The following is a 57,671-nucleotide window of genomic DNA, read 5'->3' as shown; positions in this document are numbered from 1 at the left end:
AGGGTGACCTGCTCTACGAATTGAAAGAGCGCGAGATTCTTAAACGCCGTATCGACGTGGGCTTCGTGTTCCAGAACTTCAACCTGTTCCCGCACCTCACCGCCTGGGAAAACATCGCCGAAGCGCCGCTGGCGCACAAGCGCTGGAGCAGGGCCGAGGCGCAGGCCAAGGCGTCCGAACTGCTGGCCAAGGTCGGCCTGGCAGACAAGGTCGATGCCTACCCACGCCAGCTCTCCGGCGGCCAGCAACAGCGCGTGGCCATCGCCCGTGCCCTGGCGCTGGACCCCAAGGTGCTGCTGTTTGACGAACCCACTTCAGCCCTCGACCCGGAACTGGTGGGCGAAGTGCTCGATGTGATCAAGGGCCTGACCCAACTGGGCGTGACCCTGGTGATCGTCACCCACGAGATCGGTTTCGCCCGCGAGGTGGCCGACCACGTGGTGTTTCTGTGCGACGGCCAATTGATCGAAGAGGGCCCGCCCGAACAGATTTTCCGCCAACCCCGACATCCCCGCACCGTGGCCTTTCTCGGCAAGGTGCTTTAGTTCAAGGAGTGACTGCCATGTTCATCCATACCGCTCGCGTGGCCTTGCTGGCGCTAGCCGTCAGCACCGCGCAAACCGCTTTCGCCGTGCAACAGGTCGACCTCAGCCCTGACCGCGTGCGCATTCATGTGCCGCGCAACGAAGCGGCCATCGCGCAGATTCCGCCGGGCTTCAAGTTTGCCCAGCCGGGCAAGTTCACCGTGGCCGTGTCCGGCGTGGCCGGGCCACCGCTGGCGCTGCTGGCCAATGACGACAAGACCACCATCGGCAGCGAGGCCGACACCGCGCAGCTGGTCGCCGACAGTCTTGGCCTGCAACTCAACGTGGTGCAGACCAGTTGGGAAGATTGGCCGCTGGGTGTCAGCTCGGGCAAATACGACGCGGTGATCAGCAACGTCACCGTGACCGAAGCACGCAAGAAGCGTTTTGACTTCGCCACGTATCGCCAGGATGTGCTGGGGTTTTACGTCAAGAGCACCAGCAAGATCACCGAGATCAAACAAGCCTCCGACATTGCCGGGCTGAAGATCATCGTCGGCTCCGGCACTAACCAGGAAAAGGTCCTGCTGGCGTGGAACGAGGCGAATGAAAAGGCTGGCATCAAACCTGCGCTGTTGCAGTACTTCGACGACCAGGCCGCCGCGCAGCTGGCGGTGCAATCGGGGCGCAGCGATGCGCTGTTCGGGCCCAACTCGGTGTACGCCTATTCGGCGGCCATCACCGGCGGCATCAAGCTGGTCGGCACGGTGAATGGTGGCTGGCCGTTGAAGGCGGATATCGCCGTGACCACCCGCAAGGACAACGGCCTGGTCCAGCCGATTCACACGGCACTTGAAGGCGCGATTGCCGGTGGCCAATACGAACAGGTGCTGCAACGTTGGGGCCTGGACATCGAGCGCGTCGACACGTCGCTGATCAACCCACCGGGCCTGCCGGACTAGGAGCATCGATCATGGGACTGACACGACGTGAAGCGCTGTCGAGCATCGCCGCAGTCGGCGGCGAGCCGGCCGTCAAGGATGCACTCGCAGCACTGGGCCTGGGGCCGTCGTCGCACCGACGCCCACAGCCGCTGAAACTCAAGCCCGGCCTGGGGCAGGGCACCCGCGTGCTGGTGCTGGGCGCCGGCATTGCCGGGCTGGTCACTGCGCTGGAACTGACCCGCGCCGGGTTCAGTGTGCAAGTGCTGGAGGCGCGCGATCGCGTCGGCGGGCGCACCTGGACCCTGCGCCATGGCGACCGCGTGGACTACAAGGACGGCCGCACGCAAACCGTGGCATTCGATCAGGGCCTGTATTTCAACGCCGGCCCGGCCAGGATTCCCAGCCAGCACCGTACGATTCTGGATTACTGCAGCGAGCTGGGCGTACCGCTCGAAGTGCTGGTCAACAGCAGCCATGGCGCCCAGGTGCGCCCGGACCTGCAACAGCCGGCATTCACCGTTGGCCAGGCGATCAACGATACGCGCGGGCACTTGTCCGGCTTGCTGGCCAAGGCCGTGCAGCGCGATGCGCTCGATGATGTGTTGAGCAACGAAGAGCGCACGCGCTTGCTGGCGTTTTTGCAGGTGTACGGCGACCTGTCGCAAGCGCTGGCCTATGAAGGCAGCCTGCGCGCCGGTCACCTGGAATCGCCTGCGCACCCCGGCGCATTGCCCGCCACGCGAAGCCCGCTGGCACTGGATCGGCTGCTGCATCCCGAGCTGTGGGGCGCGTTATTGCACACGGAGTTCCCTGAGTTTTCGGCGACCATGTTCCAACCGGTGGGCGGCATGGACCGCATCACCGAGGCCTTTTACCAGCGCGTCAGCGAACACGTGCAATTGGGCGCGCAGGTCAGGCAAATCCGCCAGCTGGAACACGGCGTGGCAGTGACTTATCACGACCAGCACAGTGGCCGCGAACAGGTGGTGCGCGCCGACTATCTGGTCTCGACGTTGCCGCTGCCGCTGCTGGCCAAACTCGATACTGATTTCAGCGACCCGATCAAGGCCGCGTTGCTCAGCACCCGCAGCGACCAGGCCACCAAAGTGGCGTGGCAATCGCCGCGCTTCTGGGAAACCGACTACCGCACCTACGGCGGCCTGTCCTGGATCGAACACCCGGCGCGCCTGCTCTGGTACCCGAGCAACGACCTCAACACCCGCGAAGGGTTGCTGGTGGCCGGTTACGTGACCGGGGAGGGCGCCGACGTGTTTGGCGCGCAGCCGTTCGATCAGCAGTACGCCACCTCCAGGGAGGCCGTGGAGCTGTTGCATCCGGGTTACTCAAAACACCTGCGCAACCCGCTGGCCGTGTCCTGGGAACAGATCCCCTACAGCGAAGGCCCGTGGCTGCGACGCGAACACTTCCCCGCCGACGCCAGCGCCTTGCTCGAACAGGCCCATGGCCGCGTGTATTTCGCCGGGGACGGTCTGGTGCAAAGCGGCGTGGGCATCTGGCAGGAATCGGCGGCCAACTCGGCGCGCCATGTGGTTGCGCAACTGGCGGACCGCGTGACGCAACAAACACAGCGTGCGGCATTGGCCGCGTCTTAAGGAGCATCCTCATGAGCGACAGCATCCAACGTACCCGCGTCGGTGATTTTCCGATCTCGCAAACCGTGACTGTGCCGGCGTCTGCCAGCCTGATTTTCGTCAGCGGCACCTTGCCGGATCTTGCCGACGCCCAGGCCCCTGCGGGTACGCCAGCCGCGTACGGCAGCACCGAAGTGCAGACGGTGTCGGTGTTCAACAAACTGCGCAAAATCCTTCAACAACAAGACCTGGACCTGGGCGATATCGTGCAGTTGCGGGTTTTTCTGGTCGGTGCTGAAGAAACCGGTGGCAAGCTCGACTTTGCCGGGTTGCAGCGTGGTTATACGCAGTTCTTCGGCACGACCGAACAGCCGAACAAGCCGGCGCGCACCGCGTTGCAAGTGGTGGCGTTGCCCTTGCCGGGAGCGCTGGTGGAAGTTGAAGCCATTGCCGCCCGTACGGCCTGATTTTTGGGGTCTGCGCGGGTGTCGTGGCGAGCGGGGTTGCGCGCGTTGGGCTGCGTGGCGGCCCACCACAGGCACCGAGTTCATCCAGAGAGAACTGGGGCGAGAGGTGTTGGGGCCGCTTCGCAGCCCAACGCGGGGCAAGCCCGCTCGCCACAACAAGCCTGTTCGCCACAACAAGCGCGCTCGCCACAGTGATTCATGTTTATCCACGGAGGAGCATCAAAATGTCCACATCCCCCCGGCAACTCAAGTTCGGCGCCATTCTCACGGGCGTCGGCACGGCGCAAAACGAATGGCTGCACCCGCAAATCCCCGGCGATGCCAGTGTCGACATCGACTGGTATCGCGCCCAGGCGCAGCAGGCCGAAGCGGCGAAGTTCGACCTGGTGTTCATCGTCGACAGCCCCTACATCACCGCGGATTCGGCGCCGCACTTTCTCAACCGCCTGGAGCCGCTGACCCTGCTCTCGGCGGTGGCCGGTGCCACCTCGAAAATCGGCTTGGTCGCCACACTGACCACGTCCTACACCGAACCTTTCAACGTGGCGCGGCAGTTCGCCTCCCTGGACTTGATCAGTGGCGGCCGCGCCGGCTGGAACGTGGTGACCACCGGCCTGGAAGGCGCTGCCGGTAACTTCGGCCGTGAGCAGCATATCGACCACACCGAGCGCTATCGCCGGGCGGCTGAGCACTTGGAAGTGGTGCAAGGGCTGTGGGATTCCTACGAGGACGACGCCTTCGTGCGCGACAAAACCAGCAAGGTGTTCCTCGACCCCCAACGTCAGCATCGCCTGGACCACCACGGTGAGTTTTTCTCAGTCACCGGGCCGCTGAATATTGCCCGTTCGGCCCAAGGCCAACCGGTGATCTTCCAGGCCGGGATCTCCGAGTCCGGGCGCAGCCTGGCGGCGAACTACGCCGAAGGGGTTTTCGCCGGCGTGGGCAATTTTGAAGACGCCCAGGCCTACTACCGCGACATCAAACAACGCACTGCCGCCGCCGGGCGCAACCCCGACCACGTGACCATCCTGCCCGGCATCTCGCCGATCATTGCCGACACCGACGAACAGGCCCAGGCCATCGACCGTGAACGCAACGGCGAGCTGGACTTGCACAAGGCGCTGGTGCAATTGGGTCGGCCGTTCAACTACCACGACTTCACGCAGTACGCGCTGGATGAGCCGTTTCCTGACCTGGGTGACCTGGGCAGCAATGGCTATCGCGGGCATGCCGAGAACATCAAGCAAGTCGCCCGCGATCAAGGGCTGACCTTGCGCCAGGCGGCGCTGCGCTTCGCCAAGCCGTTCTCCAGTTTTGTCGGTTCACCCAAAACCGTGGCGGACGAGATCGAACGCTGGTTTGTCGAAGAGGCGGTGGACGGTTTCAATATCCACGTGGGCGCGCCGGAGGACTTTGCGCGCTTCACCGATCAAGTGTTGCCGTTGTTGCGTGATCGCGGGTTGTTTCGCACTGAGTACAGCCACAGCACCTTGCGCGGGCACTTGGGCTTGCCGGTGCCGGTAAATCGGTACACCGCGGCGCGCGCCGAGCCTGCGCCTGAGGTGTTGCAGGCAGTCGGATAGGGGATTACCACCATTTCCAGCGACCCTGTTTTTTCAGGGTCGCGATGATGGCTTCGCGTTTATGGCGGAGTTCTACCATCTTGTGACGGAGTTCGCGGCAGCGGTGGCTGTTGAGGATCAGTAGGCCGATCAAGGGGCAGAGGAGGGCTGTGGAGTAGAGGTAAATATTGGGGGCGTAGATGATTGAGGCCAGTGAGACCATAAAACAGATGCTGTATACGCCGACATGAATCCAGATCCAATGAATGTGACCGTACAGCACTCTAGCTTTGGCGATACCAAACACTACAGTGATTGCCAGCCAGGAAAAAAACCAATTTCGCAACGTTGTATCGTCCGGTGCACTGGAAAGATAGGTGACCAATACCAGCAAACCGGTCAGTGCAATTGAGAACCCGCCGGCAAGCATCCATCCAGCAATGACGGGTGTGTAGCGTTTGCGCAATAAACGAGGGTCTTCTAAGTAGAAAACTGAATAATGGAAGTTTTCTGCGCTCATGTTTTTCCAGTCAAGAGCGGGTTGATTGCTGTAACCCATTTTTTCCAGGGCTTTTTGAGCTCGCTGCTTTTTCACGGTCTGACTTCCTCGTAGATACCAATAGCGAGGGTCTTGACGTTCCCTGACATTGCGCTGCTGGTTATCCCCAGTATTCCCGCGCATGCATCCCTTATGTGAGTGGCTGTGGCACGTTGCATGTGTGTCGCACTGATGCGCTTGGAAGCGGTGCCAGCAGCTTGTTTCAACTTGAGTAGTTTCGTCGTCAGTCGCGGGTCGTTGATTCTGAGCAATTCATCGTTGATTTTTACCCGCTCTTGTCGCGTAAGCCCTTTGAGTATTTGTCTGAGGGGTTTACCCGTTACCCTGGTACTGACATTAATGGCTTTGACTGTCGTCAGGGCTGATGTTCCAATTCCAAGTAAAGCGACGCCATCCAGCACAGAGGTAGCGGCCTCATACCAAACCTCGTTGTCGAGACGATCAAGAATTTGCGGAGCAATCAACTCAGCGCCGGTTCTACCAACGCCGATAAAACATTGGGCGAGACTGGCTGCCAAGGCAGCCTGGCCAATAAACGTAATAGCCGTACTCGCTCCCGCTGAAAACGGTATTAACGCAATTCCACTCGAAACTACCATCCAGCTCAACAACGCACCCGTACAAGTGGCTGCCGTATTCAGCGCCTGCGCCACCAACCTCGACTCCCGAGGTTCATGCTCCAACATCCGCTTGAACTCCGCAGGCCCGACATAGCGAGGCGCCTCGCGCAACACCAGCTTCTTCGGCACCACGCTGCATACCGCCTGAAACTCACGCAGTATCACCACGTTGAACGTCTCATCGATGTACACCACGCCCGCGCCAATCAGCCCCGGGTCGGTATCAATGGCAAAAAACAGCCGACGCAAATCAATACTGCTTTCAATCCGCTGACGCGTGGTGCGGTGAGCCGAGGGGAAACCGTCTTTCAACAGGGACGCAGTCATCCTTAACGCCTGGTTTTTGTGGGAGTCGAGAGCGTAAAGACCAGCAGGCACCTATGAATGTCGGAAGGTTCGCCAATTCAAGTGGGGTGCGTCTCTATCCCGCTTTGGCGTCTTGCGTGCAGCGTGGTGGCTAAGAAAAAGTGCGCCCACGTCACTACCAACGCACACCAAGGCAGGGAGCAAACATGGCCGTCGATATGTTTTTGAAGCTGGGCGACATCAAGGGTGAGTCAAGGGATCAAGCCCATCGCGACGAGATCGATATCACCCACTGGGCGTGGGGAATGTCGCAGTCAGGTTCGATGCACAGCGGTACGGGCGGCGGTGCGGGCAAGGTCACTATTGCCAACTTGAACCTGACAAAGCCGCTGGATAAATCCAGCCCTAACCTGATGATGGCCTGCGCCAGCGGCAAGCATTATCCGGAGGCGAAACTGGTGGTGCGCAAGGCGGGAGGCGCGAGCCCGGTGGAGTATCTGGTGATCACCCTGAAGGAGGTCATGGTGGTGTCCTACAGCACGAGTGCTGAAAACGGCGCCGATGTACTGCACGACAGTTTCGCCTTGAATTTCGCCACCGTCGACGTCAGTTACCAACCGCAGAAAGCCGATGGCGGCAAGGACGGTGGGCCGGTGAAGTTTGGCTGGAACATCCGGCAGAACGTGAAAGCCTGAGCCCCAGCCAGCCCTTTATTCCTGCAACTGCAACGCCTGCTGCTTAAGTTGGCGTTTACGTTCAAACGGCAACTTCTCATCATCGCCATACGGCGCGCTGTACCAGTTGCCATAGCTCGGGTTCGGCAGCAAAAACCAGCGCTGCCCCAGCCAATTCACATACGGTGCGACGGCCTTGCGCTGGTCCGCGAGGGTGTTGTGTTCGGCCTGCACGAAGTCCCCCAGCGAATCGCCCGCCATCAATAAAACGCGGGCGTGGCTGGCGACCCATTGGCGGCGGCAATTTTTGCCATAACCGGCGCTTTCGCAATGGCCGGTCGGCGTGCTGGCGGCCAGCACTTGCTCGTCGCTGTCCACCGGGAAGCCGCGCAGGCGCAGGTTGGCGACCGTGGCCGCGACCTGGCTGTGTTCGCGGTTGGTGAGGTAGTAAACCTTGATGCCTTTTTGCTCGGCTGCTTGCAGGAACGCCACTGCACCCGGCAATGCCTGGGCCTTGGCCTGGTCGACCCAGGTGTTCCAGCGGTCGTAGGAGTAGACCTGATTATTGATGATGTCGCGGGCGTTGAGTGGCACGTTGTCGAGCAGGGTTTCGTCGATATCGACGACCACGGCCGGGGGCAGGCCAGTCAGGTTGCGCGGCGGGAACGGCAGGGCGTCCCAGGTAGGGTCGGCAAGGGCCACGTCGAGCTGGCGGGTGGCGTTGGCGAACAGCTGGCGGTAGATCAACTCGTGCTCGATGGAGGTCTGGGTCCAGAGCACGGCGTCGAGTTGGTCGTTGGCCGGTGGGGCTTGCTGGCAGCCCGCGAGGGCGGTGGTCAGCAGGCAAACGCCGGCGAAAATCAGGTTACGCATGGGCAAGTCTCGAAGAGGAGGGCGCATCGGCAGCACCTTAGCCTAAACACTGACCATAAGCTGTACCTCAACCCGAATGTAGGAGCGCGCTTGCTCGCGAAGGCGGAGTGTCAGTTGATGTATCTGGTGACTGACGCACTGCGTTCGCGCGCAAACCCGCTCCCACATTTGGATCTTCGAGAATCAGACAGCAAGGATGTGGATTGCCCCTTCAAGGCCCACACACCAACGCCTGGCGCTCATAGTTCAGCGCCTTGTTCTGCGGCGCCAACGCATAGCTTGCGCTGCATTGCTGATCGCCCCATTTGATGACCAGCGTGCCTTGATCCTCTTCCACCAACGCCAGCGCATTGCCATTTGGGTCTGCAATCGCCAGTTGCTTGCCGGCCGAGTCTTCCAGCGAAGCGCCGAACGACAGAGGCTTGTGCTGCGCATCAAACAACTCGAACAACACCCGGCGCCCGGTGGTGCCGCTGTAGTGCGCCACCACGATCGCGCCGCGGCGCGGCACCACTTGCTGGGTGGCGTTGGTGATTTCCACATTGCCGCCCAGGTCGCGGGTGTCCAGGCTCACCCAGTTCACCCGATAAGGCTGGGCATTGGGGATCACTGCATAGCCGTTATAGCCGGTCTCTACGCCGCTGTAGCTGCTGATCTTGGCGCCGGAAATGCCCGGCACTTCGGCCAGTGCGAACGTCTCACTGACCGTCTGCCCCAGGTTGATACCGCCCGCGTGAGCGACCACGGAGCCGGCGAGGTTGAGGTTCTGCGAGTTGTAACCCTGGCCCTGGCTGTAGCCCAGGCTCACATCGGCCACGGACGTCCGGCTGTTGATGTTCACCGAACCGGAATCCCCGCTGGTGTCACTGTGGCCGGCCTGCACCGAATAGAACGTGTCGCTGGTATCGGCGACGTAGCCATTGATGCCCGCCTGCGTGGTGGTGTCGCCGTGCTGCCGGCTGGTGGTGACAAACGCACGCGGCGCGCGGGCCTGGCTGCCCAGAGGGAACGAAATCGACAGGTTCAACTGCGTGTCGCTGCTCGGCTGACCCCAGGTGACGATCTGCTTGGTGCGCGTTACGCCGAGGTTGTAGCTCAGCTCGCCCCAGTTGCTGGTGTAGCCGGCCGAGAAGCTCTGCGAGCCGCCCCGATTCCAGTAGCGCTGGTCACTGGCATTCACGTACACGCTGCCAAATTCGTTGTTGCGCCCGATGCTCTGGTTGATGGTCAGGTCGGTGCGGGTTTTTGAGTGGCCGTTGCGCACACGCACATCCTGGCTGCTGTCTTCGACATGGTCGCTGAGGGTGCGATAGCCCTCGGTGGAGTAGCGGTAGGCGGCCAGGGTGAAGTTGGTGTCGGTGCCGGTGAAGGTTTTTGCATACAGCGCCCGCACGCTGCTGCCCTGGGTGGTTTTCCCCAGGGCCTTGCTCGAGGAGTGCGTGGTGTCCAGCGAGAAGGCGCCGAACGAGGTGTTCTTGCCGGCGCCAATGGACAGTGCGTTGTAGTCCTCGCTGGCCTGCAACCCGACAATCCCGCTGAGGTTGCTGGTCAGGCCGTACGCCAGGGTGCCGCTGAGAAAACGCGGGCTCGCCAGGCCATCGGCGTTGCTCTTGAAGGTACCCGCCGAGAGGCTGTACTTGACCTGGCCTTCACGCACCATGATCGGCAAGCTGGAAAACGCCTGCATCGTCACGCGGCGCGTCCCGTCGGCTTCGATCACGGTGATTTGCAGGTCGCCGTTGGAGCCGCTGGGGTAGATGTCGTTGATCTCGAACGGCCCCGGCGCAACGTTGGCGGTGTAGAGGATGTAGTCGTTCTGGCGGATTTCCACCGTCGCGTTGGTCTGCGCCACGCCACGGATCACCGGCGCATAACCGCGCTCGCTGTCGGCACGCATGCCGTCATCGGAGGCCAGCTTGAGGCCGCGATAACGCACGCTGTCGAACAGGTCGGTGTCGGAGAAGATCTCACCGGCGCTGAACTGGCCCTTGATCGCGGTCACGTCGTGCTGCAGGTAAGTACGGTTGCTGGTGTAGGTGTTCGAGCGCCCGGTGCCGCCGCTCAGGTTCGATTCATTGCGCAGGCGCCACGCGCCCAGGTTGATGCCGTTGCGCAGGCCGAGGTTATTCGAGAGGCGCGTTTTGTAGTCGCCGGCGGTGCGGCTGCTGTTGAGCTGGTAGTTGATAAACGCTGCGGGCACGCCGTCATCCCATAATTGCGGGTCGACGTAACCGCGCATGCCGCGCTGCATGGCCACCTGCGGAATGCTCGCCATCAGGCGCAGGCGGCTGCTGTCGTAACGCACGCTGGCCTCCTCGATCATCTCGGCCAGGGCGTAGCATTCCTGCGGGTGCTGCGGGTCGATGTCGCCTTCGGCCTGGAGGCGGTGCATGTCGATGCCCAGCTGCTTGAGCAGATCGAGGGTCAGGCAGGCTTCGACTCGGTCGTTTTTCGGGTTGCGCTTGAAGTCGATGTCGCGCCGGCCCACCAGCACTTCGTTGCTGTACAGGTCGACGCGGTAATTGCCCGGCAGCACGCTGTTGGCCGAGAGCAATTGCTGCAGGTCGACCGTCGACTGCGAGCCTTGCAGGAACGTGGTGTTGAAGGTTTGCGCAGTGTCCTCGGCCATCGCCCAGGCCGGCAGGCTGGCGGCAATCGCGAACGACAGCGTCTTCAACTTCAGTGCGCCACGCGCGGGCCTGTTACTGGAAAGAAAAGACATGCGAAGACCTGTGACATCCCTGATTGGCGAACAGGCGGGCACGCGAACACGCACGCAACGTGAGCCTGTGGGTTAGAGAAAGTGCTTAGGGGGTGAGGCGTGATTCGGTCGCGTGTGCAGCGATGCCCGAAAGTGGCGCGGTGTAATGATTCTGTGCGCCGTAGTCATTGATGCTGGAAAACGACAGTTGCACCGGGCCGGGCGCTGGCGCCGTCTTGAGCGCGAACTGTCTTTGCTCGCCGGGCGCGATCATGGTCGAGTCGCTCGCCAGTTGTGCCTGCACCTTAACGTCGGCCATGGACACGTGGTACAGCGTCGGGTTTTTCACCTGCAACAGCGTTTGCGCGCCGTGCTCGACCAATGCCCACTCCAACTGCGCAGGCGCCTGCAACGCACTGCCGGTCAGGCCGGCAGGGCGGAAAAAAATCTTGATGCGTTGGCGAATCGCCAACTGCAAGGTGTTCTCGGTCTCGCTGGCCTTGGGAATTTCCTGCACGTTCAACCACACCACCGACTCGCGGTCCGTGGGCATGCCTGTGCCTTCATACAGGATGCGCAGCAGTTGCTGTTCCTTGGCGAACACCCGGGCCAGTGGCGGGGTGACGGCAAACGGAGCACGGCTGCCGTTGGAATCATTCATGTCGACCCAGGACTGAATCAACACATCCTGGTTACCGTTGCGCACGGTGATATTGGCTTCTTTATGGTCGCCATCGAACACGATACGGGTGGCATTCAATGAAATGCTGGCGGCGGCCTGGGTAGCCATAAGCATGCCCAGCAGCCCCAGACATGCGGCAATAGAACGAGGCAGCATGAGGATTATCCGGTGTAATCAAAAAAGAGAATGGCGAGGCCGTGTGGCCTCGCGCGTTCGGTGCACGGGGCGCCGGGGTTACTCGTATTGCAGGATGAACGGCAGGGTGGCATCACCGCGACCGGCGGTGGATGCGCCGGCAGCGCCGGTGGTGACGTAGGCAGCTGCAAAGCTCAGGGTGGCGTCGCCGCCGGCAGTGCCGGTGCCGTGCATGGTGCTTTCGATGCGCGCAGTGGCCTGCGAGCTGAGGTCGATCAAGCTGCCATTGCTGTCGAGCAGGGCGATACCGACGTTTTTAGCCGAAGCGGAACCGGCGTTCAGCGCCAGTACGTTCTTGCCGGTCACCAGGCCCGAACCGCCGTTGTTGGCGTCAAAGATCATCGCTACTTTGGTGCCCTGGTTGCAGTTGACGTTCAGGTTGAAGTCTTTGGCAGTCACGCGGCCGGCGGTTGGGTTTTCCGCGGTGCCCATGTCTTTGATCGAAACGTTGCCCATGTCCACCGAAATAGTGCGATCGGAGTTGGCGCCGTCTACCGAGCAGGCGTCGTTGTTGATCACGCCGGTGAAGGTAATTTTACCGCTGCCGCCCAGGGTAGGCGTCGGTGCCGGATCATCGGCAAATGCACTGCCGGAGGCGGCGATAATGGCCGAGGCGATAACAGCCAGGGAAAACTTCTTCATGATGATGTCCGTAAGTGTTAGTTGGAAAATGCGGTTGTTGAACTGCGAGGAAAGAATAAGAGGGCAGGCGCTGCGAGCGAATAAGACGATTCTTATAAGCCGCGCAATAGACGGGTTAGTTGCACCGCAAGGCAGTTGTTGAGCCCGCAAACAGGGGGCCAAGCCATCGCCTGGGAATGGCTTGCACGGTGTGCTTAGTTGAAGATATTGCGCGCCAGGCAATAGGCGAGAAGGTCCTGGTCGCTGCTCACTTCAAGTTTGCGCATGGCCGATATTTTTTGTGCACTGATGGTCTTTGAACTACGGTTCTGGCTGCGCGCAATATCACTCACGCTCATGCCGGAAATAAACAACCGCAAGATCTCGAACTCTTTGGGTGACAAGCTGGTAAAGCGCTCGTCGATGGCCGTGAGGGTCTCGATCACCGAGGTCTTGGGCGGCTCCAGGCTGCGGTAGGCGCTCTGTTGCGCAATCGCCTTGAGCGCCAGTTGAATCTCGGTGTGCAACTGGCTTTTCTGGATGATGCCGACCACGCCCAGCTCCTGCAGACGCGTGAGGATCAGGTGGTTGGAAATCATGGTCAGGATCAAAATCTGCACCTGCGGAAAATGCCGCTTCAGGTATTCCACCAACTTCAGGCCATCGCCGTAGGGCGAGTCGCCGGGCATGTTGTAATCGGTGATCACGATATCGGCGCCCTGGCGCTGCAACAGTTCGATCAGGCCCGCCGAACACACCGCTTCACCCACGACTTGAAAGCGCGTGTCGCGCTCCACCAGTTCGCGTACCCCGAGCAGCACGATCGGGTGATCGTCCGCGATAACCACGTTGAATTTTTTCATAAAGGGCCGTCCGTAGTGCCAGTTCAAGTGAGGGAAGTGTGCCCGGGCTGGAGAGTGTCCAGGACGGCCGACAGTCGTTGCATCACCGCCTTCACCTTGAGCTCAAGCGTCGTGTCGAGGCTGCCGCGGTTCAGTGCGTTTTCCAGTTCGATGCAGGCCTGGGCCAGGGGGAGCGCCTGCACGGCGCCCAGCGCGCCTGAGGCCGAATGCAGCAGTTGGGCGAGCGCGCGCGCATCACGCTGCGCCAGTGCCGCGCCGAGTCGCTGCAAATCTTGCTGCACGCTGCTGATAAACAGCGGGCGCATCTTGTCCGACAGCTGCACGTGGTCGTCGAACGGCTCGGGCGGCGGTTCGACCGGCGCCTTGACCTTGCACAGCTTGACCAACTGCGCGCGCAGGGTTTGCAGGCTCAGGGGTTTGACGATCCAGGCGTTCATGCCGACCGCCAGGCAGCGCACGCCTTCCTCGCGCATGGCGTTGGCGGTCACGCCGATGATCGGCAATTGCGGGTCATGCGCCCTGAGCGTGCGGGCCAGATCATAACCATTCATCAAGGGCATGTTCACGTCGGTCAACACCAGGTCGAAGGCTTGCGGTTGCCACAACTGCAGTGCCTGCTCGCCATTGGCAGCCAGGGTCACCGAGCAGCCGAGTGCCTCCAGTTGTTCCTTGATGATCGCCTGATTGATCGGGTTGTCCTCGGCCACCAGGATGCGCAACCCAAGCTGCCCGGCACTTTGTGGCAGGGCCGCCGGCGGTTGCTCATGCTTGCCGTGCTGGGCCAGCGACACGGTGGTGGCGATAGCCCGTACGTCGTGCATGTCCACGACCCAGCCCTGTGCCGTATGCAGCGGCGGGCTGTGCGCGCCGGGCAGGCACAGCACGCGTTGCCCGGCCCAGTGGCGGGCGGGCTCGCTGGGCAGCAGATCGACCAGCACCGCCTGGCGGCTGTCCTGTTCCGGCGTGGGCGCCGCCGCCAGGGCCGCGGCAATGCCCAGGCGATTGAGCCAGTCACACAGCGACTGCGCCAACTCGCGTACCGGCGCCTGCACATACACAGGCGTCGCGCTGGGTTCGATCAGCGGCGGGTTGGTCAACGCACCGCTGCACAGCGGCAGGCGTATTTTCAGGGTGAAGCTGCTGCCCAGGCCGGGCTCGCTGACCACTTTGATCTCGCCGTCCATCATTTGCGCCAGCCAGCGGCAAATCGGCAGCCCCAGCCCGGCGCCGCCTTCGCTGGCGGTGTCGGGTGCCTGGTAAAACACATCGAACAGCTTGGCCTGCTGCGCCTCGGGGATGCCCACGCCGGAGTCGGTGACCTGCCATTCCAGGTTGACGTACTCGGCGTCGCGCGCCGTGACCCGGGCGCGGATCACCACGCGCCCGATGTCGGTGAATTTGAGCGCGTTGCTCACCAGGTTGTTGAGAATCTGGCGAATGCGCATCGGGTCGCCCAGTACGCTGTCGGGCAGCTGCGGGTCGATGCAACTGTAAAGCTGCAAGCCCTTGCGCTGGGCGAAGGCGGCGTAGGTGTGCAGGGTGTCTTCGAGCATGTCCAGCGGGCAGAACTCCACGGCTTCAATTGCCATTTGCCCGGACTCGATTTTCGACACGTCGAGCACGTCGCTGATCAGCTGGAACAGCGTCGCGGATGAGCGCTGTATGGTCTGCAGGTAGGTTTTCTGGTGCGGGTCCAGGTCGGTCAGGCCGAGCAGTTCCAGAGTGCCGAGCACGCCATACAACGGCGTGCGAATTTCATGGCTCATGGTCGCCAGGAACAGCGTCTTGGCCTCGTTGGCGGCATCGGCGGCGTGACGGGCGTCCTCCAACGCCTGGGCATCTTCGATATGCCGGGTGATGTCGTTGAATGCATACAGGCGTACGTCTTCGGCCTGGTAACGGGTGGAGACGAAGCCGATCTGCAGGTGGCGGCCTTCGATCTCCAGGTGCGTCTCGCCGCTCTCGGCGCTGTCATGCACACCGGTCAGCGCGGATACCAGCCGCGCGGTGCCTGGCCATTGCTGGGCACGCTGGTTCTCGATCAACACCTTGCCGTCACTGCGCCGCACCACGCACAGGCCGGTGGGCGCGGTGTCGATGATCACGCGGCTGAACGCCACGCTTTCGGCGATGCGTTCGTGCGCCAGGCGTGCGGGGTTGATCACCTGGCGCCGGTACCAGCGGCTACCGCCCCAGCACAGCGTAATCAGGGTGCCCAGCAACAGGGCCAGGCTGCTCAGCGGCCACAAGGCCGAATGGAAAAAGTGCGAGTAGTTCAGCCCATAGATTGCGCTCCAGGGCTGGTCGCCGCGTTGGGTGATCTTGAATTCGAAGCCGTCGGCCCTGAAGTGCACGCCATCGCTGAGCGGCACACCGACGTCTGGCCCGACCAGCCGGCTGCCGTCGGGGCCAATCAGGGTGAACCGGTCAAAGGCCGAGTGGTCCAGGGCGCGCTGCACATCGTCGACCTGCGCCACGTCGAGCAGGGTACCGACCACCGCCTGGCCCTGGCCGTCGAGGGGCAGGCCGATATAAGCCAGCAAGTGCGCAGGCGCAGGACCGGCCTGCCAGTACACGCGGTTCTGTTCCAGCGGCTGCGGCGTTTGGTCGAGGGTCTGTTGCACCGCGTTGACCAGCGCCACCAGGTTGCCAGTTTCCTCGGTACTTTCTCGACGCTGGTAGCCCACCGACGGAACGGTGATGGTGTAAGGCGTCTGGCGATTGAGCAGAAAGGTTTGTGGCGCTTCATAGGGCGAGGACGACCAGAAGGCGCTGTAATAGCTGGTGAGATGCGCGCCCAGGGCAAAAATCTGCGGGCGCGCGGCAGCGCTGATCTGCTGCTCGTCAAACTTGACGCTGAACGGCACCGAAAACGAATATTTCTGGCCTTCGTACAGCGTGCGGTGGTTGTCGACCATGCGGCTTTTGAGGCTGACCTGAACGTTGGTGGCACGCAACAGTTCGGCCTGGATGCCCGGGTGCGTCAGACTCTTGAGGTACGACTCCTGCTCCGACAGGTTCTCCATCAGGCGCGCAAAATGAAAGCGCGTGGCGCCGTAACGGGTTTCGACCCCGCGCTGCAGTGACCAGTAATTGGTCAGCACCAACAGCAACGCGATTCCGAGCAGCACCATCAGGCCTTTGTTCAGGCGCGACGAGCTGCGGGTGAAGGCTTCGAGGACCGCGTTGTTGTGCTTCATCAGAGGTTTCCGCAGGCGCAGGATAAATCGGCACAGGATGGAGCTTACTCCTTACTATCGAACAGATAATCCGCGGCCGCCAGCTAGTGAGATGTCGCGGGGCCATCATTGTTCAGAAGTTGTTGAAATTGTTCGGAAGAGACCGCGTGAGAAATCAGGAAACCCTGCACCTGATTGCAGTCGACCTTGCGCAGCAGCGCCAGTTGCTGCGGGGTTTCCACCCCTTCGGCCACCACGGTGAGACCCAGTTTGCGGCCCAGCGCGATGATGCTTGCCAGGGCCTGGGCCATGCCCTCGTTGTCGTGGCAGCCCTGCACCAGTGCCTGGTCGATCTTCAATTCGGTAAACGGTGTGGAGACCAGGTTCAGGTACGAGCTGTAGCCCTTGCCGAAATCGTCCTGGGACAGGCCGAAGCCCTTGATGCGCAGGCGGCAGGCGCCGGCGTAGAAGTTGCTGATGTCCTGGGGCACCGAGCATTCCATCAGCTCGAAGCAGATCATTCCGGGAATGCCGTCGTGGTGCAGCACGAATTCCAGCAAGCGGTCGGCCAGGTCATGGCTGTTGAGCAGGTGCGTGGGCAAGTTGATCGACACCGGTATTTCGTAGCCACGCTGGCGCCAGCGTTCCTGGGCGTGGATCGCCTGTTTGAGCACCACCCACAACAATCGCTCCTCCAGCTCGAATGCCTTGATCGCCGGCAGGAACGCGGCGGGCAGCATCACGCCTTGCTCGGGGTGCATCCAGCGCACCAGGGCTTCGGCGGCGACGATGCGGCCGTTGGCGAGGGATTTTTTCGGTTGGAACCAGGCCTGCAGTTGGCCGCTGCTCATGGCGTGCACCAGGGTGTGGCGGTCGATGTCCAGGTGTTCGGGCAATTCGGGGGAGGGCTTGCGCACGGTGTTCCTGAGCTGGTCGACGAGGCTGCGCAGGGCGTCGGCGGCGACCGGTTTGGAGATCAGCCCGATCACTTCCACATCGAGGTTTTTTGCCACCAGGCTGGCCGCCATCAGCATGCGCCGCGACGCCGCGCTCATGATCGCCAGCGCCGGCTTGCAGCGCAGGCTGGCCAGACACTGGATAAACTGCACGCCGTCCATGCCGGGCATCAGCAGGTCGGTCAGTACCAGGTCGAAATCGCGCTGGCGCAGACGCTCCAGCGCTTCTTTACCGTCCTCGGCGGTTTCGAGCATGAAATCCCCCAACTCACTGAGCAGGTGCTGCAGGTAGATGTGCTGCAGGGGATGGTCCTCAACAATCAAAATACTAAGGGGCTTCATGGGTGATCCGTGCATAAGGCGCCAGGGAGTTGAATAGAGCCCGCAACGCAAAGGGTTTGACCAGGCAATGGTTCATGCCGGCGGCCAGGCACAGGTCGGCCTCGCCGCGCATGGCGTTGGCGGTGGCCCCGATAATCGGCAACGGGCAGCCCTGACGACGCAGTTCGCGCGCCAGTTCGTAGCCGTTGATGTGGGGCATGTTCACGTCCGTCAGCACCACGTCGAAGTTGCCGGCGGTGTACAGCTGCAACGCTTCCTGACCATCGGCCGCCAGCTCCACGGTGCAGCCGAGCTCTTCGAGTTGGTCACGCAAAATCAGCTGGTTGATGATGTTGTCCTCGGCCACCAGCAGGTGCAGGTTGAGTTTGTTCAAGTCACGCTGACGCGTCTGCTCACCGGCGCGGGCCACCCACAGCCCCTGGGCCTGGCTCACGGCCTGATGAACAGCGCCCAAGTGGTTGAGGTTGACGTGCCAGGCGCCGGCCTCGGCCTCCAGCGCGGTGCAGGCATGGCTGCTGACGTGAATCACCGGGCCCGGCCACTCGGGCGCCAGCAATGGATCGACGCTGCCGGGATGCACTTGCAGCAGCAGATGGCTTTCCGGCAGCGTCGGCAGCCCGGTCTGAGCGCGTGCACCCCAGCGGCGCAGCCAGCCGCTGATCGAGTGCGCCAGTTCCGGGATGGGCGACACCACGTAGATCGTCTCGGCCAGCAACGGAGTCATCGGTGGCGTCGGCGCTTCTTCCAGCGGCAGGATCAGGCTGAAGCTGCTGCCCAGGCCCAGTTCGCTGACCATGCGGATATTGCCGTTCATCAATTCGGTGAGGCGCTGGCAGATCGGCAGGCCCAGGCCGGTGCCGGCAACCACGTTAGTGTTGCCTTCGCTCTGGTAGAAGGGCTCGAAAATCATCGCCTGGTCTTCCTGGGCGATGCCTTTGCCGGTGTCCGAGACTTGCCACAACACACTGGAGCGCTCGCCATCGCGGCCAAGCACTTTGACGCGCAGCACCACGCGCCCGTAGTCGGTGAACTTCACGGCGTTGTTGAGCAGGTTGTTGAGGATCTGGCGGATGCGTGTCACGTCGCCGATCAGCCGTTCCGGCAACTTCGGGTCGAAGCAGGCATACAGCTGCAAACCTTTGCCCTGGGCGGCCGCGGCGTAGCCCTGGATGATTTCGTGGACCAGGTCCAGCGGCGAAAACTCGCTCATTTCCAAAGCCAGCTGCCCGGCCTCGATCTTCGACACGTCGAGCACGTCGCAGATCAGTTGCAGCAAGGTCGAAGACGAACCTTCGATGGCGTGCAGATAGTCTTTCTGCTGGGCGTCCAGTTGTGTGCGCGCCAGCAATTCCAGGGTGCCGAGCACGCCGTACAGCGGCGTGCGGATTTCATGGCTCATGGTCGCCAGGAACAAGGTCTTGGCGGCGTTGGCAGCGTCTGCCGACTGCCGCGCTTCTTCCAGCGCCGCTTCCACCTGTTTGCGTGCGCTGATATCGCTGAAGGCGCAAAACAACACGTCCTCGCCCCTGTAACGGGTCGGCGCGCTGCTCAGGTACAGGTGACGGCCGTCGATGGTTTCAAAGTAATCGCTGCGTTCGGACGGTTCACCGGCGTAGGCCTGCGCGATCCAACCGGCGCGCAACGCCTCGCGCTCCGGGCCGTGGCCCAGCCATTGCTGGGCGAGGGTGTTTTCCAGCACCACCTGGCCGTCGGTGCGGCGCAGTACGCACAGGGCGACAGGCGCGGTCTGGATTACGTCGCGGCCAAACGCCTCGCTTTCGATCAGTGCCTGGATGCGGTGAATCGAGGGAATGATGAAGCGCTGGTCGACGCGGCGCATCACCAGCCAGATCAGCGTCAGGCTGAACAGGCAGAACAGCAGCGAACCCAGTAGCTGTTTCCACAAGCCGGTGACCACGGCGCGCAAGTCAATGGAATACATCAACTGCCAGTCCGAGGATTTCAGGTGCTTGCGGATCACCAGGTGATCGGGCAGCAAGCCGTTGCCGACAAAGCCGAAGAAGCTGTCTTCCTTGGGCTTGAGGTGTTGCTGGCGCATCTGCGTGTCGTCGCTGTTGGTAAATACCAGCATGCCCTGGGAGTTGAGCATCATGAACTCGCCGGCGCTCTGGTCGCTGAGGGCCTGGGACACTTCTCGGCTTTCCATTTCCAGTCCCAGCCAGCCGGAAGTGGGGTCTTGGCGATCCAGACGGATGAATATGTACAGGTGCGAATGGTGTTCGGTGCGGTCGCTCAGCCACAACTCGTTAAGGGTGGACGGATCGCTGTGCTGCAAGGCCTTGAGGCGGTTGAGCATGCACTTGGAAATCGGCAGGACGTGCGCGGTCGCGTCATACACCCGTGTCACCTGCGGGGTAGGGCCGGCGTTTACATACAGCAGGTTGAGTTGCTTGGCCTTGAGGTAGTCGCGCAGGCGTGCCGTCAGCCAGATGCTCCACTGGTTGCCCGGCGTGTCGCCCAGCTGCACATGCTCTTCTTCGGGAGAGGAGGGGTAAATCCTTGACTGCTTGCGCACCGCCGAGAGGCTGAGACTTTCAAGCAGCGCCTCGCGGTTGGTGAAAAACGTATGGGCTTCGGCGATGGCGCTGCTCATGTAGCCACGGCGTTGGGAAATATCGTTATTGAAGGTGGACAACAGAAAGGTGTACACGCCGCTGAGGATGCCGATGAGCAGCACGGTCGCGAAAATACGAAGCAGCCTTCTGGCTGCTTCGGGTCGGGAGAGGACGGGGTTGATCTGGAGCAGATAACTTTTCAATCGCATCGGCGGACTTTAAGCGTCGGCCGTGCCGCGTGGCATAAGACGATCCTTAAAAAAATCAGCTATTTGTAATACATATCCACCACCACTGCGGCGTCGAATGCGCCGGGAATCGGCAGGGTGCGCCATTTCAAATCGGCGCGGAATTCGTCGCGGCTCTGGCCCAGGCCCATCAGTTCCTGCAGCGTGAACCAATTGTCGAACGGCAATTGCTGTTGGCTTTCGGCGCGGGACAGGGCGATGCCCACCGATTTATTGTTGTCCGGTACCAGTAACCCGTTGATCACACTGCCGCCACCCGGCGTGGTGGCGAAGCGAGCGCTGACGGTATAAGGCGTGTCGCAACCTTTGCGCAGGTTCAAGCTGAAATTTGCGGTGCTGGCGACTTCGCCGATGGCAAATTTGCGCGAGGGCATCGGGAAGCTGACCACGCTGGGGCTGATGGTCAGCTCGGGGGTACAGGGCACGAAGCGGATGCCGTTCATGCCGGTGACCACGTAGTTGAAGTTGCTGTTGGGCCTTGAGTTCAGGCCGCGTACGCCGTCCAGCTGGAACACCCGATACTCGGTCAGGGTACTGGCCTGGCCACTGGGAGGCGTAGGGTCGTATTTCTCGATGAACACGCTGAAGTTGAGGGTGAAGCGCGCCTTGTCCCAGCCTTTGCAGTTGGCCAGGTTGCAGCCGCGGTCGGAAAAGAACCCGGTGCCGACCTTGCCGGTACTTTGGGTGATCGGCTGGTTGTTATAGCGAATACCCACGCGGATGCCCGTGCCAATGCTGACGTTGGCCGGGTTGACGTAGAAGTAGATCTCCTCGCGGCCGTAGTAGTAGTCATCTTTGCAAATCACATCGGTGGAGCGTGGGCCGGACTCCCAGATAATGCTGCCGTTTGGCGCGTCGGCCGCCACCGCCAGGGCGGTGCCCAAGGCTTCCTTGGTAATGATCGAGTCGCTGCCATCCTCACGGCAGGCCAGCGCATGGCTGGTGGCGGGCAGGACTGCGCAAGCCCACAGCAGCATGGGTAGAAATCGTTTGGTGAGTGACATTGGTGCAAATACCCCGCGAATCATCAGTTGAGCGCCGCGCTGTGGCGGGCTTGCAAACCGATATCGGTGATTTCGGTGAAGTGGAGGGTGGTGCCTGTGGGCAACGGGCCGGGCGCGGTCAGGGTTTTGTGCTCGAAAGGCTTGAGCAGCAGGTAATCACTGAGCACCTGGCCGTCGGTTTGCAGGTTCACCAGCGACAGGTGAAAGGCGCTGGGGTTGCTGACCGTGACGGTGCGCCCATCGTTGCTGCGCCATTGCAGTTGCTGCACCGCGTCGGCCGAGCCGCCTTTGAGCGCGGGTGGCCGATAGAACAGCTTGAGCCGCTGGCGTATCGCAAATTGCACGCTGTTGGGGTCTTCCGGCTTGAGCGGGATCTCCATGATATTCAGCCAGAACAGCGATTCACGGTCGCTGGGCAACCCTTCACCGGCATACAGGATGCGCAACTGATGATGCTCGCCGGCGCCCAGCTGCACCAACGGCTCGGTGGCGGCAAACGGCACGCTGTGGCTGCTGGCTTCGTCCTGGCCGCTGATCCAGGTTTGCACCACCACTTCCCGTGCAGCCTGGTTGACCACGCTGATGTTGGCTTCGCGGTCATGGCCGAAATAGATCAGGCGCGTGCCTTCGACCTTCAGCGCGGCGCTGGCGGGCGGCGGTGCAAGGGCCAGCAATCCGCAGGCTAAAATCATCATTCTGAGTAAAAACATGAGCACAGATGAATCCATGGGAGCGTGTGGGAACGCGGCCCATGGTAGGGGCAGGGCACCGTGGGGGCTTTCAGGCGATTCTTAAAAGTGCGGGGCTGTACCCGGTTACCGTTTCAGAATCGCCTTAAAGTCAGGTTTCACCCCTGACGGGTAACGTGGTCAGCGTTGAATGATCGACGCGGATGCCCACCTGCCAGGTTTACCCTATGTCCAATAAAGCGTTACGCCTTCTGATTGCCGATGCAGACCTTCTGCAACGGATCAAGATCGAGAAAATGCTCAACCAGCTGGGCTATCACCGTATCGTCCCCTTGAGCTCGTTCGACGAACTGCAGGCACTGACACGTTCAGGCGCTGTGGCGTTCGACCTGTTGATCATCAACACGGCGCTGGTGCACTCGCGGCAGGTCAACCTGTTGAAGTATTGCCATGACAACCCGCTGATTCGCCACACGCTGATCTATGACGGGCAATGTGCGCAAAGCTCGGTGGTGTCGGTGTCGGTCAGCCAGACCCTGCATTTGTCGCTGTCGCAATCGCCGGATTTCAACTCGCTGCGTCGCTGCATGGAAGTGGTCGATCCCGACCATAGCCTGCCCACGGTCGAACGCCCGGTGCTGCGCGCCGTTGACAGCCGGACCAGCGTGCCGTCAGCGGCGCCACGCGCGATCTATCAGGGCGATCCGGCGGTGGTGGCCTGCGCGGTCGGGCTCTCGCCCAAGCGTTGATCAACCGGCACGCTCAAGCGTATCGGCACCGATTTGGCCGCCGGCACCTTGCTGCGTTCGGCGTGGTGCCAGAGCGGCACCAGTGGGTTGCATTCAGGGTAATACGCCGCGGCGCAGCCTTCGGGGATGTCATACGCAACGATTTCCAGCGGACCGACCTGGCGCTTGACCTCAGGCTCTATGGCGGTGGTCAACATCACCCCCTGACCGTTCTCGAAACCCAGCCGCGCGATATCGTTGCGGTGCATGAAGATCACCTCGCGCGTGCCACTGATGCCGCGAAAGCGATCCTCGTAGCCGTAGATCGTGGTGTTGAACTGGTCGTTGCTGCGCAGCGTCATCAGTTGCAGCACATCACGCGCCAGCACCTGGGTGTTGACGTCATCGTCTTCATTGAGCGTGGCGGGCAGCACGAACTGTGCCTTGCCGCTGTCGGTCAGCCATTTGCGGTGCGCAACGGCGATGGGGCGGTGAAATCCTCCCGGTTCGGCCATGCGGGTTTCCATGTCGTGGAAGATCTGCGGGTAGATGCGGCTGATGGCGCTGCGCACTTTTGAGTAGTCCGCGCTCCAGCCCTGCCAGTCAATCGAGCCGCCCGCTGGCAACGTGGCCTGGGCCAGGCCGGCGACGATGCTGGCCTCGGCGCGCACGTGGGTGCTGACCGGTTCGGCGCTGCCATGCCAGCCGTGGATGCAGCCGGTGCTGTCCTCGGTGGCCCAGGTTTGCTCGACCCCCTGCTGTCGGTCGATTTCGATGCGCCCCAGGCACGGCAGCAGCCACTGGTGTTGCGCGGGCAACAAGTGCGTACGATTGAGTTTGGTCGCGATCTGCACGTTGAGTTGCAAGGTTTGCCAGGCCGGCTCCATGCGCGACGTGTCGGGAATCGCGCGCAGGAAGTTGCCGCCCAAGCCGATAAAGCCGCGCACGCGCCCGGCCAGAATGCCTTCGCAGGCGTCCACCGTGCACAGGCCCATTTGCTCCGGCACCTTGAAGCCGAACTGCTGCTCGATCAGTTCGACCGGGACTTTTTTCGGGTCTTCGGTAATGCCCACCGTGCGCTGGCCCTGCACATTGGAGTGGCCGCGCACCGGGCAGATTCCTGCACCCGGCTTGCCGAAATTGCCGCGCATCAGCAACAGGTTCGCCAGCATTTGCACGTTTTGCACCCCGTGCCGATGCTGAGTCAGGCCCATGCCGTAGATCATCATGACCCGGTTACTGCGCGCGTACACCTGCGCGGCCGCCTCCAGGGCGCTGCGGCTCAGGCCGGAGCGGCGCTCGATGGTCGGCCACTGCGCGGCGCGAACCATCGCCGCAAACGCGTCGAAGCCTTCGGTGTGTTCGGCGATAAAGGCGTAGTCGAGTACCGGCGCACGCCCGTCGCGCTGTGCCTGGTCGTCCAGCTCCAGCAGCACTTTAGCCAGGCCGAGCAGGGCGGCCGTGTCGCCACCGATTGCCACCTGGTGATACTGGGTACTGATCACGGTGGATTCGGGGGTGAGCATTTCCACCGGTGATTGCGGATTGACGAAGCGTTCCAACCCACGTTCGCGCAAGGGGTTGAAGGTGATGATCGGCACGTCGCGTTTGCGCGCATCCTGCAACTGGTGAAGCATGCGCGGGGCATTACTGCCGACATTCTGGCCGAAGAAAAACAGGCAGTCGGTGTGCTCGAAATCTTCCAGCGTCACGCTCCCGACGGGGATGCCGATACTCTCCTGCAAGCCGACCGAGGTGCTTTCGTGGCACATGTTCGAACTGTCGGGCAGGTTGTTGGTGCCATAGGCCCGAGCGAACAGCTGGTACATGAACGAAGTTTCCAGCGAGGCGCGGCCCGAGGCGTAAAACACCACGCTGTCGGGTTGCAGCGTTTGCAATTGCGCGCCGATCTCGCGGTAAGCCTCCTCCCATGACGTTTCGCGGTAGCGGTCGGTGGCCGCGTCGTAGCGCATCGGATGGGTCAGTCGCCCGTGTTGCTCCAGTGCGTAGTCCGACCATTGGCGCAGTTCACTGAGCGAGTGTTCGGCGAAGAACGCAGGTGAGGTCTTGAGCGAGGTCAGTTCCCAGGCCGTGGCCTTGGCGCCGTTTTCGCAGAACTCCAGGGCATGCGGCTTGCCGGGTTTGGCCCAGGCGCAACTGACGCAGGCGAAGCCATCGGGCTTGTTCTGTTTGAGCAGCGCTTTGGTGGCCTTGGCAAAGGCCTGTTCGCGCCAGAGAATTTTCATCACCGACTGCGCCGAGCCCCAGCCGCCGCTCGCGTGGGTGTAGGGATGAAAGTGGGCTTTTGGATAGATGAGCATGGGCTGCACCTGAGGGCTTTATCGGTGAGGGATAACGTTACGACGAGTACGCTTGGCAAAAGGTTCGAGCGGGCTTCCGGGCGGCAGGCTAACCGCTCGTCCGACGCCGTGCGGATTTGTTGAACATCCGTTTCTCTGCCTCGGCCCTATCAATCAAGACGGCCGCATTTATTCAGTCGTCGCTGCCTATTAGAAGAAAGCCTGCCGTGAATACCTTGCCGAGCGGAGAGACGCCTGATGAACGACCTACCTGCAGTCAACCCAGCGATTCAGCCTTTGGCTTTTGAGCCGTCATTCGAACAGATTCCCGATGATGAAGCGCAGACCAGCAAGGAGCTGGCTGAAGCGCTGCACGGCATCATGGAAACTACCTTTCGCGACAATGGCCATGCCACTCGCAGTGTCCACGCCAAGGCCCATGGCTTGCTGCGCGGGCACATCAGCGTGCTGGAAAACCTGCCCGCCACACTGGCCCAGGGCGCCTTCGCCAAACCGGTGCGCTTGCCGGTGTACCTGCGCTTTTCGACCAACCCAGGCGATATTCTCGATGACAAGGTGTCCACGCCCCGCGGGTTGGCAATCAAGATCGTCGGCGTGGACGGCCCGCGATTGCCGGGCAGTGAGGGCGAGGTCACCCAGGATTTCGTCATGCAAAACGCCAAGGCCTTCACGGCCGCAACGCCCAAGGCTTTTTTGAAGACGCTGAAATTGTTGGCCAAGACCACTGACAAGGCGCCGGGCATGAAAAAAGCCTTCTCGGCGCTGTTGCGAGGCGTGGAAGCCACACTCGAATCCATGGGCGGCGAAAGCGGCACGCTGAAAAGCCTCGGCGGCCATCCGCAGACCCATATCCTCGGCGAGAGCTTTTCCAGCGTGGTGCCGATGCTCTATGGCCCTTACTACGCCAAAATCGCTGTGGTGCCGGTGTCGTCCAACCTGACGGCATTGACCGACTTGCACGTGGACTTTGGCGATAACCCCGACGGACTGCGCGCAGCCGTTGAGGCTTACTTTGCCCAGAGCGGCGGCACTTGGGAGGTGCGCGTGCAATTGGCCACTGACCTGGAAAAAATGCCCATCGAGGATGCTTCCGTGCAATGGCCCGAGGACCTCAGCCCGTACGTGACCGTGGCGCGCATCGACCTTGAGCCCCAAGCGGCCTGGAGCCCTGAAAACGTCCAGAAAATCGACGACGGCATGGCCTTCAGCCCGTGGCACGGGCTGGCGGCGCATCGCCCGTTGGGCGGAGTAATGCGCGTGCGTAAACCGGCTTACGAGATGTCGTCGGGGTTCAGGGCCGAGCACAACGGGTGCCCGATCCACGAACCGCGGCCGTCAATCACGCCATAAAGGCTGGTGGTCGTCATCCAGCGTCCAGTGGGGTTGGCGGGGTTCCAGGCACACTCCGCCAACCCAACGCACCTGGTTGGCGTGGTCCAGCCAATAAGCGTCGGCGTTCAGCACCGCGTGCCCCAGTGGGGTCAGTGCGAGTGGGCGACGCGGCCATTCGGGCTCGGTTGCAGTCTCGACCAGTAACGGCTGGTCACCATCGATCAACGGCCGCAACAACGCATGAAACATCATGTCGCCCAGAAACGGCAGCGGCTCGCGCTTGCCCATCAGTTCTGCGAACACTCGACCAAACGGCACGGGCCCGGCTTCGGCGATGTACTGCAGGGACAAGCGTTCGGTGAGTGACAAACCATCGCGCCTGCCTGGCAATTCCTGCAATTGACGCGTCAGTGCGGGCGCGAGCAAGGGCAGGGCGCGGTGGTTGCCCTGCGCCAGTTGCGCCCAGTTGACCGGTGAGGGGTTGCAGTAAGCCGACCAGGCCTGCTTGGCCAGTTCCACGGCCTCATCGTCGATCAACCGGCGCTGTGGCCATAACCACGCGAGGACATCGGGTGCCAGTTGGCCAATGCCGATAAACCGCTCGACGCCGGGAATGCGGTCCACTTCGATCAGCTCAAGCTTGCGCGGTGCCTGCTCAAGCCCGGCCAACGCGCGGATCAGGAACAGTTGGTCGTAGGCATCTGCCTCACACCACAGCACGCTGTGATCGGCGTCGGCCAAGGCTCCAAGCTGGTGGTATTCATCGTTGATGCGCCGCGCGACTTCGGTGGGGTCCAGGGCGAAGGCCTGGCTGATAAACGCGCTGCGCATCGCGCGGAATGCGTCGCCGGGAAGGTCACGCACCGGCCCCATGCACAGCGGATCGGTGAGCATCTGGAACCGGCCTTTGAACCCAGCCACCTGCAGGCTGTGGGCGATGTCGCTGCCGCAACGCCAGTGGGTGGTGCGGGCTTCATCGCTGGCCTCAAACGCGGGATGGCGGGCGGCGAAGTCGAGGGCGTCGACGTGCGCCTTGAGCTTGGGCCAACTGCTGAAACCCAGTTGCCGGGCGACGTGCCATTGGGCCTGGGACAACGTGGCGGTAGGGTCCTGGCTTTTCAGGCGCGGCAACAGTTCCTTGGCGCGCTTGCGCTGCTGCTCAAGGTTAAGACGGCCATCGGTGTTGGAGGATAAAGGGCGTTGCGACATACGATCTCCTTGCACAGACCTTTTCCGCTTTAAGGTTGGGAGTCGTAAAAATGAGATGCAGCTTGAGTGTCTTGGGCGCAGCCCTTTCCGCGGAAGGTGGCGTAGAGAGCGCCAGGCGGGAAATATAGGCAGCATTGGCGCTCAGTGCAACCCTGCCAGTGTGGGAACGGGCCTGGCGCGATGGCGCGGTGTCAGTCAGCCAATGCGCTGACGGATCCATCGCCTTCGCGGCAGGCCCGCTCCCACCTTTTTGTCGTGTTGCTCTTATTTGTCCTTGCGCGCATCCATGGTTTTTTGATGCTCGGCCAGGAACGGCTGCTCCGCCGGATCAAAACGGTCAATCCCGGCAGTGAATCGATGCCAGTACGGGTACAACGGCTGGCGCCGTGTCACCGCCTCGATGCGTGAAGACTGTTCTTCGGTGAGTTTGAGTTCGGTCGCCGCAAGGTTGTCGCGCAAGTGTGCTTCGGTGCGGGCGCCGACGATCAGCGAGGTAATGCCCGGGCGATCCTTGAGCCACGCCAGGCAAGTGCGCGCCACCGAGACACCGTGCTCGTCGCCCACGGCGGCGAGGGTTTCGATGATATCCAGCGCGCGTTCCTGGTCATGCACATAGGGTTCCGGCCAGCCACTGCCTTGGCGGGTATTGGCCGGTGGTGTGTGCCCGCGCCGCGTCGAACCGGTCAGCAGGCCTTCGCCCATCGGGCCCCACACCAGCGTGCCGACGGACTGGTCGAGTGCCAGCGGCAGCAGTTCATATTCGGCTTCGCGCGATTCCGGCGTGTAGTAAATCTGCTGGGTGATGGGCTTGAGCATGCCGTGCAGCTCGGCCTTGCCCAGGGTTTTCATCATTTGCCAGGCCGTGAAATTGCTGGTGCCGAAGTAGCGGATCTTCCCCGAACCGACCAACAGTCGCAGCGCTTCGAGGGTTTCCTCGATGGGCGTCATGCCGTCCCAATTGTGCAATTGGTACAGGTCGATGTGGTCGGTGCCCAGGCGCTTCAAGCTGGCTTCGCAGGCGCGAATCAAGTGGTAGCGCGAGGACCCGGAGTTGTTCGGGTTCTTGTCCACCGGGCTGCGGCCCTTGGTGGCCAACAGGATGTCGTGACGCTTGTCGCCCAAGGCCTTGCCCACCACTTCTTCGGCCAGGCCGTGGGAGTAGAGGTCGGCGGTGTCGACCATATTCACGCCGGCGTCGAACGCGATGTCGAACATGCGCCTGGCCTGCGGCACGTCCACCGCGCCGCACTTTTCAAACTCGGCGCGACCGCCGAAGGGCACGGTGCCCAGGATGATTTCGGATACCAGCAGGCCTGAATGGCCCAGTTGTCGGTATTGCATGTCGCCTCCTGTTTTACGTTGCACGTGAAGGTGTGAACGACATGAATGGCGATAGTTTGAATTTTTTCATGAAATCTTCGTGCACCTGCCGCACCATTGCGCCCAACAGGATTTAAGAGGAACACCGCGTCCATGAGTGCACTGATAGAAACCCGCGCCCTCACGCGCGTGGACGAGCGTCGCCAAGTGGCCTTGCTTGAACCGACGGACTTCACCCTGAGCAGCGCCGACCGCGTGTCGATCACCGGCTCTTCCGGCTCCGGCAAAAGCGTGTTCCTGCGCGCGCTGGCGCTGCTGGATGCGCCCACCTCGGGGCAGATTCTGTGGAACGGCCAGCCGGTTGCCAATGCCGACATTCCCCATTACCGCAGCCACATCAGCTACCTGTCGCAACGCCCTGCGCTGCTTGAGGGCACAGTGCAGGACAACCTGCGTTTTCCGTTCAGCCTCAAGACGTTGCGCGAGCGCCGCTTTGACCTGCAGGCGGTCACCACGCTGCTGGGGCATGCCGGGAAAACTGCGGACTTTCTGCACAAAAATGCCGGTGACCTGTCGGGCGGTGAAGCCCAGGTGGTCGCGCTGATCCGCACGCTGCAACTCAACCCCGAAGTGCTGTTGCTCGACGAACCCACAGCGGCCCTCGATCCCACGTCCTCCCGTGATGTGGAAGCGCTGATCGACGCCTGGTTTGCCGGCGACAACTCGCGTGCTTTCATCTGGGTGTCCCACGACCTCGACCAGGCCCAACGCATGAGCGCCATCCACCTGCAGATGAGCGCCGGCGTGCTGAGCGCAGTGGCCCAACCATGAATTATCAAAACCTTACCGCGCTGGACATGGGCATCGCCGCCTCGCTGATCCTGATCAACGGCGCGCTGTCGTTGCTCTTGCGCCTGGGCCTGGGTCGCCAGTTGCTGTGGGCGGCGGTGCGCACGGTGGTGCAACTGTTGGCCATTGGTTATCTGCTGGGCTGGGTGTTCGAGTTTGCCTACTGGTACGTGGTGCTGCCGCTGATGTGCGCGATGACTTTGATCGCCGGCCTGTCGGCGGCCGGACGTGGGCGCAGGACCTATCGCGGGCAACGGGTCGACAGCATCCTGTCGGTGTGGGGCAGCTCCTGGCTGGTCACGGCGGTGGGGTTGTTTGCGGTAATCCGCATCCACCCGTGGTACGAGCCGCAGTATGCGATTCCGATTCTGGGGATGATCCTTGGCAATACCCTGACCGGCGTGTCACTGGGCATCGAGCGCATGACCCAGGAACTGACCTCGGGGCGCAACACCATCGAGATGATCCTGGCGTTGGGCGGTTCGCGCTGGGAAGCCGCGCAGGAAGCCATCCGCCAGGCAGTGCGCGCCGGGATGATCCCGACGCTGAACCAGATGACCGTGGTTGGCATCGTCAGCCTGCCCGGCATGATGACCGGCCAGGTGCTGGCGGGAGAGAGCCCGGTGGACGCGGTGCGGTATCAGATCGTGATCATGTTTCTGATCGCCGCGTCGTCGGCGTTGGGCACGGTAGGTGCGGTACTGCTCACCTACCGGCGGTTGTTTTCCAAGAGCCATCGTTTTTTGCGCTTCAGGCTTGAAGAGCGCGCCTGAGCCTTACGTGTTGTTGCAACCCTTGGCGATGGAGGGTTCCACTCGGTGGTGAGCGTAGACAGACACTCGGCACTGGTCCAGTCGGCCCAGCGACCTGCGCAGCCTTCAGCACTGATGTCGATCAAATGTGGGAGCGGGCTTGCTCGCGAATGCGGTGGGGCAGCCAGCTCATGTGTAACTGAGCCACCGCTTTCGCAGGCAAGCCAGCCCCCACAGGGATCAACTTTGCTGGGGAGATTGCATTCCAGGCCAGGCGTCAATCCAGATCCGGCACACCAAAATCCAACACCACTTTCATCGCCTGGGTCTTGTCCGCCGCCAACTCAAACGCCTGCACCGCCTCGCCAAACGGCACGGTGTGGGAGATCACCGGGCGTACATCGACGATCTGGCGATTGAGCAAATCCACCGCCTGGGCAAACTCCGCGTGGAACCGGAAGGTGCCGCGCAAATCGATCTCACGACTCACCAGCAAATTCAGCGGCAGCGACACATCCCCGCCCAGGCCCACCGTCACCAACACCCCGCGCGGGGCGATGCAATCCAGGCCACTGCGCAGGGCCTGGGCGCTGCCGGAGACCTCGAACATCACCTCGAAATAGCCCTTTTCGGCGGTGTAGCGCTTGAGCGCATCGGCGCCGTCGGCGATGTTGTGGGTGCGTGTGGCGCCCATCTTTTCGGCGCAGGCGAGGGCGCTGGCGGACACGTCCACGGCCACGATTTCACCGGCACCGGCAGCACGCAGGCTGCCGATCAGCAAGTTGCCAATCGGACCGCAGCCGGTCACCAGCACGCGTTTACCGAACACCGCGCCAGCGCGCTGAATCGCGTGCAAGCCTACTGACAACGGCTCGGCCAGTGCGCCCTCGGCGAGGCTGACGTGGTCGGCCAGGCGATGCGCCTGATGGGTCTCGATCACCAGGCTCTGGCGAAACGCGCCCTGGATGTGGGGAAAGGGCATTGCGCTGCCATAGAAGCGCATGTTCAGGCAGTGATTGGGCAAGCCCTGGTGGCAATAGCGGCAGCCGCCGCAGGGGCGCGATGGCGACACTGCAATGCGCTCGCCAACCTTGAATACCCCGGCGTCGCTGCCTACCGCGTCGATCACCGCCGACACTTCGTGGCCGAGCACCATCGGCTCGCGCAGGCGCACGGTGCCGAAGCCACCGTGCTGGTAGTAGTGCAAATCCGAACCGCAGATACCGCCCCGCGCGATGCGCACGCGCAGCTGGTCGGGGGCGAGGGGTTGCGGTTCATCCTGGGGATCGACCCGCAGGTCCTTTGAAGCGTGACAGACGATAGCGTGCATAAAATTCTCCAGGATTACAGCGACGCGGTGATGCCACCGTCGACGTAGAGGATATGGCCGTTGACGAAGCTGGCCGCGTCACTGGCGAGGAATACCGCGGCACCGGCCAGTTCGGCCACGTCGCCCCAACGGCGGCTCGGCGTGCGCTGCACCAGCCAGTCGCTGAAGTCGGGGTTGGCCACCAGGTTGGCGTTCAGTTCGGTCTTGAAGTAGCCGGGCCCGATGCCGTTGACGGTCAGCCCGTGCGGGCCCCAGTCGATGGCCATGCCCTTGGTGAGCATTTTCAACGCGCCCTTGCTCGCCGCGTACGGCGCGATGCCAGGGCGGCCCAGCTCGCTTTGTACCGAGCAGATATTGATGATGCGCCCACGCTTGCGCGGGATCATCGCTCGGGCCACGGCCTGGCCGACCAGGAAGGCGCTGTCGAGGTTGGTGCTGATCAGCTCGCGCCAGTGTTGCTCGCTGTAGTCTTCCAGCGGGCCACGGCGTTGCATGCCGGCGTTGTTGACGAGGATTTCCAGTGGCCCCAGGCGCGCCTCGATGTCGGCCACGGCGGCCTGGATCGCCGCGCTGTCGGTCACATCGAATGCCTGGGTGTGCACCTCCAGGCCCTCGAGCGTCAGCAGTGCGGCCGCATCGCGCAAGGTGGCGCGGTTGCGCCCGTTGAGCACCACCCGCGCACCGGCCTGGGCCAGACCACGGGCAATCGCCAGGCCGATACCGGCACTGGAACCGGTGACCAGCGCGAGCCGGCCATCGAGGCGGAAGTTGTCTAAAACGCTTTGCATGGGCTACCTCTCCTAACGCTTCACACCACCAACGACAGCAGCATGATGAACCCCAGGGCGGCGAAGGAGAGCACGGTCTCCATCAGCGTCCAGGTCTTGAAAGTTTCGACGACGGTCATGTTGAAATACTGCTTCACCAACCAGAACCCGGCATCGTTGACATGCGACAGCACCAGCGAACCGGCACCGGTGGCGAGCACCAGCAGCTCACGGTTCACGCCGGGCATCAGCCCGATCACTGGCGCGACAATTCCCGCACCGGTGATGGTCGCCACGGTGGCGGAACCGGTGGCCACGCGAATCACCGCGGCCACCAGCCACGCCAGCAGGATCGGCGAGATCTCGGCGCGCACCGCCATGTGCCCGATCACGTCGCCGACGCCGCTGGCCACCAGCATCTGCTTGAAGCCGCCGCCTGCGCCGACGATCAGCACAATCGCGGCGGTCGGGGCCAAGCTTGAATCCAATAGCTTGCTCAGCTGTTCACGCGAGAAACCGCGGGCCGCCCCAAAGGTATAGAACGCCAGCAGCAGCGCCGCGAGCAACGCGGTGATCGGGTGGCCGATAAAGTCCATCCACACGCGGAACACGCTGTCGGCAGCGAAGGCCACGTCGGCGAAGGTCTTGAGCAACATCAGCACCACCGGCAACAGGATGGTGGTGACGGTGATGCCAAAGCCCGGCAGGTTTTCCCCCGGGGACTCTTTCGCCAGTTGCTCCATCAGTTCCGGCGATGCGTGGCCGGGGACGTAGCGTGAAATCAGGTTGCCGAACAGCGGGCCTGCGATCACCGCCGTGGGCAGGCCGACAATCAGCCCGTAGAAAATCGTCTTGCCGATGTCCGCGCCAAAAATCCCGATGGCCAGCAGCGGCCCCGGGTGCGGCGGCACCAGCCCGTGCACCACCGACAACCCGGCGAGCAGCGGCATGCCGACCTTGATCAGCGACAGCCCGGTACGGCGCGCCACGATGAACACCAGAGGGATCAACAGCACAAACCCGATCTCGAAAAACAGCGGAATGCCCACCAGGAACGCCGAGAACATCATTGCCCAGTGCACGCGCTGTTTGCCGAATGCGCGGATCAACGTGCGCGCGATCTGATCGGCGCCGCCGGAGTCGGCCATCAGTTTGCCGAGCATGGTGCCCAGGCCAAGAATGATGCCGACAAACCCGAGTACGCCGCCAAAACCGTCCTGGAAAGACTTCATCACCTTGTCCACCGGCATGCCGGAGGTCAGGCCAAGAAAGCCTGCGGCGACGGTGAGCGCGACAAACGGATGGACCTTCAAATGGGTGATCAACAATATCAATCCAATAATCGTGACCAGCGCATCCACCAGCAGATAAGTGTCGTTAGCCATGCCGAGCATGGTGCCTCCTTGTTCTCATTGTTATAGGCCAAGCCCTGTCATATCGTGTATGACGGTGCGTTACTTCACCGCAGGCGCGGGTCAGCGTCCAATTTTCATTTGTGATCGGGTGATCATGGTTTTTGATAACCGGGAGATTTCGTGGAGTTAAAGCATTTGCGCGCCTTCGTGGTGCTTGCCCAGCAACTGCATTTCGGCCGGGCGGCGGCGCAGTTATCGATTGTGCAGCCGGCGCTGAGCATGCAGATCAAGTTGCTGGAAAGCGGCCTGGGTGTGCGCCTGCTGGATCGCAATCGCCACTCGGTGACGCTGACCGAAGCAGGGCGCGCATTTTTGCCCGAAGCCCAGGCCACCTTGCACCAGGCCGCGCGCGCCGCAGACGCCGCGCGGGCGTCTCATCGTGGCGAAATCGGCCGAGTGCGTCTGGGGTTTGTGTCGTCGGTATTGCCGCAATTGTTGCCGCAGCTGATCCGCGCCGTGCACCTGCGCTACCCGCGTATCGAGCTGGAACTCAAGGACATGCCCGGCCCCGATCAAGCCGCCGCCTTGAAAAACGGCCTGTTGGATTTCGGTCTGATGCGCCTGCCGGCCGCCCATCCCGGCGTGCAGACCCGCGCGGTATTGCGTGAAAGTTTTTGCGTGGCACTGCCGGTCGATCATCCTTTGGCGGCCCAGACCACCCTCCAGCCCAAGGACTTGCTCAACGTGCCGGTGTACATCCTCGCGCGTCGTTATGCGCCGGGGTTCTACGACGAGTTCATCAATGCCCTGGGCATCACGCTGGACATCGCCTCGGAACTGGGTGAGTTCACCACCATGCTCGCGCTGGTGTCTGCCGGGTTGGGCGTCGGGGTGTTGCCGCAACAGGCGGCGCGCGCGCTGCCGGCCAATTGCGTGTCGCGTCACCTTGAGCTGGGGGCGTATGAGGCCAGTACCGGACTGGCCTGGACCGAGCTGGACAGCGCGGTGAAGATCACCCTGTTCAGCCTGATCATGGAATTATTCGCGCAGTGATTGTTTCGTCCGGTGAAATGCTCGATTGTAAATCCTGATGATTCCCTCGATCAGTGCAGCGGCGGATGATGCGGGCGTCGATCCCCCATCCTTGGAGCCTTTCATGTCTCAGTCTGCGATCAAACTGTATGGTTTCCCACTGTCTGGCCACTCTCACCGCGTGGAGCTGATGTTGTCGCTGTTGGGGCTGCCCCGCGAATTTATTCTGGTTGACCTCAAGCACGGCGCGCAGAAAGCCCCGGACTTTATGGCCCGCCTCAACCCCTTCGGCCAGGTGCCGGTGATCGATGACAACGGCACGGTGTTGGCCGACTCCAATGCGATCCTGGTCTACCTCGCGAACACCTACGGCGACGGCCAATGGCTGCCGAGTGATCCTGTCGGCCAGGCGCGCGTGCAGCGCTGGCTGTCGGCCGCTGCCGGTCAACTTCACGCCGGGCCGGCGGCCGCGCGACTGGCCGTGGTGTTTGGCGCCGAGGTCGATACCGTCACCGCCATCAGTCGCTCGCACGCGCTGCTGACGCTGGTGGAGCAGCAACTGGGCCAAAGCCGCTTCCTGGCCAGCGAACAGCCGAGTATTGCCGATATTGCCTTTTACACCTACGTCGCCCACGCGCCGGAAGGCAATGTGTCGCTGGCCGACTACCCTCTGGTGCGGGCCTGGCTTGCCAGCATCGAGGCCTTGCCGGGCTTTGTCGGCATGCCGCGCACGGCAGTGGGGCTGCAAGCGCAGTAAATGATCTGTGGCTAGAAGAGTGAGCGCCGATGGACCGATTTCATGAAATGCAGGTATTTTTCGCGGTCGCCGAGGAGGCGGGCTTCGCCGCTGCCGCACGCCGCCTGAAAACCTCGCCGCCCAGCGTGACCCGGGCCATTGCCGCCATGGAGCAACGCATCGGCACGCAACTGCTGTCGCGCACCACGCGCAGCCTGCACCTGACCGAAGCCGGCCAGCGTTACCTGGAAGATTGCCGACGCATCCTCGCCGAACTGAACGAAGCCGAGGCAGCGGCGGCAGGCAGTTATTCCATCCCGAGCGGTCAACTGACGCTGACCGCGCCCGTGCTGTTTGGCGAGTTGTATGTGGCGCCGGTGCTGGGCGATTACCTGGACCGTTTTCCGCGGGTGAGCATCAACGCCTTGCTGGTCGATCGCGTGGTGAACATGGTCGATGAAGGCGTGGAGGTGGCCGTGCGCATCGGCCATCTGCAAGAGCCGGGGCAGCAGGCGATCAAGGTGGGTGAAGTGCGCCGCGTAGTGTGTGCTGCGCCAGGGTATCTCGACCAGCACGCAAGGCCGGCGCGGCCAGAGCAACTGCGTGAAGCGAAGATCGTCACGTCGTCCTCCAGCCAGTTGGTGAGCGAGTGGCGGTTTGTCGACGGCGGCCAGCCGCTGACCGTGCCTATCGAGCCGCGTCTGGTGGTCACGGCCAATAACGCCGCGATCCACCTGGCGCGGTTGGGTTGGGGCATGACGCGGGTGCTGTCCTATCAAGTCGCAGCGGCGGTGGCGGCGGGCGAGCTGGAGATTGTGCTGGAGGATTTCGAGCCGGCGCCACTGCCGATCCAGGTGGTGTTTCAGAAGAGCGGCCGGGTACCGGCCAAAATCCATACCTTTGTCGACTTTCTCACCCATCGCCTCGGGCAGGACGCGGCCCTGAACCCGGCGTTGAAGCGGCGCAGTTGATGGAACGTTATCGCGACATGCAGCTGTTTGCGGCGCTCGCCGGGCAACCGAGCCTGGCCTCGGCGGCCCGTCACGCACACGTCTCCAGCCCGACCCTGATGCGTGCGATTGCGCGTGTGGAGGCGCGCCTGCACGCGCAGTTGCTGCAACGCAGTACGCGAGGTGTGAGCCTGACCGACGCGGGCAGCGTCTACCTGGCCGACTGCCTATGCCTGCTGGCCGCGGTGGACGCCGCCGAAGCCTCGGCCCAGGGTTTGCACGCGCAGCCTCAGGGTAACCTGCAAGTCTTTCTGCCGTTTCTGTTCAGCCGCTACGTCATGGCGCCGGTGTTGGCTGGCTATATGGAGCGCTACCCCGACGTGCGTCTCGTCGCCCGCTATCACGACTATTACCCCAACCTGCATGAAGAGGGGCTGGACGTGGCAATCCTGGTCGGTGAACTGCCCAGTTCGTCACTGATCGCCCGGAGGGTGGGGCAGGTGCGCCCGATTCTCTGCGCCAGCCCCGACTACCTGGCCGCTCACGGCGAGCCGGCGCATCCCGACGACCTCAAGCAGCATCGCCTGATCGCCAGTGCCGATCAGGTTGACTGGGGCTTCAAAGGCGGCTCATTAAAGGCGCGCGCACGCTTGAGTTGCACCACGGTGCAGGGCGCGATCAATGCCGCTGTGCACGGTGCGGGGCTGATTCGCTGCCTCAGCTACCCGGTGCATGAACAGTTGGCGAGCGGCCAGTTGCGTCGCCTGCTACCGGCCTTTGAACTGCCGGCGCTGGCGGTGCACGTGGTGTACCGCGAAGGCCGCAACGCGCCGATGCGCGTGCGCAGTTTTGTCGATCACTGCGTGGCAGCGCTGCGGGATCATCCGGCGTTTCAGTTGGCGTAATGCTGGATTGCCAAGCGTGGGCATTCTCTTGATGGGTGACAGGGCGCAGCATTCACTCATCGAACCTGAGGAGTGCGCCATGAACCAGATCGAACCCTCCCCCTGGCATGCCGGCGAACGGCAGATGCAGCAAAGCGCCGGCGTTGCCGAGCGCATGGCAGTCGTGGGGCCCAAGGTGATCCGCGACCATTTGCCGGAGCAGCATCGGGATTTCTATCCGCTGTTGCCTTACTTGATGCTCGCGGTGGTGGATGCGCAGGGCATCCCTTGGGCGACGCTGCTCGAAGGCGCGCCGGGGTTTGCCCATTCACCCGACCCGCACAGGTTGCAGATCGACAGCTTGCCGTCCAAAGGCGATCCGGCGCTGGCTGCGTTACACCGCGGTGCGTCCGTGGGCCTGCTGGGTATCGACCTCACTACCCGCCGCCGCAACCGCATGAATGGGCGCGTGGGCAGCCTTGGTCGCGCTGGCTTTTCGGTTGATGTGGTGCACACGTTCGGCAACTGCCCCAAGTACATTCAACGGCGCCCGGTCGAGGGGATCGCGCGCAAACCCGGCACCTTGGTCGAGCCCTTGAACGGCCTGGATGACGCCGCGCAAGACTTGATCCGCAACGCTGACACCTTCTTCGTCGCAAGCTACGTTGACGAGGAGGGCGCACGCTCGGTAGACGTCTCCCATCGCGGCGGCAACACCGGCTTCGTGCGCGTCGACGGCAATGTGCTGACCATTCCCGACTTCGCCGGCAATCTGTTCTTCAACACCTTGGGCAACCTGTCGGCCAACCCGGTGGCGGGGCTGTTGTTTATCGACTTCGAATCAGGCGACGTGCTGCAGATTGCCGGACGCACCGCGCTGATCCTCAGCGGCCCAGAGGTGGCCATGTTCGACGGTGCCCAGCGGCTATGGACGCTGACCGTGGAGCATGCGGTACGGCGCCCGGCAGCGTTGGCATTGCGTTGGCAGTTTGCCGAGTTCTCGCCGTTCAGCCTGGCGATGGGCCGTTGGCTGTGAATTGCAGCGCGGCCGGAGTGGTTGCCGCAAGCCGGCCAGGCGCATCCTTTGGCATTCGTGCCCGCCGGTTAATATTCAATTGCGCCACTGCCGGTGTTTACCCGCGCTCCATCACGCAATACTCCGTCGGGATTTTGCCCCGAGGTTCCAACCATGAATGTACCGAGCCGCCTTGCGCTCCTGATCTGCGCTGCCACTGCTCTCACCGCCTGTGGTGAATCGTCCAAGTTGCCGTTCCAGGCCAGCGTTGGCCCCACCCCGCAATTACCGGAACCCAGCACGTCGCTGATCCCCACACTCAACGTCTCAAAGGCCGTCGGTTGGCCCGGCAACGCCCAGCCCACGGCGCCTGAAGGTTTCACCGTGACGGCGCTGGCCGACAATCTCGACCACCCGCGCTGGGTCTACACCTTGCCCAATGGCGATGTGCTGGTCGCCGAAAGCAATCACCCACCGATGCCCGAAGGCGCCACTGACGGCGGCACGGGCTTGATCGCCTGGGCACGCCGTACCGCGATGGGGTTTGTGATGGGCCGGGTGGGCGCCGATACGCCCAGCGCTAACCGCATCACCCTGCTGCGCGACGCCGATCACGATGGTCACGCCGAAGTACGCACCGAGTTCCTTGCCGGCCTGACATCGCCCTTCGGCATGGCGCTGGTGGGCGATGCGCTGTACATCGGCAACGCCGACGCGGTGGTCAAGGTGCCGTATACCTTGGGCCAGACCCATATAGACGCCACGCCGGTAAAGGTCACCGAGCTGCCGGCCGGGATCAACCATCACTGGACCAAAAACCTGCTAGCCAACCCGGACGGCACGCGGCTCTATGTGACCGTGGGTTCCAACAGCAATGTCGGTGAAAACGGCCTCGACGCCGAAGAAGGCCGCGCCGCCATCTGGGAACTGGACCTCGCCAGCGGTAAGAAGCGCCTGTTCGCCAGTGGCTTGCGCAACCCCAATGGCCTGGCCTGGAAGCCCGGCTCCACACAACTGTGGACAGTGGTCAACGAGCGTGACGAAATCGGCAGCGACCTGGTGCCCGATTACCTCACCTCGGTGCAGGACGGCGCGTTCTACGGCTGGCCGTGGAGCTACTACGGCGCCCACGTCGATGTGCGCGTGCAACCGCCGCGTCCGGACAAAGTGGCCCAGGCCATTGCCCCCGACTACGCCCTTGGCACGCACGTCGCGCCGTTGGGCCTGACCTTCTCGGACGCGCGGGGCATGCCGACGGCGTTCGCCGATGGCGTGTTTGTCGGTGAGCACGGTTCGTGGAACCGCAACCCGCAGGCCGGTTACAAGGTGGTGTTCATTGCCTTCAAGGACGGCAAACCTGCTGGCACGCCGGTCGACTTCCTGACCGGTTTTCTGAATGCCGCGGGCCAGGCCCAAGGCCGGCCGGTGGGTGTGACCCTCGACGCGCAAGGCGCGTTGCTGGTGGCAGACGATGTGGGCAACAAGGTGTGGCGGGTGGCGCAGCGCAACCCTTGAACGCTGCACAAAGGATGTGGCTAGCCCACATCCAAACCCGCTTTATTTTGCCGTCGCCAGCACCGGCGTATCCCCCCACGCGCCACCCAGCGCGGTATACAGATTCACCTCCGCCACCAACTGTGCCAGCCGGTCGACAATCAGCGCTTGTTGCGAACTGAACAACGAGCGCTGTGCATCGAGAAACGTCAGGTTGCTGTCCACGCCGCTGCGATAGCGGTGTTGGGCCAGGTCGTAATAGGCCTGGTTGGCCGCGACGAAATCGCGTTGTGCATCCAGCTGGTCATTAAAGGTCTGGCGGGCGGCGAGGCCGTCGGCGACTTCCTGAAAAGCCGTCTGGATCGACTTTTCATACTGGGCCACGGTGATGTCCTTTTGCAGTTTTGCGTAGTCGAGACTGGCGCGCAGGCTGCCGGCGTTGAAAATCGGCAGGTTGATCTGCGGCTGGAAGGTCCAGGTGCCCGAGCCGCCCTTGAACAACCCCGACAGCTGCGTGCTGGTGCTGCCTGCGTTGGCCGTGAGGGTCACGGATGGAAAGAACGCCGCGCGCGCCGCGCCGATATTGGCGTTGGCGGCCTGTAACTGATATTCGGCCTGGAGAATATCCGGGCGCCGCTGCAGCACGTCGGACGGCAGCCCTGCGGGCACGCGCGCCACCAGTTCATCGGCGAGCGGTCGCGCGGGCAAACGCTCATCCACCGGCGCGCCCACCAGCAGGGCGAGGTTGTTCAGGTCCTGGGCGACCTGGCGTTCATAACGGGCCACGCTCGCACGCGTGCTTTCCACTGCGGTGCGCGCTTGCACCACGTCCAGCGCCGAGGCCTTGCCCGCGCTTTTGCTGCGGCTGGTGAGCTGCCAGCTGTGGTCGTCGGCTTCCAGGGTTTGCTGGGCCAGGGCCAGCAGTTCCTGGTCGGCGCGCCAGGTCAGGTACGCATTGGCGACGTTGGCCACCAGGCTCAACTGCGCGCTGCGTCGCGCCTCTTCGGTGCCCAGGTACGTGAGCATCGCCTGTTCGCTGAGGCTGCGCACACGGCCGAACAAATCCAGTTCATAAGCGCTGAGCCCCAACGTGGCGGAATAATTGGAAGTAATCGCAGACTTGCCGGTGCCGGTCACATCGCCTGGCAACTTTTGGCGTTTGCCGGCGCCTGTGGCGGACAGGGCCGGGAACAGGTCCGCACGCTGGATGCGGTACTGCGCCTGGAACGCCTGCACATTCAGCGCCGCAACGCGCAGGTCGCGGTTGTTGAGCAGCGCATTGGCGATCAACTGCTGCAAGGCAGGGTCGTGGAACACATGCTGCCAGTCCTGTGTTATCGCCACGGTGCCCGATTGCGCCAGGCGGTAAACCCCGCTTTGCGGGTACTGCGCAGGCACAGGCGGCGCTGGCCGCTGGTACTCGGGGATCAGCGAGCAACCGCCGAGCAGCCAGGCCATGCCTACCGTTGTGAGCATCCCTTTGTTCATCAGGCGCCAACCATCCATTTGGCCAGGCCATGTCGGCCACTGACGCCCAACTTGGCAGCGGCGCGTTTGAGGTAGGTTTCGATCGAGCTGTTTTTCACGCTGAGTTTTTCCGCCATTTGCGGCACGGTGCCGCCGGTCAACAGGCCCAGGCACACTTCCTGCTCACGCGCCGAGAGGGTGATATCGCTTAACGACAAACGCTTGTAGAACTCGCGCTGCAGCTGCGATTGCTCCAGCGGGTTGTGCGCCGGCTCGATCTCGGTGTGCGGTGCCTGGCGCAGGATCTGCGCGTGCCGTTCCATCAACGGCAGCAGGGTGTCCGACAGGCACTTGAGAAACGACAACTGCGCCAGCGAAAACCCTGGCTGGGTTGGCGGGCGATAGAACGAAATCACGCAGCGTCGATTGCCCTGGCGCGACACCAGGTTGCACTGGTGTGAGCTGCCGCGCGGGTGCGCACTGTTGGCCTTGGCCTTCATCTGAATCAGCAGCGGGTCCTGCATGCGCAGCATTTGCCGCAGCAGCGGGTGATCCTTGATGGGGTGCAGGGTCTGCGGCGCAGACAGGTCATTTTTAACGCCGGCGCTGCCCAGGAGCTTGATCTCGCGCACGCTGTCGCGCAGCTCGTCGAGCGTCCATTCACTGAGGTCCACCAGATGAATCGGCACCCACTTGTCCACGAGGTGCAACATGTTGGCGGCGAAGTGCTGGTGGCCACTGCTTGAAATCAACTCACCCATTTCGGCGTAGAAATGCGGGCTCTGTGTGTCGCCAATACTGCGGGTCAGACTCATAGCCATCTCATCCTTGATGTCGAAAACCGTCGACGGGGCGCCCTGGGTTTGTGAGGCGCGGTCCGTGCTCCTTGAACGTAATTCGGCGTTCGAGATTTTATTTAGCCATAGGGATTTGTCCTACGTATGCAGCGGAAACGAGGGACACAACCTGCCATAAAAACCACGTCATTAATTCGACGTTTCTGACGGCTTATTCCGCCCACGAAAAACCGCCTATCGTTTTTAGATTTAATTAAATTATTGATTTATATGGAAAATATAATTTTTTAAACGAACCCTTTAAGCATTGGTAGCGGCCACAAATAGCCAATTTCCTACAAACGTTTAATCGATTCAGCAATGAACCCTCAGCCAAGGCCGTTTTGCGCCTTTCTGATGTCCGGGTTTCGGGTGACAGACAGCCCCGAACCCCCATGCTCAAATCCGCCAATTTCGGCGAAATGGGCCCTCGCGCGGCCAGTGCCTGACCTCCCATGAGAAGGATCTTATGACGCATCTCACCCGCCAGCCGGCCAGCTTCCCCCTCACCGCTGCCCAACAGGACATCTGGCTCGACCAACTGCGTGTGGGCGACTCACCGCTGTACAACATCGGCGGCTATGTCGATTTTGCCGGGCCGGTGGTCCCCGATTTGATCCAGCGCGCGGTCGAGCGGTTGGTGGCCAAACACGATGCATTGCGCACCCAGCTGCATAGCGACGACCAGGGTCTGCCTCGGCAAACCTTCGTCCCTGCCATGGCGGTGGAAGTGGGACAGTACGATTTCTCTGCGCTGCCCGACCCGCAGGTCGCGACCCAGGCATTGATGCAGGCGCAAATGGCCCGCCCGTACGCCATGAGCGGTGAACCGCTGTTTCGGTTTTTCCTGGTCAAACTCGACGATGACCATTACCGCCTCGGTACCCAGGCTCACCACCTGATCCTCGACGGCTGGGGCTTTGGCCAGATGCTGCAATCCCTGGCTCGGCTGTACAGCGACCTGGAGCAAGGTCGGCAACCGGAGCCACTGGCGCCGTCCTATATCGACTTCATCGACACCGACCAGCGCTACCTGCAATCGGCGCGTTACGCCCGTGACCGCGCCTATTGGCTGGACAAATACCAGGTGCTGCCCGCGCCGCTGTTGACGCCCCGGCACAACGCGCAGGCGCCGAGCAATACGCTGGTGCAAGCGTTCCCGGTGGCGCTGCTCAACCGCATGGAACAAGTGGCCAACCGTTATCAGGCCTCGGCCTTTCATGTGTTGCTGGCGGCGATGTACGTGTATTTCACCCGCACCAGCCAACGCGATGAATGGGTGGTGGGGTTGCCGATCCTCAACCGCTCCAACGCGCGTTTTCGTTCTACCGTGGGTTTGTTCACCCAGGTGAGTGCGGTGCGTTTTCAGTTCAGCCAGCACTTGCCCTTCAGCGCCTTGGTGCGTGGCATACGTGACCAGCTCAAGCAGGATTTCCGTCATCAACGCTTCCCGTTGAGCGAGATGAACCGTGAGCTGGGCCTGCGGCGTACAGATCGCGGTCAGTTGTTCGACCTGTCGGTGTCCTTCGAGCAGGACGACCACGACCTGCGTTACGGTCAGGTCCAGGCCCGCGCGATCAAGGTTTCCAACCATCATGAGCCGCTGCCGATTGCCATCCACCTGCGCAGCAACCGTTACCAGGACACCGCGTGCCTGCATTGCGTGTACAACGAGGCGTATTTCCAGTACGACGACGTGAAAGCGATGGCGCAGCGCTTTACCTGGCTGCTGGAGCAGGGCCTGGAAGACACCGCGCTGAGCGTGGGAGAGTTGTCCCTGGTCACGCCCGCCGAACAGGCCCAATTGCTGCGTTGGAATGCCACCGCACAACCCGCCACCGAGCCGCAAACCCTGCACGCGCGCATAGAGGCGCAAGCCGCCCGCACGCCGCAGGCCATCGCGGCGGTGCACCAGGGCCGGCAACTGACCTACGCCCAGCTCGATCAACAGGCCAATGCGCTGGCCTGGCAGTTGCTCGAACACGGCGTGCAGCTGGACGATCGCGTGGCGATTGTGGCCCGGCGTGGCCTGGACACCTTGGTGGGGTTGTTGGCGATCCTCAAATCCGGCGCCTGTTATGTCCCCGTGGACCCGGCCCATCCTGCCGAACGCCTGAACTACCTGTTGCACGACAGTGCGCCCGTGGCGGTGCTGACCCAGCAGGGTTTGCTGCATCGCCTGCCTTTGCTGGACGTGCCGGTCATCCGCCTGGAGCACCCGGGCGGGCACCTGGGCGAGAGTCCGCGGGTCGCCGTCACGCCGTCGAACCTTGCCTATGTGATCTACACCTCCGGCTCCACCGGGCAGCCCAAGGGCGTGATGGTCGAGCACCATACGGTGGCGAACCTGGTGGACTGGCATTGTCGGGCGTTCGACCTGCGCGCCGGCAGCCACACGGCCAGCGTGGCAGGCTTCGGGTTTGATGCGATGGCCTGGGAAGTCTGGCCGGCGCTGTGTGTGGGCGCGACGCTGCACCTGCCGCCGGCACAGGATGACGCGCAGGACATCGATGCATTGCTCAGCTGGTGGCGCGCGCAGCCGTTGCAGGTGTGCTTTTTGCCGACGCCGGTGGCCGAGTACGCCTTCAGTCAGCGCCTGGAACACCCTACATTGCGTACATTGCTGATCGGCGGCGACCGTCTGCGCTCGTTCAGCCGAACGCAGACCTTCGACGTGATCAACAACTACGGCCCCACCGAAGCCACGGTGGTCGCCACCTCCGGGCGTGTCGAAGTGGGCGGGCCGCTGCATATCGGCGCACCGGTCGCCAACGCCTGCGTTTACTTGCTTGATGAGCAGCAACGCCCGGTGCCCATCGGTGTGGCGGGGGAGTTGTACGTCGGCGGCAAAGGCGTGGCGCGCGGGTATCTCAACCGTCCGGAACTGACCGGCGAACGCTTTCTCGATGACCCCTTCAGCGACGGCCGGATGTACCGCACTGGCGACCTGGCCCGTTGGCTGCCCGACGGCAATCTCGAGTACCTGGGCCGCAATGACGATCAGGTGAAAATCCGCGGCGTGCGTATCGAGCTGGGGGAAATCGAATCTGCGCTGGCCACGCACCCGGCCGTCATGGAAGCCGCCGTGCTGTTTCGTGAGGGGCAATTGCTGGCGTGGTATGTCGAACGCGCCAGCGTTACTGTCGAATCGCTGCGTGCCCATCTGCAAGCCTCGTTGCCTGACTACATGCTGCCGGCGGCCTACGTGAAGCTGGCGGCTTTCCCGCTCACCGCCAACGGCAAGCTCGACCGCAAGGCCTTGCCGGCGCCCACACAAGCGGCTTTCGTGACGCGGTTGTTTGAGGCGCCACGCGAAGGCGTGGAAACCACCCTGGCGCAGATCTGGACGCAATTGCTGCAGGTGCAGCAGGTAGGGCGCCATGATCATTTCTTCGAGTTGGGCGGGCACTCGCTGCTGGCGGTGCAACTGGTGCAACGCATGCGCGATGCCGGGTTGCGCGCCGACGTGCAGGTGTTGTTCGGCCAGCCCACCCTGGCAGCGTTGGCGGCGGCCAGTGCCGGCAGCGACAGGCAGGTGCCGGCTAACCGCATCCCGTCGGGTTGCACGCACATCACGCCAGACATGCTCGCACTGGCCGACCTGGATCAGCCCGGCATTGATCGCATCGTCGCCGGCATTCCCGGAGGAGCGGCCAATGTGCAGGAAATCTACCCGCTGGCGCCGTTGCAGGAGGGCTTGCTTTACCACCACCTCACCGACGAGCGCGATCCCTACCAGCAACATGCGCTGTTCAGTTTCGTCAGTCGCGCGCAGCTCGACGCGTTTGCCCAGGCGTTGCAACAGGTGATCAACCGTCACGATATCCTGCGTACCAGCCTGGTGTGGGATGCCCTGGACCAGCCCATGCAAGTGGTGTGGCGCGACGCACAATTGCGGGTTCAACCCCTGCGCGAACAACATCAGCCGCTGGACTTGCGCCAGGCGCCGCTGATGGCCCTGGATTACGCCGAAGAACCGCACAATCGGCGCTGGGTTGCCAAACTGCGTTTCCATCACCTGGTCAATGACGCCACCTCAACCACCGTGCTGGTGGACGAAATTCGCGCGCACTTGCTTGGGGAGCAGGCGCAACTGCCGGTGCCGGTGCCGTATCGCAATGTGGTCGCACAGACCCGGGCGCCGGAACGACAGGCCGCCCACGAGGCGTTCTTCCGCGAGCGCCTGGCGGATGTCGACGAGCCGACCCTGGCGTTCGGCTTGCAGGAGCGGCAGGCGGACCGCGCTGAAATCGAGGAGTCCGAACAGCCCCTCGGCGACGTGCTCAACCAACGCCTGCGGGCCCAGGCGCGTGCCCTTGGCGTCAGCGCTGCCAGCCTGTTTCATCTGGCCTGGGCGCACGTGCTCAGCCGTGTCGCGAGCCGCGATGACGTGGTGTTCGGCACCGTGCTGCTCGGCCGTCTGCAAGCCGGCGAAGGCGCTGATCGCGCGCTGGGCATGTTCATCAATACCTTGCCGTTGCGCGTGCGCCTGGCCGGGCAAACCGTGCTCGATGCGCTCAACGACACCCACACCCAGCTCAGCGCCTTGTTGGCCCATGAACAGGCCTCGCTCGCATTGGCCCAGCGTTGCAGCAGTGCGTCGCCGCTGTTCAACAGCCTGCTCAACTACCGTCACACCGACGCCGACCCACGCCTGAACCTGGTGCCGGGCATTGCGTTGCTCAGCAGTGAAGATATCGTCAGTTACCCGTTGATGCTCACCGTTGACGACGTTGCCAGTGGCTTTCGGCTCAAGGCCAAGGCGCCGCGCAAGGTTGGCGCCGAGCGACTGTTGGCGTACCTCGACACGACCCTGCATGGCCTGGCCCATGCCCTTGAACACGCACCGGCCACGCCATTGCGCACGGTGCCGGTGCTGCCTGCCAGCGAGCTGCACCGGCTGTTGGTGGACCTCAACGCCACTGAAACCGACTATCCCGAAACCCTTACCGTGCAGGCGCTGTTTGAAGCCCACGCGCGGCACATTCCCCATGCCATTGCGGTACAGGCCGGCGAACGGCAACTGACCTACCGCGAGCTTAATGAGCGCGCGAATCAGCTGGCCTTTCACCTGCGTGAACGCGGGGTTGAGCCGGATTCGCGGGTGGCGCTGTGTGTCGAACGCGGGCTGGACCTGGTGGTGGGTTTGCTGGCGATTCTCAAGGCGGGCGGCGCCTATGTGCCGCTCGACCCTGGCTATCCGCGCGAGCGCCTGGCCTACATGCTCAACGACAGCCAACCGGTGGCCCTGCTGGTGCACGCCGCCACCCGCGACGTGCCGGGCGCGGTGTCTGTCCCGGTGATCGACTTTGACCAGAACGCCTGGAGCCAGGCGCCCATCGGCAATCCGTCGGTGCCCGGCTTGAGCGTCGCCAACCTGGCCTACGTGATGTACACCTCGGGCTCCACCGGCACGCCCAAAGGCGTGATGATCGAACATCGCGGCCTGGGCAACCTGATGCACTGGGGCTCCCGGCTGTGCCCGAATGCCGAAGGCGGCGCGTTGTTGCAACGTGCGCCGTTCAGTTTCGACGGCTCGGTGTGGGAGCTGTTCTGGCCGCTGGCCAACGGCATGCGCCTGGTTCTTGCGCGGCCCGACGGCCACCGTGAACCGGCTTATCTGGCGCAAGTGATCCGCGAGCAGCAGATCACGGTAATCAAGTTCGTGCCGGCAATGTTGCAGCAGTTTCTCGAGCTGGAAGAGTCGGCGTTGTGCACCAGCCTCACCGACGTGCTCTGCGGCGGCGGCGAACTCACCGAAGCCCTGGCCCGTGGCGTGCAGGCGCGCTTGCCCAAGGTGCGTTTGCATAACGTCTACGGGCCCACCGAAGCCACGGTGGACAGCAGCGCGTGGACGTTGGAACCCGGCGATCCAGTGCCGGCCTTGCAGTTGCCGATTGGCCGTGCGATCAACAACACGCGTCTGTATGTGCTCGACGAACACGATGCGCCGGTGCCGATGGGCGTCAGCGGCCAGTTGCATATCGGCGGCGTTGGCGTAGCGCGGGGTTATCTGGGGCTGGAGCAGATGACGGCCGAGCGCTTTATCGACAGCCCGTTCGTGGCGGGTGACCGGCTGTACCGCACGGGCGATCTGGTGCGTTACTTGCCGGACGGTAATCTGGAATTTCTGGGGCGCAATGACTTTCAGGTCAAGCTGCGCGGGGTGCGCCTGGAGCTGGGGGAGATCGAGTCACGTCTGGCGGCGCATCCGGCGTTGCGCGAAGTGGCGGTGCTGATTCGCGATGAGCGGCTGGTGGCCTACTTCACCCTGCGCGCTCAGGCGCCGAGCCTGGAGGCCTTGCGTGCGTATGTGCTGGAGCAATTGCCGGAGTACATGGTGCCGGCGGCTTTTGTGCAGCTTGAGGTATTGCCGCTTAATCCTGCCGGTAAGCTTGATCGCAAGGCGCTGCCTGAGCCGGGGTTGGAGGCGGTGGTCAGCCGTGCGTATGAAGCGCCGGTTGGTGAGGTGGAAACCTTGATGTCGGGGATTTGGGCGCAGGTTTTGAAGTTGGAGCGGGTAGGGCGGCATGACCATTTCTTCGAGCTGGGCGGGCATTCGTTGCTGGCGGTGAGTTTGGTGGCGCGTATGCGCAAGGCGGGGTTGGATGTGGATGCGCGGATGTTGTTCAGTCAGCCGACCTTGGCGCAGCTTGCAGCCTGCACTGCGACACGGGTGGAGGGTGTGGATGTTGTGCAGACGGCTATTCCGCAGCTTGGTCGGCGTCGGCGGATTTGAGTGGGGGACTTTTGGGGGAGTGCATATCCGTTGCTGCGGTCACGGCGGCTGGCGGTTCCGCTCTTACAGCGGGTCACTTTTGGCAAACGCCCCAAAAGTAACCAAAAGGTCTTTGCCCCACCACTCGGTGCCTCGCTTAGGCTCGGCATGCCCTCACTCCGGCTTGAATCCGTGGGCCACCGTGACGGGCCATCCATGGCCCAACACGGCTAACCCGGCGTCCTGCCGGGTTACCCACGGATTCAAGCCTGCGTTCGGCCAGCGTGGTTGACGGGGCCTGTCAGATCAAGATCAAAAGCAGATCAAGAGCAGAGCACGGCGGCCTAGTAGCCGACCTGAGTGGTTGAAGCAAAAGCAGGGCAACAGCACAGCAGCACATCTCTATCTGATGCACTGCGATCCAAATGTGGGAGCGGGCTTGCTCGCGAAGGCGGTGTGTCAGTCAGCTCATGTGTTACTGACCCACCGCCTTCGCGAGCAAGCCCGCTCCCACAAGTTGACCGAGTGCAGCCTCCACCACCGCAGTGCTTTGCTTTTCTGTGGGAGCTGGCTTGCCTGCGATGCAGACAACTCTGTGTATCAGGCATAACCAGTAGATACCACCGCAGGCAAGCCAGCTCCCACAATTTGACCGAGTCCCGCCTTCAGCACCGCACTGCTTTGCTTTTCTGTGGGAGCTGGCTTGCCTGCGATGCAGACAACTCTGTGTATCAGGCATAACCAGTAGATACCACCGCAGGCAAGCCAGCTCCCACAATTTGACCGAGTCCCGCCTCCAGCACCGCACTGCTTTGTTTTTCTGTGGGAGCTGGCTTGCCTGCGATGCAGGCACCTCGGTCTATCAGCGACACACAGTCGATGCCTTCGCAGGCAAGCCAGCTCCCACAAGTTGACCGAGTCCCGCCTCAACCATCGCACTGCTTTGCTTTTCTGTGGGAGCTGGCTTGCCTGCGATGCAGGCACCTCGGTCTATCAGCGACACACAGTCGATGCCTTCGCAGGCAAGCCAGCTCCCACAATTTGACCGAGTCCCGCCTCCAGCACCGCACTGCTTTGTTTTTCTGTGGGAGCTGGCTTGCCTGCGATGCAGGCACCTCGGTCTATCAGCGACACACAGTCGATGCCATCGCAGGCAAGCCAGCTCCCACATTGAATTGGGTTCAGCCTTCAAGATCAGGCCGGCTGTCAGGCCGCCTCACCTTCGCTTTTGATCCAACCACTCAGGTCGGCTACCAGGCCGCCGTGCTCTGCTTTTGATCTTGATCTGCTTTTGATTTTGATCTTAGGCGCCCCGTTAAACCACGCTGGCCGAACGCAGGCTTGAATCCGTGGGTAACCCGGCAGGACGCCGGGTTAGCCGTGTTGGGCCATGGATGGCCCGTCACGGCGGCCCACGGATTCAAGCCGGAGTGAGGGCACACCGAGCGTGAGCGAGGTGCCGAGTGGTGGGGCAAGAGCCCTTTGGTTACTTTGGGGCTTTTCCAAAGTGACCCGCCGTAAGGGCGGAACCAAAAGCCGCCATCACCCAAATAACGGATATACCCCCAATCACGCCAGCTCAGCCAACTCATAAACTCACTGACCCACCACCAGGCCCAACAAGCCCGACACCACTGCCCCCCCGAGCCGCACCAATCTTGCGTAACAGTGGCACCACCTGCGCCCCCACATGAATCGCCTCTTCCAAATGAGGAAAACCAGACAAGATAAAACTGTCCACCCCCAGTTGGTGATACTCCTCGATCCGCTCCGCCACCCGCGCATAGCTCCCCACCAACGCCGTGCCCGCACCCCCGCGTACCAAACCCACGCCCGCCCACAGGTTGGCCGACACCTCCAGCTCCCGCGCACCGCGGCCACGGCCTTGCATCAACTGCGTCTGGCGGCTCTGGCCGACAGACTCATAGGCGGCCATCTGCCGTTGCGCCTGGTCGATCGCGTCCTTGGGGATCTCCTCCAGCAACCGCTCAACATGCGCCCACGCCTGCTCATCGGTGGGCGCGGCGAACACATGCAGGCGCAGCCCGAAGCGCAGCGTGCGGCCCTGAGCGGCGGCCAGATCGCGCATGCGCTGGATGCGTTCGGCGATCATCACCGGCGGTTCGCACCACATCAAATAGGTTTGCCCATGGGCCGCGCCGACGCGTTCGGCGGCTTCGGAGGCGCCGCCGAAATAGATGGGCGGCACCACAGCGCCGGGCGCGATCGGCGTTTGGGTGCCGCTGCGGTAATAACGTCCGGGATGCGCCGAAGGCTGGCCGGCCCAGACAGCCTGGAATTGCTGCAGGAATTCAGCGGTGCGCGCATAGCGTTCGTCGTGTTCGAGAAAGTCGCCCAGCGAGCGCTGCTCGAAACGGCTGGAGCCGGTCACCACATGCAACGCCAGGCGGTTCTCGCTGAGCAATTGCAAAGTGGCGGCGCGGTGGGCGGTGTAGGCCGGCAATTCGGTGCCGGGCCGCAAGGTGAGCAGGAAGTTCAGGCGGCGCACTTCCTGGGCCAGCACGGCGGTGATCAGCCACGGGTCTTCGAAGCCGCTGGCGGTGGGCACCATGATGCCGTCAAAACCGGCCTGTTCGGTGGCGCGTACGATCTGGCGCAGGTAGTCCAGCGTCGGTGCGCGTTCGCCTTGCTGGAACAACCCGACCTTGGGCAGGCCGCTGCTGGTGAGGTGGCGGCCGTCGCCGTTGGTGGGCAGGAACCAGTCCAGCTGGATCGGTGGGCGTACATCATTGCTCATCGTGCAAGCGCTCCTTGCGCAAAAGGGGGACCACCTGTTCGCCAAAACGCAGTACTTCGCTGACCGCCGGGCCGCCTTCCAGGATCAGGTGGCTCAGGCCCAGCCCGTGCAGTTCCTGCAGGCGCGTGGCGACCTGTTGCGGGGTGCCGACCAGGATCAGCGGTTGCCCGGGCTGCAGTTGCAGCAAATTCGGGTGCACTTCCCATTGGCGCAACGGGTGGCGGGCGCGGGGCAGGGTGGCCAGCGGTTCATCCGGCAGGTCCGGCACGGGCAGCAAGGTGGCAGCGGTTTCCCAGGCCAGGTCTTCGCTGTCGCCGAGAATCAGGCCGAAGGTGCAGGCAAACTCAAGGTCCGGTTGGCTCTGCCGCCAACCCTGTATTTGCTGGGCCAGCCAATGCGGATGCCCAGGCGCCAACAGGCAGGTCTGGGCATGCGCGGCCACCAGCGTATGACTCTGGCTGTCGTCCAGCACCAGCGCAGGCGCGGGCAACTCGCGGCGGGCGACGCCGGCGTTTTCCAGCTGGAAATACCGGCCTTGATAGTCCAGACCGCCGTTATTGGCTGTGAGCAGTTGCTGGAGGATGTCCAGGTATTCGCCGATGCGCTCGCTGCGCTGGTCGCGGTTGAGCCATTCGCCGAACGCGCTGCGCTCAGCGTTTGGCAGGTGCAGTTGCACGCGGTGGCCACTGATCGATTGCAAACTCTGCAGGGTGGTCGCCAGCGCTGCCGGCAGCATTACCTCTGGCGGCACGCTCACCGACAACTGCACCCGCCGCGTGTGCGCGCACAACGCTGCCGCCACACCTAGGCTGTCGGCGCACAAGGCGCCACCGGGTATCCACAGGCCATCGAGCCCGGCGTATTCAACCGCCTGGGCCAACTGAATCCATTGCCCCGGCCGCGCCGCCCAATCGGGCGTACACAGGGGCATCAGCCAGCTGAATTGAAGGGGCATCGGAGCGCTCCATTCTTCATCGTTTTTGCCAACCCAGCGCCGGGGCGATGTCCTTGGCGATGATTTCCAGGCGCTTGAGGATCTGCGCCTGGGTCGAGCTTTCGGCCTGGACCACGGCGATCACGTAATCAGCATAAGGCAGCAGCGACGGGTCGTGCTGCAAGCTTTCGATCACTTCATCGGGATGGCCGTGGTGCACGTTCATCAGGCGCAGGTGTTCCTGCAGGTCCAGCGCCTCGTTGATCAGGCCTTCGCGTTGCAGGCGCGGGATGTGCCGCTCGATGTCCATCGCCAGTTCAGCCTGGGCGCTGGCGCGGCTGTCGGCCGGGAAGATCGCGCGGACCACGCCAATGCGCGGCGCGCGCTCAGCGTGCGACCAGGCGTGCAGGTAGGCATCGGCCAGCGGTTTTTGCACCGTGAGTGGGTCATGTGTGGCGGTGCCCAGCAGCAGGCCGTTGCCTTGCTGGGCGGTGTAGAGGGCGCCGTCGAGGCTGGCGTGGGAATGCCACAGTCGCGCACTCAAGCCGGGCGCGGGCGGTTGCAAGGTCAGTTCGCCGCTCAGTGGTTGGCCTTGCAACAGATGCTGCAGGCGCTGCTGACGCTCGGCGAAATCCGCCTGGCGCCGGCTCGGGTCGCGGTCGAAGGCGCTGAAGTTGTCGAGGTTGGCGCCGCCGCTGCCCAGGCCCAATTGCACGCGACCGCCGCTCAAGGCGTCGAGCACGCTGGCGTCTTCGGCCAGGCGGATCGGGTCTTCGAACGGCAACACAATCACCCCGGTGCCCAGTTCGATCTGTCGCGTGCGCTCGGCCACCGCCGCCAGCAACACCAAGGGTGAAGGCAAGCGGCCGAAGCCATTGCTCAGGTGGTGCTGGGCAATCCAGCCGCCGTCGAAGCCCAGCGCTTCGGCGACTTCAAACTGCTCGATCAGGTCGAGGTAGACCTGTTGTGGATCCTCACCAAAGGCGTGGCTGAGAAAGCCCAGTTTAAAGCTCATGACAGGTTTCCTGTGGCCAGGGTCGGTTGCCAGCCAAGGGCCGGGGCGATGTGTTCGCGGATGATTTCCAGAGCGCGCAGGGCATCGCGCAACGGCGTGCTGACGGTCTGCACTTGCAGGATCAACTGGTCGTGGGCGCTCAACGTCGGGCCTTGCTGCAGCTGTTCGATAATCTGCGCCACCGGGCCGTGCAGCACGCCGAGGCGCTTGAGGGTGGTGTCGAAGTCGGCGTCAATCTCGCCCTTGAACACGCCGATGCTTTGCTGGCGCTGCACATAGGCGAGGATGTCGCGGCGCGTGGCCTCATCGGGCGCAGGGAATAATGCCTGCACCCGTGCGATGCGCGCCGGTGTACCGTTGTCGCCGGTCCAGGCGTTGCGGTAGCGCGTCACCAGTGCTGCACCGGCGTGCGCCGGCAGGTGCGGATTGGGCGCCATGATCAGCCCGTGACCGCGCTCGGCGACCAATTCGACCCGCGACGTGGCTTCCCACAGCCGGTGGCTCAAGCCGTGGGCGCGCGGCAGCAGGCGTGAACCGCTGTCGGTCAACGGCGCGTTGCCCAACGCATTAAGCAGCTGTTGCAGGTGCTGTTCGTAGTCGCGATGGCGGGCTTCATGCGCGCGGCCAAAAGCAACAAACGTCTCAGGGTCAAAGCCGGCACCAAGGCCCAATTCCAGGCGGCCGTGACTGAGTAAATCGAGCACCGCCGCATCTTCCGCCAACCGCAACGGCGCCTCCTGGGGCAACACGATAATGCCGCTGCCGAGGCTGATGCGCCGCGTGCGCTGGGCGATGGCGGCGAGCAACACCAGCGGCGAGGGCAGGCGCCCGTTTTCGCTGGCGAAGTGGTGCTGCGCCACCCAGCCGCTGTCGAAGCCCAACTCTTCGGCAACCCTGAACAGTTCCAGCGTGTCGCGGTACACCTTGGGATCAGCGCTGGGGCTGTAGACCCGACTCAGAAATCCCAGGGAAAAGCCTGCGCTCATGGCTTCATCTCCTGGGCCAATTGCTTTTGCAGCACGGGGCCAGCGCTGATCGACTCCGCAAGGCCGCTGAACGGGCTGATGGTCAGGTAGCCCTTGTTCAGCCACACCGCCTCATCGTTTTGCTGTGCAGCGCTGGCGGCGGGGCTGTACTGGAAGCCGATGCCCGGCTTGCCTGGCAGGTTGAATTGCTTGAGGTCGTCGGTGTACAGCGCTTCAAAACCCACGTAGCTGCCAATGCGGGTGAGCTTCACGCCTTTGATCTGCGAGTCTTTGGGCAGGTTGATGTTCAGGCCCAGCCCTTTGGGCAGCAGCGCGCCGCCCGGCTGGCGATGTTGATCGAGGGCGTGCACCAGCTTCACGATCAACTGCGCGGCGCGTTGCGGGTCGGCTTCTTTCAAGTCGGTACTCACCGCCAGCGCCGGCACCCCGGCCTGCAGCGCCACACTTGCGGCATTGAACGTGCCCGAGGCCATGTTGATCGCCCCCAGGTTGTTGCCGGGGTTGGGTCCGACGATGACCAGGTCAGGGTGTGGCAGGATTTTATTCAGGCCCAGCAGCACCGCCATCACGGGCGTGCCACTGATCTGGATCTGCACCGCTTTACCGGCGCACTCGGCGCTCTGGCACAGGCCTTTTTCATGGGTGCTGATGAAGTAGCTGTCCGGGTAGGCCGGGTCGCTGTCGTGGCCGACGCTGACTTCGCGACCAAAAAAGAACGCGCCGCCACGCGCACTCTGGTCGCTTTGCGGCGCGGCAACCTTGACGTTGTGCCCCGCAGCCTTGAGTGCGGTGTACAGCGCGCGAATGTTCGGGTGCTGATAACCGTCGTCATTGCTCAGCAAGATGTTCAGGGCAAACGCCTTGGAGGCGATCAGGCTGCCGACTGCCAGCATCCATGCGCTGCGCTTCATGCGGGGGCTCCTTGGGTAAAGCGGTTGGCCGGGCGTGGCAGGCCGAGGTTTTCGCGCAAGGTGCTGCCTTCGTATTCCTGACGGAACAGCCCGCGCGCCTGCAGCAGCGGGATCACGCGTTCGACAAACAGCTCGATGGAACCGGGAAAATACGGGAAGAACACATTGAAGCCATCGCAGGCGCGCGCCTGGAACCACGCCTGGAAATGGTCCGCCACATCCGTGGCGGTACCGATCACCGGGTTGCCGCCGGCCAGGCGCAGGTACAGCTGGCGAATGCTCAGGTTTTCGCTGCGCGCCAGTTCCAGCACCTTGTCGCGACGGCTGCCGCGTTGGCCTACCGGTGTGTCCGGCAGCGGGCCGTCGAGGTCATGGCCGGACAGGTCGATGTCATCGCCCAGGGTGTCGGCGAGCAGGCGCAGGCCCAGTACCGGGTCGATCAGTGCCTGGAACTCCTCGAACAAGGCTTGGGCCTGTTCGCGGGTGTCGGCGATAAACGGCGTGACGCCGGGCAGGATTTTCACGTGATCAGGGTCGCGGCCGAAGGCGGCGGCACGTTGCTTGATGTCCTGATAGAACGCCTGGGCACCTTCAATGTTGTGCGCGTGGGCAAAGATCAGCTCGGCCACGCGCGCTGCCAACTGCTTGCCGGGCTCCGACGCGCCGGCTTGTACCAGCACCGGATGGCCCTGCGGCGAGCGCGCCACGTTGAGCGGGCCACGCACGGCAAAATGCGCGCCGCGATGGTTGAGGGTGTGCAGTTTGGCCGGGTCGAAATACTCGCCGCTGGCTTTGTCGCGGGTGAAGGCGTCGTCGTCCCAGCTGTCCCACAGGCCCTTGACCACGTCGTGGAATTCTTCGGCGCGCTGGTAGCGGTCACCGTGGTCCACGTGGTTTTCGCGGCCGAAATTCCAGGCTTCATCGCGGACCACTGAGGTCACCAGGTTCCAGGCAGCGCGGCCTTTGGACAGGTGGTCCAGCGAGGCGAATTTGCGCGCGATATGGTACGGCTCGTTGTAGGTGGTGGTGGCCGTGGCGATCAGCCCGATTGTGTGGGTGACGGCAGCCAGGGCCGACATCAAGGTCAATGGCTCAAAGTGCTCGGCGCGCGCAGTGCGGCTCAGCGCATCGTGATGATGGCCCCACAGCGCGACCACGTCGGCTATGAACAGTGCATCGAATTTGCCGCGCTCGGCGGTCTGGGCGATGTGTTTGAAGTGCTCGAAATCCAGGCTGGCATCGGCCTGGGCCAGCGGGTGGCGCCAGGCGGCGACGTGGTGGCCGCTGTTGGCCAGAAACGCGCCCAGTTTGAGTTGATCGGTGCGAGGGGTCATGCACAGGCTCCCATTCAGGTCAGGCACGGAGCCGGCGAACCGGCCCCGTGCGCTGGGTTAGAAGTTGTAGGTCACGCCGGTGTACCAATAGCCGCCGGTGGTGCCGTAAGGCGAGAAGTTGCCATAGGGGAAACCGCCCGAGCTGCTGGCCAGGTCAGTGCGCTCCGGGTACTTGTTGAACAGGTTGTTGGCACCGGCATTCAAGGTCACGGCCTTGGTCAGGTGGTAGTCGATGTTCACGTCGGTGATCCACGCCGGCGAGAAGGTACGGTCGTAGATCTCGGCGGTGCCGTACTGCGTGTACTCGCCGTAGCGGGTCAGGTTGAGCGCCACTTCCAGCTTGTCGTAGGTCCAGGTGGTGCCCAGCAGCAGCTTGGATTGCGGCAGGCCGTACTTGAGGTTGCCCTGGCGCTGACGGTCGTAGCCACCGTCCGGGCCGAGGGCTTGCGCGGCGACAGCGG

44 protein-coding genes (2 of these 44 running past the window's edge) are annotated in these 57,671 nt (G+C 62.9%); 17 read left to right on the top strand and 27 right to left on the bottom strand.

Features of this window, described 5'->3' with window-relative positions; genetic code table 11:
- The 5 genes from C4J83_RS19915 to C4J83_RS19895 all read left to right on the top strand — a co-directional run.
- Nucleotides 1–545, top strand: the 3' portion of a protein-coding gene (locus C4J83_RS19915; RefSeq protein ID WP_106578951.1) for an amino acid ABC transporter ATP-binding protein. Its footprint begins 229 nt before the window's first position; 545 of the gene's 774 nt are visible here — the last part of the coding sequence; its start codon lies off the left edge, out of view; its stop codon occupies nt 543–545.
- 17 nt (nt 546–562) lie between these two features.
- Nucleotides 563–1,486: an ABC transporter substrate-binding protein gene (locus C4J83_RS19910; protein WP_106578950.1), complete on the top strand. Its 924-nt coding sequence runs from the start codon at nt 563–565 to the stop codon at nt 1,484–1,486.
- 11 nt (nt 1,487–1,497) lie between these two features.
- On the top strand, nt 1,498–3,081 hold the full coding sequence (locus tag C4J83_RS19905; protein ID WP_124418006.1) for a flavin monoamine oxidase family protein: 1,584 nt from the start codon (nt 1,498–1,500) through the stop codon (nt 3,079–3,081).
- Nucleotides 3,082–3,092: 11 nt separating this feature from the next.
- Nucleotides 3,093–3,527 carry a RidA family protein gene (locus tag C4J83_RS19900; RefSeq protein ID WP_124418005.1) on the top strand — a complete coding sequence of 145 codons (435 nt, stop codon included), beginning with the start codon at nt 3,093–3,095 and terminating at the stop codon, nt 3,525–3,527.
- 224 nt (nt 3,528–3,751) lie between these two features.
- A complete protein-coding gene (locus C4J83_RS19895) occupies nt 3,752–5,110 on the top strand; it encodes an LLM class flavin-dependent oxidoreductase (protein WP_124418004.1) in 1,359 nt (452 codons plus the stop codon).
- A gap of 4 nt (nt 5,111–5,114) precedes the next feature.
- On the opposite strand, the gene C4J83_RS19890 is transcribed toward C4J83_RS19895, so the two are convergent.
- A complete protein-coding gene (locus tag C4J83_RS19890; RefSeq protein WP_256660611.1) occupies nt 5,115–5,684 on the bottom strand; it encodes a hypothetical protein in 570 nt (189 codons plus the stop codon).
- Nucleotides 5,681–6,595 (bottom strand): Ssp4 family T6SS effector, encoded by a 915-nt coding sequence (ssp4, locus tag C4J83_RS19885; protein WP_124418003.1) that lies wholly within the window; start codon nt 6,593–6,595, stop codon nt 5,681–5,683. Before ssp4 ends, C4J83_RS19890 begins: the two co-directional genes overlap by 4 nt.
- 185 nt (nt 6,596–6,780) lie before the next feature.
- Here ssp4 and C4J83_RS19880 point away from each other — a divergent pair, with 185 nt between their 5' ends.
- Complete coding sequence (locus C4J83_RS19880) at nt 6,781–7,269, top strand: Hcp family type VI secretion system effector (RefSeq protein WP_124418002.1); 489 nt, start codon at nt 6,781–6,783, stop codon at nt 7,267–7,269.
- Nucleotides 7,270–7,284: 15 nt separating this feature from the next.
- On the opposite strand, the gene C4J83_RS19875 is transcribed toward C4J83_RS19880, so the two are convergent.
- The 10 genes from C4J83_RS19875 to C4J83_RS19830 all read right to left on the bottom strand — a co-directional run bounded on the left by C4J83_RS19875 (nt 7,285) and on the right by C4J83_RS19830 (nt 22,183).
- Complete coding sequence (locus C4J83_RS19875) at nt 7,285–8,121, bottom strand: 5'-nucleotidase, lipoprotein e(P4) family (RefSeq protein WP_124418001.1); 837 nt, start codon at nt 8,119–8,121, stop codon at nt 7,285–7,287.
- A 211-nt stretch (nt 8,122–8,332) separates the two neighbouring features.
- A complete protein-coding gene (locus C4J83_RS19870) occupies nt 8,333–10,843 on the bottom strand; it encodes a fimbria/pilus outer membrane usher protein (protein WP_124418000.1) in 2,511 nt (836 codons plus the stop codon).
- Nucleotides 10,844–10,928: 85 nt separating this feature from the next.
- Entirely contained in the window at nt 10,929–11,660 is a 732-nt protein-coding gene (locus C4J83_RS19865) for a fimbrial biogenesis chaperone (protein ID WP_124417999.1), read from the bottom strand.
- A 78-nt stretch (nt 11,661–11,738) separates the two neighbouring features.
- Entirely contained in the window at nt 11,739–12,341 is a 603-nt protein-coding gene (locus C4J83_RS19860; RefSeq protein ID WP_106578940.1) for a fimbrial protein, read from the bottom strand.
- A 194-nt stretch (nt 12,342–12,535) separates the two neighbouring features.
- Nucleotides 12,536–13,183: a response regulator gene (locus C4J83_RS19855; RefSeq protein WP_053257033.1), complete on the bottom strand. Its 648-nt coding sequence runs from the start codon at nt 13,181–13,183 to the stop codon at nt 12,536–12,538.
- A gap of 23 nt (nt 13,184–13,206) precedes the next feature.
- A complete protein-coding gene (locus C4J83_RS19850) occupies nt 13,207–16,383 on the bottom strand; it encodes a hybrid sensor histidine kinase/response regulator (RefSeq protein ID WP_124417998.1) in 3,177 nt (1,058 codons plus the stop codon).
- 83 nt (nt 16,384–16,466) lie between these two features.
- Nucleotides 16,467–17,660 (bottom strand): response regulator cyclic di-GMP phosphodiesterase PvrR, encoded by a 1,194-nt coding sequence (pvrR, locus tag C4J83_RS19845; protein WP_106578938.1) that lies wholly within the window; start codon nt 17,658–17,660, stop codon nt 16,467–16,469.
- Entirely contained in the window at nt 17,647–20,445 is a 2,799-nt protein-coding gene (locus tag C4J83_RS19840; protein ID WP_124417997.1) for an ATP-binding protein, read from the bottom strand. Before C4J83_RS19840 ends, pvrR begins: the two co-directional genes overlap by 14 nt.
- Before the next feature lie 59 nt (nt 20,446–20,504).
- Nucleotides 20,505–21,461 (bottom strand): fimbrial protein, encoded by a 957-nt coding sequence (locus C4J83_RS19835; RefSeq protein WP_256660610.1) that lies wholly within the window; start codon nt 21,459–21,461, stop codon nt 20,505–20,507.
- Nucleotides 21,462–21,511: 50 nt separating this feature from the next.
- Nucleotides 21,512–22,183, bottom strand: coding sequence for a fimbrial biogenesis chaperone (locus tag C4J83_RS19830; protein ID WP_256660609.1), 672 nt, complete (start codon nt 22,181–22,183; stop codon nt 21,512–21,514).
- A gap of 221 nt (nt 22,184–22,404) precedes the next feature.
- Between C4J83_RS19830 and C4J83_RS19825 the strand changes: the two genes are divergently transcribed.
- A complete protein-coding gene (locus C4J83_RS19825; RefSeq protein WP_124417994.1) occupies nt 22,405–22,926 on the top strand; it encodes an ANTAR domain-containing protein in 522 nt (173 codons plus the stop codon).
- On the opposite strand, the gene C4J83_RS19820 is transcribed toward C4J83_RS19825, so the two are convergent.
- The gene (locus C4J83_RS19820; RefSeq protein WP_124417993.1) at nt 22,872–25,226 is read right to left on the bottom strand and encodes an FdhF/YdeP family oxidoreductase; all 2,355 of its coding nucleotides are present in this window, start codon (nt 25,224–25,226) and stop codon (nt 22,872–22,874) included. The genes C4J83_RS19825 and C4J83_RS19820 overlap by 55 nt on opposite strands.
- Nucleotides 25,227–25,460: 234 nt before the next feature.
- On the opposite strand from C4J83_RS19820, the gene C4J83_RS19815 reads away from it, so the two are divergent.
- Nucleotides 25,461–26,576, top strand: coding sequence for a catalase family protein (locus C4J83_RS19815; protein WP_372239333.1), 1,116 nt, complete (start codon nt 25,461–25,463; stop codon nt 26,574–26,576).
- Here C4J83_RS19815 and C4J83_RS19810 read toward each other — a convergent pair.
- Together C4J83_RS19810 and C4J83_RS19805 are read right to left on the bottom strand one after the other, a co-directional pair.
- On the bottom strand, nt 26,562–27,767 hold the full coding sequence (locus C4J83_RS19810) for a DUF1835 domain-containing protein (RefSeq protein WP_124417992.1): 1,206 nt from the start codon (nt 27,765–27,767) through the stop codon (nt 26,562–26,564). The genes C4J83_RS19815 and C4J83_RS19810 overlap by 15 nt on opposite strands.
- 264 nt (nt 27,768–28,031) lie before the next feature.
- The gene (locus C4J83_RS19805; protein ID WP_124417991.1) at nt 28,032–29,108 is read right to left on the bottom strand and encodes an aldo/keto reductase; all 1,077 of its coding nucleotides are present in this window, start codon (nt 29,106–29,108) and stop codon (nt 28,032–28,034) included.
- Between the two features lie 132 nt (nt 29,109–29,240).
- Here C4J83_RS19805 and C4J83_RS19800 point away from each other — a divergent pair, with 132 nt between their 5' ends.
- A complete protein-coding gene (locus C4J83_RS19800; protein ID WP_124417990.1) occupies nt 29,241–29,918 on the top strand; it encodes an ABC transporter ATP-binding protein in 678 nt (225 codons plus the stop codon).
- Nucleotides 29,915–30,709: an ABC transporter permease gene (locus C4J83_RS19795; RefSeq protein ID WP_119742748.1), complete on the top strand. Its 795-nt coding sequence runs from the start codon at nt 29,915–29,917 to the stop codon at nt 30,707–30,709. The genes C4J83_RS19800 and C4J83_RS19795 overlap by 4 nt, the downstream gene beginning before the upstream one ends.
- 256 nt (nt 30,710–30,965) lie before the next feature.
- Here C4J83_RS19795 and C4J83_RS19790 read toward each other — a convergent pair whose 3' ends face one another.
- From C4J83_RS19790 to C4J83_RS19780, 3 genes are read right to left on the bottom strand one after another with little or no spacing between them, the layout of a single operon-like run.
- Nucleotides 30,966–32,018 carry an L-idonate 5-dehydrogenase gene (locus tag C4J83_RS19790; protein WP_119742750.1) on the bottom strand — a complete coding sequence of 351 codons (1,053 nt, stop codon included), beginning with the start codon at nt 32,016–32,018 and terminating at the stop codon, nt 30,966–30,968.
- Nucleotides 32,019–32,032: 14 nt separating this feature from the next.
- Entirely contained in the window at nt 32,033–32,806 is a 774-nt protein-coding gene (locus C4J83_RS19785; RefSeq protein ID WP_106578927.1) for a glucose 1-dehydrogenase, read from the bottom strand.
- Between the two features lie 20 nt (nt 32,807–32,826).
- Complete coding sequence (locus tag C4J83_RS19780) at nt 32,827–34,179, bottom strand: GntP family permease (RefSeq protein ID WP_124417989.1); 1,353 nt, start codon at nt 34,177–34,179, stop codon at nt 32,827–32,829.
- Nucleotides 34,180–34,320: 141 nt separating this feature from the next.
- Between C4J83_RS19780 and C4J83_RS19775 the strand changes: the two genes are divergently transcribed.
- The 6 genes from C4J83_RS19775 to C4J83_RS19750 all read left to right on the top strand — a co-directional run bounded on the left by C4J83_RS19775 (nt 34,321) and on the right by C4J83_RS19750 (nt 40,272).
- A complete protein-coding gene (locus C4J83_RS19775; RefSeq protein WP_124417988.1) occupies nt 34,321–35,193 on the top strand; it encodes a LysR family transcriptional regulator in 873 nt (290 codons plus the stop codon).
- A gap of 103 nt (nt 35,194–35,296) precedes the next feature.
- Complete coding sequence (locus tag C4J83_RS19770) at nt 35,297–35,929, top strand: glutathione S-transferase family protein (RefSeq protein ID WP_124417987.1); 633 nt, start codon at nt 35,297–35,299, stop codon at nt 35,927–35,929.
- Between the two features lie 29 nt (nt 35,930–35,958).
- Entirely contained in the window at nt 35,959–36,879 is a 921-nt protein-coding gene (locus tag C4J83_RS19765) for a LysR family transcriptional regulator (protein ID WP_124417986.1), read from the top strand.
- Nucleotides 36,879–37,763 (top strand): LysR family transcriptional regulator, encoded by an 885-nt coding sequence (locus C4J83_RS19760; RefSeq protein ID WP_124417985.1) that lies wholly within the window; start codon nt 36,879–36,881, stop codon nt 37,761–37,763. The genes C4J83_RS19765 and C4J83_RS19760 overlap by 1 nt, the downstream gene beginning before the upstream one ends.
- 79 nt (nt 37,764–37,842) lie before the next feature.
- Entirely contained in the window at nt 37,843–38,778 is a 936-nt protein-coding gene (locus C4J83_RS19755; protein WP_124417984.1) for a pyridoxamine 5'-phosphate oxidase family protein, read from the top strand.
- Nucleotides 38,779–38,931: 153 nt separating this feature from the next.
- Nucleotides 38,932–40,272, top strand: coding sequence for a PQQ-dependent sugar dehydrogenase (locus tag C4J83_RS19750; protein WP_124417983.1), 1,341 nt, complete (start codon nt 38,932–38,934; stop codon nt 40,270–40,272).
- A 42-nt stretch (nt 40,273–40,314) separates the two neighbouring features.
- Here the strand turns inward: C4J83_RS19750 and C4J83_RS19745 are convergent, their stop codons facing one another.
- Both C4J83_RS19745 and C4J83_RS19740 read right to left on the bottom strand, forming a co-directional pair.
- Nucleotides 40,315–41,739: an efflux transporter outer membrane subunit gene (locus C4J83_RS19745; protein WP_124417982.1), complete on the bottom strand. Its 1,425-nt coding sequence runs from the start codon at nt 41,737–41,739 to the stop codon at nt 40,315–40,317.
- Nucleotides 41,739–42,533 carry a helix-turn-helix transcriptional regulator gene (locus C4J83_RS19740; RefSeq protein WP_106578919.1) on the bottom strand — a complete coding sequence of 265 codons (795 nt, stop codon included), beginning with the start codon at nt 42,531–42,533 and terminating at the stop codon, nt 41,739–41,741. Before C4J83_RS19740 ends, C4J83_RS19745 begins: the two co-directional genes overlap by 1 nt.
- A gap of 490 nt (nt 42,534–43,023) precedes the next feature.
- Here C4J83_RS19740 and C4J83_RS19735 point away from each other — a divergent pair, with 490 nt between their 5' ends.
- Nucleotides 43,024–49,293: a non-ribosomal peptide synthetase gene (locus C4J83_RS19735; protein ID WP_124417981.1), complete on the top strand. Its 6,270-nt coding sequence runs from the start codon at nt 43,024–43,026 to the stop codon at nt 49,291–49,293.
- Nucleotides 49,294–50,860: 1,567 nt separating this feature from the next.
- On the opposite strand, the gene C4J83_RS19720 is transcribed toward C4J83_RS19735, so the two are convergent.
- The 7 genes in view from C4J83_RS19720 to C4J83_RS19690 are tightly spaced (at most 57 nt apart) and all read right to left on the bottom strand, a layout consistent with a single transcriptional unit that may run on beyond the window.
- Nucleotides 50,861–52,030 (bottom strand): LLM class flavin-dependent oxidoreductase, encoded by a 1,170-nt coding sequence (locus tag C4J83_RS19720; RefSeq protein WP_124417978.1) that lies wholly within the window; start codon nt 52,028–52,030, stop codon nt 50,861–50,863.
- Complete coding sequence (locus tag C4J83_RS19715) at nt 52,020–52,985, bottom strand: LLM class flavin-dependent oxidoreductase (protein WP_124417977.1); 966 nt, start codon at nt 52,983–52,985, stop codon at nt 52,020–52,022. The genes C4J83_RS19720 and C4J83_RS19715 overlap by 11 nt, the downstream gene beginning before the upstream one ends.
- Before the next feature lie 16 nt (nt 52,986–53,001).
- Entirely contained in the window at nt 53,002–53,979 is a 978-nt protein-coding gene (locus C4J83_RS19710) for an LLM class flavin-dependent oxidoreductase (protein WP_124417976.1), read from the bottom strand.
- Entirely contained in the window at nt 53,976–54,965 is a 990-nt protein-coding gene (locus C4J83_RS19705) for an LLM class flavin-dependent oxidoreductase (protein WP_124417975.1), read from the bottom strand. The genes C4J83_RS19710 and C4J83_RS19705 overlap by 4 nt, the downstream gene beginning before the upstream one ends.
- Entirely contained in the window at nt 54,962–55,876 is a 915-nt protein-coding gene (locus C4J83_RS19700) for a 5'/3'-nucleotidase SurE (RefSeq protein ID WP_124417974.1), read from the bottom strand. Before C4J83_RS19700 ends, C4J83_RS19705 begins: the two co-directional genes overlap by 4 nt.
- Entirely contained in the window at nt 55,873–57,210 is a 1,338-nt protein-coding gene (locus tag C4J83_RS19695) for an LLM class flavin-dependent oxidoreductase (RefSeq protein ID WP_106578912.1), read from the bottom strand. Before C4J83_RS19695 ends, C4J83_RS19700 begins: the two co-directional genes overlap by 4 nt.
- A 57-nt stretch (nt 57,211–57,267) precedes the next feature.
- Nucleotides 57,268–57,671: the 3' portion of a TonB-dependent receptor plug domain-containing protein gene (locus C4J83_RS19690; protein ID WP_106578911.1), read on the bottom strand. It continues 2,023 nt past the right edge of the window; the window shows 404 of its 2,427 coding nt (coding positions 2,024–2,427); the start codon falls outside the window, past its right edge; its stop codon occupies nt 57,268–57,270.

The organism is Pseudomonas sp. LBUM920, from assembly GCF_003852315.1.
Lineage (GTDB): Bacteria > Pseudomonadota > Gammaproteobacteria > Pseudomonadales > Pseudomonadaceae > Aquipseudomonas.
This window is presented reverse-complemented; position numbering and strand designations above follow the sequence as displayed.

Excerpts from the sequence above, each read along its gene's own strand:
- C4J83_RS19910 (WP_106578950.1), top strand. The coding sequence starts at position 563 with ATGTTCATCCATACCGCTCGCGTGGCCTTGCTGGCGCTAGCCGTCAGC.
- C4J83_RS19905 (WP_124418006.1), top strand. The coding sequence starts at position 1,498 with ATGGGACTGACACGACGTGAAGCGCTGTCGAGCATCGCCGCAGTCGGC.
- C4J83_RS19900 (WP_124418005.1), top strand. The coding sequence starts at position 3,093 with ATGAGCGACAGCATCCAACGTACCCGCGTCGGTGATTTTCCGATCTCG.
- C4J83_RS19895 (WP_124418004.1), top strand. The coding sequence starts at position 3,752 with ATGTCCACATCCCCCCGGCAACTCAAGTTCGGCGCCATTCTCACGGGC.
- ssp4 (WP_124418003.1), bottom strand. The coding sequence starts at position 6,595 with ATGACTGCGTCCCTGTTGAAAGACGGTTTCCCCTCGGCTCACCGCACC.
- C4J83_RS19880 (WP_124418002.1), top strand. The coding sequence starts at position 6,781 with ATGGCCGTCGATATGTTTTTGAAGCTGGGCGACATCAAGGGTGAGTCA.
- C4J83_RS19875 (WP_124418001.1), bottom strand. The coding sequence starts at position 8,121 with ATGCGTAACCTGATTTTCGCCGGCGTTTGCCTGCTGACCACCGCCCTC.
- C4J83_RS19870 (WP_124418000.1), bottom strand. The coding sequence starts at position 10,843 with ATGTCTTTTCTTTCCAGTAACAGGCCCGCGCGTGGCGCACTGAAGTTG.
- C4J83_RS19865 (WP_124417999.1), bottom strand. The coding sequence starts at position 11,660 with ATGCTGCCTCGTTCTATTGCCGCATGTCTGGGGCTGCTGGGCATGCTT.
- C4J83_RS19860 (WP_106578940.1), bottom strand. The coding sequence starts at position 12,341 with ATGAAGAAGTTTTCCCTGGCTGTTATCGCCTCGGCCATTATCGCCGCC.
- C4J83_RS19855 (WP_053257033.1), bottom strand. The coding sequence starts at position 13,183 with ATGAAAAAATTCAACGTGGTTATCGCGGACGATCACCCGATCGTGCTG.
- C4J83_RS19850 (WP_124417998.1), bottom strand. The coding sequence starts at position 16,383 with ATGAAGCACAACAACGCGGTCCTCGAAGCCTTCACCCGCAGCTCGTCG.
- pvrR (WP_106578938.1), bottom strand. The coding sequence starts at position 17,660 with ATGAAGCCCCTTAGTATTTTGATTGTTGAGGACCATCCCCTGCAGCAC.
- C4J83_RS19840 (WP_124417997.1), bottom strand. The coding sequence starts at position 20,445 with ATGCGATTGAAAAGTTATCTGCTCCAGATCAACCCCGTCCTCTCCCGA.
- C4J83_RS19835 (WP_256660610.1), bottom strand. The coding sequence starts at position 21,461 with ATGCTGCTGTGGGCTTGCGCAGTCCTGCCCGCCACCAGCCATGCGCTG.
- C4J83_RS19830 (WP_256660609.1), bottom strand. The coding sequence starts at position 22,183 with ATGATGATTTTAGCCTGCGGATTGCTGGCCCTTGCACCGCCGCCCGCC.
- C4J83_RS19825 (WP_124417994.1), top strand. The coding sequence starts at position 22,405 with ATGTCCAATAAAGCGTTACGCCTTCTGATTGCCGATGCAGACCTTCTG.
- C4J83_RS19820 (WP_124417993.1), bottom strand. The coding sequence starts at position 25,226 with ATGCTCATCTATCCAAAAGCCCACTTTCATCCCTACACCCACGCGAGC.
- C4J83_RS19810 (WP_124417992.1), bottom strand. The coding sequence starts at position 27,767 with ATGTCGCAACGCCCTTTATCCTCCAACACCGATGGCCGTCTTAACCTT.
- C4J83_RS19805 (WP_124417991.1), bottom strand. The coding sequence starts at position 29,108 with ATGCAATACCGACAACTGGGCCATTCAGGCCTGCTGGTATCCGAAATC.
- C4J83_RS19800 (WP_124417990.1), top strand. The coding sequence starts at position 29,241 with ATGAGTGCACTGATAGAAACCCGCGCCCTCACGCGCGTGGACGAGCGT.
- C4J83_RS19795 (WP_119742748.1), top strand. The coding sequence starts at position 29,915 with ATGAATTATCAAAACCTTACCGCGCTGGACATGGGCATCGCCGCCTCG.
- C4J83_RS19790 (WP_119742750.1), bottom strand. The coding sequence starts at position 32,018 with ATGCACGCTATCGTCTGTCACGCTTCAAAGGACCTGCGGGTCGATCCC.
- C4J83_RS19785 (WP_106578927.1), bottom strand. The coding sequence starts at position 32,806 with ATGCAAAGCGTTTTAGACAACTTCCGCCTCGATGGCCGGCTCGCGCTG.
- C4J83_RS19780 (WP_124417989.1), bottom strand. The coding sequence starts at position 34,179 with ATGCTCGGCATGGCTAACGACACTTATCTGCTGGTGGATGCGCTGGTC.
- C4J83_RS19770 (WP_124417987.1), top strand. The coding sequence starts at position 35,297 with ATGTCTCAGTCTGCGATCAAACTGTATGGTTTCCCACTGTCTGGCCAC.
- C4J83_RS19765 (WP_124417986.1), top strand. The coding sequence starts at position 35,959 with ATGGACCGATTTCATGAAATGCAGGTATTTTTCGCGGTCGCCGAGGAG.
- C4J83_RS19760 (WP_124417985.1), top strand. The coding sequence starts at position 36,879 with ATGGAACGTTATCGCGACATGCAGCTGTTTGCGGCGCTCGCCGGGCAA.
- C4J83_RS19755 (WP_124417984.1), top strand. The coding sequence starts at position 37,843 with ATGAACCAGATCGAACCCTCCCCCTGGCATGCCGGCGAACGGCAGATG.
- C4J83_RS19750 (WP_124417983.1), top strand. The coding sequence starts at position 38,932 with ATGAATGTACCGAGCCGCCTTGCGCTCCTGATCTGCGCTGCCACTGCT.
- C4J83_RS19745 (WP_124417982.1), bottom strand. The coding sequence starts at position 41,739 with ATGAACAAAGGGATGCTCACAACGGTAGGCATGGCCTGGCTGCTCGGC.
- C4J83_RS19740 (WP_106578919.1), bottom strand. The coding sequence starts at position 42,533 with ATGAGTCTGACCCGCAGTATTGGCGACACACAGAGCCCGCATTTCTAC.
- C4J83_RS19735 (WP_124417981.1), top strand. The coding sequence starts at position 43,024 with ATGACGCATCTCACCCGCCAGCCGGCCAGCTTCCCCCTCACCGCTGCC.
- C4J83_RS19720 (WP_124417978.1), bottom strand. The coding sequence starts at position 52,030 with ATGAGCAATGATGTACGCCCACCGATCCAGCTGGACTGGTTCCTGCCC.
- C4J83_RS19715 (WP_124417977.1), bottom strand. The coding sequence starts at position 52,985 with ATGCCCCTTCAATTCAGCTGGCTGATGCCCCTGTGTACGCCCGATTGG.
- C4J83_RS19710 (WP_124417976.1), bottom strand. The coding sequence starts at position 53,979 with ATGAGCTTTAAACTGGGCTTTCTCAGCCACGCCTTTGGTGAGGATCCA.
- C4J83_RS19705 (WP_124417975.1), bottom strand. The coding sequence starts at position 54,965 with ATGAGCGCAGGCTTTTCCCTGGGATTTCTGAGTCGGGTCTACAGCCCC.
- C4J83_RS19700 (WP_124417974.1), bottom strand. The coding sequence starts at position 55,876 with ATGAAGCGCAGCGCATGGATGCTGGCAGTCGGCAGCCTGATCGCCTCC.
- C4J83_RS19695 (WP_106578912.1), bottom strand. The coding sequence starts at position 57,210 with ATGACCCCTCGCACCGATCAACTCAAACTGGGCGCGTTTCTGGCCAAC.